Raw genomic sequence first — 55,598 nt, 5'->3', positions numbered from 1 at the left:
CCCGACGTAATCCATCCCAGGCATAGGGTGAAACCTGATAGTCGAGCACCGGCGTGCCGTCACCGCGCAACTCGACGCTGCCGCCGGGGCTGTCCGGGTGAAAACCGTCCCTCAGCAACGCCAACATGGCGTGGGTGTGGGGCAGGTTTTCCATGTGTTGGGCGTTTTCCTTGCCGAAGCCGCCGAGCAGGGTCGCGGCCAGTGCCGGGTGCAGCGGCGGCACTTCGAGTTTGTAAGACATTTTTCCGGTGGTGCCGTCTTGCCATTGGAAATGGTCGGAATAGATCGACTGCGGCGCGCCATAAAACGGATTGATGACCTCGTCGAACAGCCCGGCGGACATGTTCACCAAGTGTAGAAAAGTCCGTTTACCCAGCCGTTTGTGCGGATCGGGCGCCTCGGAGCGCAAGAGCAGCGCCGGGCTGTTGATCCCGCCACCGGCCAGCACGTAATGCCGCGCCTTGACCGTGATCGTGTGTCCGTTAGGTGCGACGCAGCGGTCGTCCATCGCGACGCAGTGCAAGCCTGTGACCTTGTCGCCGCTGATCAAGAGCTTTTCGGCGCGAGCCAGATAGAGCAACTCGCCCCCTTTTTCCAAAGTCGCCGGGATGGTCGTGACCAGCATTGATTGCTTGGCGTTGGTCGGGCAGCCCATGCCGCAGTAGCCAAGGTTCCAGCAGCCACGCACGTTGCGCGGGATCACATGCCAGGCGTAGCCGAGTTTTTCGCAGCCCTTGCGGATCACGTCGTTGTTGGCGTTGGGCGGGATCATCCAGGGGGCGACGCCCAGGCGTTGTTCCATTTTCTCGAACCACGGCGCCATCTCGGCCGGCGTATGGCCTTTGACGTCGTGTTCCTTGGCCCAGTGGTCGAGGGTCGGGTCCGGTGTGCGAAAACTTGAGGTCCAATTGATCAGCGTGGTGCCGCCCACCGCCCGGCCCTGAAGGATGGTGATTGCGCCGTCCTTGCTCATGCGGCCAATACCTTCCTGATAGAGGCTGGTGTAGGCCTGGTCTTCGAGCATCTTGAAGTCGCTGCTGGTCTTTAGTGGGCCTTCTTCGATCAGCAATACTTTGTAGCCCGCGGCGCTGAGGATTTCGGCGGTGGTGCCGCCGCCCGCGCCGCTGCCGATAATCGCCACGTCCGCTTCGAGGGTCAGGTCCTGGGTCAGTTTTGAACCGTTGTAGGTTTTCCAGCCACGGGCCAGGCCTTCGCGGAACGGATCAGGTACGGGCATCTTCAGGTTCTCTTTTTATTATTGGGGGTGTGGGCGGGCCGATCTCAAACGGTAGGCGGTCCGGGATACCCGCAATGCACCCATGATTCCGACCGGCTGTACCACGCCATCATCACCAGTTGCAGCAATGAGCTGTGACCCATGCGCAGCAGACTTAACGAGCTGTTTTCCCAGCGATCGAGAAAGTGCCGGATCTCGTCGGCACTGGCGTTTTCCCAACTGCCCCAAATCCCGGTCAGTGGTCCGCGAGTCACGGCCATCCCCAGCACATCGAACAATTGCTGAGTGAGCTTGAGCATTTCCGGCGACAAGTGATTGAGGTCGATATCCAGGGTTTTAAGGGTGCCATCGACGGCCTCGGGCATTTTCTCTTCAGCCACGGCGCCGTCGAGCATGACCGGAATCAGCGCCCGCAAGAACAGCAGATCGCCACTGCGTAGAATCACAAAACCATTGGCCGGCACGCTCGATGAGCAGCCGCCGAGGCTCGCTCCCAAACCGGCGGTGGCGAGAAAAGCGCTGGCGCCCAGGCTGAATTTAAGCATGCCGCGCCGTGACAACGCGGGTGTGTCGGACAGGCTTTGGCTCATTATTGTTATTACCCGACGGTAATGATCGTTAGCGGATAAACAGCTTCTGAATCAGCTTCTGAATGGATTTTCCGTACGGCGGATAGATCAATTTCGCCGCATTGAACCGCTGTTTGATCAGCACACCTTTGGCTTTGCTGAAGGTCAGAAAACCTTCGTGGCCGTGGTAATGACCCATGCCCGACGCGCCGATCCCGCCGAATGGCATGTCGTCCTGAGCGACGTGCAGCAGGGTGTCGTTCAGGCACACGCCGCCGGAATGGGTTTCGTGAAGTACGCGGTGTTGCTCACGCTTGTCGTAGCCGAAGTAGTACAGGGCCAGCGGACGGGGTCGTTCATTGATATAGGCAAAGGCCTGATCCAGATCCTTGTAGGGAACGATCGGCAACAGCGGACCGAAGATTTCGTCCTGCATCACCATCATGTCGTTGCTGACGTTGAGCAGCAGGCTGTGGCTCATGCGGCGCCCCTGGCCCTTGTCGAACAGCGGAATCAGCAGCGCGCCCTTGCTGGTGGCGTCGCTGATGTAGCCGTTGAGGCGCGCCAATTGACGGTCATTGATGATCGCTGTGTAGTCCGGGTTGTCGGTCAAGGTCGGATAAAACCCGCGAACCGCCTGACGATAGGCTTCGACGAACGCTCCGACGCGATCTTCCGGCACCAGCACATAGTCCGGGGCCACGCAGGTCTGCCCGGCGTTGAGCGTCTTGCCGAAGGCGATGCGTTCGGCAGCGTCCTTGAGCGGCACGTCGCGCGACACGATGGCCGGCGATTTGCCGCCGAGTTCGAGGGTCACCGGGGTCAGGTTTTCGGCCGCTGCACGCATCACGTGTTTGCCGATGCTGGTGGCGCCAGTGAATAGCAGGTGATCGAAACGCAATCTGGAGAACGCTACACCGATATCGGCTTCGCCCAGTACTACGCAGACCAGGTCTTGCGGGAAGATCCGGCCCAGCAGTTCCTTGAGCAACAAACCGGTGGCGGGGGTCGATTCGCTGAGCTTGAGCATCACCCGATTGCCCGCCGACAACGCGCCTACCAATGGCCCGATGGCCAGATACAGCGGGTAGTTCCACGGCACGATCACCCCGATCACACCCAACGGTTGATAAATGACTTTGGCCGCTGCGGGTTGAAAGGCAATCCCGACCTTGCGCTTCGACGCCTTCATCCAGCCTTTGAGGTGCTGACTGGCGTAGTGAATGCCGTGCAGGCTGGGCATCAGTTCGGCGAGCAGGGTTTCATCGGCGCTGCGATGGCTGAAATCCTGGCTGATGGCATCGATCAGTGCCTGACGCTCATTGCTTAACAGATCGCGCAGAGCTTTCAGCCATTGTTGGCGCTGGGCGGCGGGCGGCATCGGGTTGGCGGCATACGCTGCGCGTTGAGCGTCGAACAGGGTCTGGAGCTCGTCCAGGGGCTGCTGCAGGTTCTGCAAGTAGGCGATGTCAGCAGTCATGGTCGGCTCCGGATTTATTGTAATGAGGAACTTTTTAGAGTCTATGCTCTATAAAGTCAAATGACATCCTGGCGCAGCTTTGTTTTATCCACTCGCGGTTAGGTCGTAAGATGCCCATCAACGCATTCTGAATTAAAGCCCAAGCCATGGCCCCTCGGATCAAAACCAGCGAGCGCATCGTGCAGAACAGCCTGGAGCTGTTCAATCAGCAGGGTGAACGCAGCATCAGCACCAACCACATTGCTGCCCACATGGAAATTTCCCCGGGCAACCTGTACTACCACTTCCCCAACAAGCAGGCGATCATCGCCGTGCTGTTCAGTGAATACGAAAGCCTGGTGGACAGCTTCCTGCGCCCGCCCCAGGGGCGCGCCGCCACGGTCGAGGACAAGCGCTTCTACCTCCAGGAGTTGCTGGCCGCGATGTGGCAATACCGGTTTTTGCACCGCGATCTGGAGCACTTGCTCGACAGCGATCCAGAGTTGGCCGCCCGTTATCGGCGCTTTTCCCAGCGCTGCCTGATCCATGGCACGCACATCTACGCGGGCTTCGTCGAGGCCGGCATCCTGCAAATGGACAAGGTTCAGATCGAATCCCTGACGCTCAATGCCTGGATCATCCTGACGTCCTGGGTGCGTTTTCTGTGCACCACCCGTGAAAACTCCAATCACCTGAGCGAACAGGCCATTAAACGTGGTGTGTACCAGGTGCTGGTGCTGGAGGCCGGTTTTGTCACGGACCAGTCTCGCGATGCGGTGAATGCGCTGTTCGAGGAGTTTTACGTGCCGCTGGCCCAAGCGCTGGAAGAAGTGGGGTAGAAAGTGCAGTAGGATCAACCATCGCCTAATCACAGGAGCCCGTTATGCCCATTGCGCAACTGATCAGCCCGCAAGCGTTGGACCTGAAAAAGGAGCAGCCGGGGCTGGTGATTCTGGATTGTCGTTTTGCCCTCGAGGACCTGGATTACGGTCAGCGCAGTTATGCCGAAGGGCATATTGCCGGGTCGAGCTTTGCCGATCTTGAGCGTGATTTGAGTGGGACAGTGATCAAGGGTGTGACCGGGCGGCATCCGTTGCCAGAACCTGAAGAATTGATCGAACGTCTGCAAGCCTGGGGCGTCAACGCCGACAGCGATGTGATTTTGTACGACGACGGTCCGGGTGCGTTCGCGGCGCGGGCCTGGTGGTTGCTGGCCTGGCTGGGCAAACGTGACGGCGTGTTTATTCTGGATGGCGGACTCAAGGCCTGGCACGCGGCCGGTTTGCCCCTGAGTCTTGATGCGCCGCAGATTGAACGGGGCACCTTTACGGGCTCGCCGGACAACGCGCTGATCTTGAGCGCCGAACAGCTCCAGCAACGTCTCGGCCAGCCTGAGCTGACCTTGCTCGATGCCCGCGGATTGCCGCGTTTCAAGGGTGAAGTAGAGCCGATCGACCCGATTGCCGGGCACATCCCCGGCGCGCAATGTGCGGCGTTCACCGACAACCTGGGCAGCGACGGGCGTTTTCTGCCGGCCGATCAGCTCAAACAGCGTTTTGCCGAGAAGCTCGGTGATCGTTCGCCGACCGATCTGGTGGCGTACTGCGGTTCTGGCGTGACGGCCTGTCACAACCTGTTTGCGTTGTGTCTGGCCGGGTATCCGCTGGGGTCGTTGTATGCCGGTTCATGGAGCGAGTGGATCAACGATCCTGCGCACGGCATCGCCATCGGCGAATAAACGCTTAACCCATGTGGGAGCGAGCCTGCTCGCTCCCACATTTTGATCTTCGTCGTTATCAATATCCCGGTAACTGCCGGGCGCTGCGATATGCGCCCGGCCCGACACCGTAAACCTGCTTGAACTGCCGGCTCAGATGACTCTGGTCAGCAAACCCCAGCTGCGTCGTCACTTCCAGCGGCAAACAACCGTTCTGTAACAGCACTCGCGCCCGAGCGATGCGCTGTTGCATCAGCCAGGTGTGCGGCGGCATGCCAGTGGCGCGGCGGAACACCCGGGCGAAGTGGAAGGGTGAAAGGTTGACCGCTGCGGCCAGTTCTTCCAGCGAGGGCGGCGTCGCCAACTGTGTTTGCAGCAGATCCTTGGCCAGCGTCACCGCCCGATGTTCCTTGCCCGGCTTGCCTGCAATCGGCACCGCTGCGTGCCGTTGCAGCAGCGACAGCATCATTTCCCGCCAGACCGTTTGTTGTTGCAAAGCAGTGGACGGACTTTCCAGGAGACGATGCAGTTGGCAGAAACCCTTCACCAGATCCGGATCGCGATACAGCGTGGCGCCAAACGCCGGCAAGTTGTTGGTCGGCAGTTCCAGCTCCGCCAACAGAGACAGTATCTGACCGCTGTCCGGATAGAACGCCCGATACAACCAACCATCCTCCGTGCCTTTATGGCCGGTGTGCAGTTCGTCCGGATTGATCAGCACCAGCGTGCCGCTGCCGGCCAGGTGTTCGGCACCGCGATAGCGATAGCGTTGGGCGCCGGCCATGATCATGCCGATCACATAACCGTCATGCACATGGGGCGCGAAACGGTGTTCGATGTAGCGCGCGGACAATAACTCGACGCCGGCCAGTGGCGCTGTTTGCCAGAATCGGATCGACTCACCCTGATCGACGCCCATGGCCTTACTGACGACCCGCGGCGGTCAACCACTGCGGGATGCGGCGTTCCAGGTAGTAGCCCGGTTGCCGGAACGAACCATCGACGAAGCCGACATGCCCACCCTTGGTCTGTAACTCGAATTGAGTGCAGGCGGACAATTCGTCCGCTTGCGGCAGGCTATGAGGAAATACAAACGGGTCATCGGCCGCTTGAATGATCAGGGTCGGCGTACGAATCTCGCCAAGGAAGTAGCGACTCGAAGCGCGGCGATAGTAATCCTTGGCATCGGCGAAACCGTTCAGCGGCGCGGTGACCCGGCCATCGAAATCCCAGAACGTGCGCATGTTCTCCAGCGAGCCCAGCGCGGCCAATGCCGCCAGACCATCCTCGCGCCCGTCATGCTGGAATCGTCGCTGCTTGTTCTTGATATAGGCCACCATCTGCCGCATGAAATGCGCCTGATAGACCTTGGAGAAACCCTGGCCAATACGGTCGGCGCATTGATCGAGACGAAACGGCACCGACACCGCCACCGCACCGACCACGCCGCTGTCACGGCCGGATTCCCCCAAGTGCTTGAGCAATACATTGCCGCCCAGGGAATAGCCGACCGCATACAACGGCGCGAGCGGTCGTTGGGCTTTCAGGTGTTTGATGGTTTCGGCCAGGTCTTCACTGACGCCGGAGTGGTAACTGCGCGGCAACAGATTCGGCTCGCCCGAACAGCCGCGCCAGTTCAGTGCGACGCTGGCCCAGCCTTGATCTCCCAAGACTTTTTGCAGGCCAGCCACATAGGGCGAGTTCGACGAACCAGTCAGCCCGTGCAATACCAGCACCAACGGCGCGTCGGCTGTATGAGGGCCGTGCCAGTCGAGATCAAGGAAGTCGCCATCGTCGAGCCAAAGCCGTTCGCGTGTGCGGTCGATATGCGTGGTTTTACGCCACAGCGGCCCCCACAAGGTTTGCAAGTGCGGGTTGCCAAGGCCGATGGCCGGGGTGAAGCGTTCGCTGGGCTGGAGCACGAAGTTTCTCTAAAAGGTCAAACAGTCGGCGTCAGGGCCGAAAAGCGTGGCCATGGCGCCTGTGTCCAAAGAAACTAACTTGCCACAATCCCCGTCTCGGCGCGACACATGCTCTGCGGCACCTCGTTGGTCGGGAGAGGCAGAGGCTGTTGTTCTACGGTCGGGCCTATGGTCACCACCGACCATTGGTCCGCGTCAAAGTGCTTGTTCAAGGCTGCTTTGATTTGCGCAACGGTCAATGTCTGAGCCTGTTCGATTGAAAAATCCAGATCGAGCGGCAAGTCGTATTGGTTGATGTTGACCAGTAGATCGAGAATCTGTGAATTGCTGGCGCTGTTCAACGCGCTGCTGCTGCGCAGTTGGCGCAGGGTGTCGTCGAGTTCCTGTTGTGTCGGACCCGTTTGCAAGTAGTCGCGATACATTGACTGCACCAGCTTCACCGCCCCTTCGCTGAACTGTGGGCTGGTATTCAGGCTGATGACGGCAGTACCGCCTTCCTGCCAGAGGGTGTTCTCCAGTTGCACGACATAGGTCAAACCGCGTTTTTCTCTCAGCTCCGTCATCAGTCGCGAAGAGACTTTCTGCCCACCGAAAATCATATGGGCCACTTTCAGCGCCATGTAATCGGGGTGCTGCGGTGTCACACCGGGCTGCCCCAGCATGATCTGCGTCTGACTCAGGGGGCGCTCGATATGTCGTGACGTCGCAACACCCTGTCGCCGCGGGAGCGGAATCACGGGAGCCATTTTGGAACCTGCTGGCAGCGCGTTGAAAACCTGCATGCTCATCGCCTGAGCCTGTTCCAGTGTCAGGTCGCCGACCAGCGTAATCAGCACATTCGCCGCGCTATAGGCTTGCCGATGGAACGCCTGGACCTGTTCCCGAGAGAGCGCAGCCAGGCTTTCTTCTGTGCCATAGACTGGTTGGGCGTAAGGGTGTCCAGCCATTAGCAAGTCATTCATGGCTTGGGTGATTTGTGAATCGGGATTCTGCTGCTGGGTCTTGAGTAAGTCGGTCAGTTCTTTTTTGACGTTGACCAGTGCTTTGTCGGTCAGCAGGGGTTGGCCAAGTATCTGGGTAAACAGCAACAGCGCCGGGTCGCGCTTATCGTTGGCAGTCAGGCTGCGCAAGGACAATGAGGCCCGATCCTGCTCGATTTTCATGTTGGTTTTTGCGCCAAGGCCGTCAAAGGTTTCGGAAATCGCGGAGAGATCCTTGCCTGGTACGCCTTCGTTAAGCAGGCTGAACGTCGTTGCCGCCAGACCGGAATGCTCACCATCTCGTGTGCTGCCGGCAGGGAAACTGACATGCAGGTCGAACATCGGCAGTTCTGGAGTGCGAATAAACAGCACCTTGCCACCGGCCGGCGATTTCCAACCGTGGATTTTCAGGGTGCGCAAGGCTGCTGCCTGCGCGTCCAGCTCTGCCAGAGATTGCAGACGTGAAGACTGAACCACAGCAGGAAGCTGTGATTCGGTGTCGGCCAAGGCCAGACAGCCTTGCAGGCCTGCGATCACTAACAGCCACAGTGTCACGCAGGTGACCTTATTCATCGTTTTTCTCCACGAGGATATGGGCGGTGCTCAGGCGTTGTCGGGTCAGGTACGTCCGCGCGACGTGCTGAATGTCTGCGGGGGTTACCTGATTCAGTTCTTTGACACCCTCTTCCATCAGTCGCCAGGAAAGGCCGATGCTCTCAAGTGCACCGAGGTGATCCGCCTGGTTTTCAATGTTGTCGCGGGCGTAGATCTGCCCGGCGATCAGCAGGGTGCGGGCGCGCTCCAGTTCGACGCTGTCGGGCGGTGCGGACTTTAGTTCGTCGAGCAGTTCCCAGATGCGGGCCTGGGCTTGATCAAGGCTTTCGTTGCGTTGACTGTGGAGCTGGGCGGTGAGGGTAAGAACACTGTCACCTCGATAAAGCGCGTTGTATTCGGACGAGGTGCTGGAAAACAACCTGTCGGTAAATTGCAGGCTTTTACGCAGGCGTGCGCTGTTCGAGCCGGCCAGCAAGGTGTTGAGCAGCCTTAATGCATGTGCCGTTCGACGATTTTCGACGGTGGCAAGGCTCGGGACATTGAACGACATGATCAATCGAGGCGCCGGGATCGCCTGGTGCAGGATGATTTTCCGCTCTCCGGGCTCGGCCAACTCCATCGATGTCCTTGCCGCGACAAACGGTCTGGCCGCCAGTACGCCGAAGTAGCGCTCGACCAGGGGCTTCACCTTTTCCAGCGTGACGTCACCGACAATGACGAGCGTGGCATTACCGGGGGCGTAGTGGGTCTGGTACCAGTGACGCACATCATCAGCGTTCAGGCGTTGCAAGTCGTGCATCCAGCCGATGATTGGCGCGCCATAGCTGCTGGCGGGAAAGGCGATGCTGGTGAGGTGGTGTTGTGCGATTGCGTCGAGATCATCGTCGACCCGTAGTCGCCGTTCTTCCTGAATGACAGCCAGCTCCGGAATAAAATCCTCGGCTCGCAAATGAGCCGTCGAGATCATGTCGGCCATCAACTCGAAGGCGACGCCCAGCTGGTGAGGCTGCACGGTCTGGTAGTAGGTGGTGACGTCCTTGTCGGTAAAGGCGTTATGTGAAGCGCCCAGCTTGTCCAGAATGGCGGAAGCTTCACCTGCACAGGTCTTGCTGCTGCCTTTGAAGAGCATGTGCTCCAGCGCGTGGGACAAGCCGGACTTCCCCGGCGGTTCATCGCTGGAGCCGACCTTTACCCAGAATTGTGAGGTCACCACTGGGGCGCGATGGTCCTCGTGCACCACAACTTTCAGGCCGTTGCTTAACGTGAATTCGTGGGTCGGTTTTGCGGGTTCGGCCAGTGCCGTGAAGGGCAGTAACCAGGAAAAGAGCAGCATCCTGCTGCGGGAGATGTTCATCCGTGTTCATCCTCAGTGGTTTACGGAAATTGCGTAAACCACTGTGGAGACATGGACGAGGCCGTTGGCGGTAATTATTTACCGCGCTTGATGCCTTGTTTCAGGCTACGTTGCGATGACAGTTTCAGTTTGCCAGCGGGCTGCGCTGCCACAACGCGTAATACACTCGCCCGGATTTCTGCTCGCGGTGCAGGCGCCAGTTCGCCGGCAATCCAAGCATCGAAGGGGCGTTTTCGCTTTCGGTGTAGATCCAGGCGTCATCGGCCAGCCATTGGCGCTCTTCGAGCAAGGCGCAAACGCCCGGCAACAGGTTCTGGTTGAACGGCGGATCGAGGAACACCAGGTCGTACGCAGTCGCTGTCTGGGTTTCCAGGTAGCGCAGGGCGTCGGCAGTCTGCACTTGGCCGGTGGTGCAGCGCAGTGTGCCCAGATGTTCCTTGATGCTGGCAACCGCGATGTTGCTGGCGTCCAGCGCCTGACCCATGGCCGCGCCACGGGACAAGGCTTCGAGGAACAACGCGCCGCTGCCGGCGAACGGGTCCAGGACCTTGGCGCCAGCGACATACGGCGCGAGCCAGTTGAACAGGGTTTCACGCACCCGGTCCGGGGTCGGGCGCAAGCCCGGTGCATCCGGGAAGCTGAGCTTTCGGCTGCCCCATTCACCGCCGATGATGCGCAGTTGGTTCACGCCGTTATGGACGTTATGTACGGGTTTTTTAGGACGAGTGGCCATTAATGCTCCGGAACCCCGAGCGGTTGCTCGGCAGGTTTATCAGTTGGGGCCGGTAACGGCTTTTGCGGCACGGTCGGGCCAGCGCTGACGATGACCATTTTGTCCGTGCTCAAGTGTTTGTTCAGTGCGGTTTTGACCTGCTCGACCGTCAGGCTCTGGGACTCGCGCATAAAGTCATCCAGGTAACTCAGCGGCAGGTTGTAGAAACCCATGGCGCCGAGTTGGCCGACGATATCGGCGTTGCTGGCGGTGGACAGCGGAAAGCTGCCGGCCAGTTCACGCTTGGCGTCGTCGAGTTCTTTCTGGGTCGGGCCGGTTTTAAGGTAGTCGGCGAGCACATCCTGAACCAGTTTCAACGTACCTTCGCTCATCTCGGCGCGGGTTTGCAGGTTGATCATGAACGGGCCGCGAGCCTGCATCGGGGTGAAGCCCGAATAGACGCCGTACGTCAGGCCGCGTTTCTCGCGCACTTCGCTCATCAACCGGGTGCCGAAACCACCGCCACCGAGGATCTGGTTGCCCATGGACAGTGCAGCGTAGTCCGGGTCGTCGCGGTCGATGCCCAATTGCGCGAGCATCAGGTTGGTCTGCTTGGACGGGAACTCGATGTGGCCGATGCTGGCTTTCGGCTCCTCCGGTTGCGGGATTCTCGCCAGTTCAGGGCCTTTTGGCAGCGCGCTGGAGACTTGTGCGGCAATCGCTTCGGCCTCGGTGCGAGACAGGTCGCCCACCAGCGCAATCACCACGTTGCCAGCCGCATAGGCTTTTTCATGGAACGCTTTCAGTTGAGCCAGTGTGATGGCTGGAACGGTTTTCGCCGTGCCGTCGCTGGAATGTGCATACGGGTGTTCACCGTACAGACGGTTCATCAGCTCCAGGCTCGCCAGTTTGCCCGGGTTCTGCTTTTGGTATTCGAAGCCGGCGAGCATCTGGTTCTTGATGCGCGCAAAGGAATCGGCCGGGAAGGTCGGTTTGCCGACGACGTCAGAGAACAACTTCAGGGCCGGTTCGCGTTTGTCCGCGGCGCTGAGGCTGCGCAGGGAGGCCAGAGCCATGTCTTTAAACGCGCCGTTGCCAAAGTCTGCACCCAGGCCTTCGAAGCCTTGAGCGATAGCGCCAACATCTTTACCGGCCACGCCTTCGTTGAGCATGGCGTTGGTCAGCACGGCGAGGCCGGGTGCGTCGCCGTCCTGGCTGCTGCCGGCGGCGAAGATCAGGCGCATGTCGAACATCGGCAGCTCCCGGGCTTCAACGAACAGCACCTTGGCGCCCTCGGCGGTTTTCCAGGTCTGCACGTCCAGGGTACGGTGGCTTGGCGCTTTGCCGTCGAGTTCGGTCAGTGATTGCAGTTTCTGGCTGACCTTGGCCTTGTCGAGGGCTTCGCTGGCTTTGGATTCGTCGGTCTTTGAGAAGTAAAACGCGGCAGACCCGATCAAGGCGACAGCGATCAGGCCAATCAGCGCCAGGCGCGGTTTTTTACGCTCACTCATGAGTCGTCTCCTCTGGCAGTACATGGGCGACGCTGAGACGTTCGCGGGTGAAATACAGCTTGGCGGCTTTCTGGATGTCTTGCGGGGTCACGCTTTCCAGTTCGGCGAGTTCGGTGTCCATCAGTTTCCACGACAGACCGACGGTTTCCAGTTGGCCAATGGCGGTGGCCTGGCTGGTGATCGAGTCACGCTCGTAGACCAGGCCGGCGATGACCTGTGCGCGGACGCGTTCCAGTTCTTCAGCGGACGGCGCGGTGGTTTTCAGCTGTTCGAGCAGCTTCCACAGGCCAGCTTCGGCTTGAGCCATGGTTTTGTTTTTCTGGGTATTGGGCGTTGCCGACAAAGTGAACAGGCTGTCGCCACGGGTATAGGCGTCGTAGCTCGACGAGCCGCCGGACACCAGCTCTTCGCCGCGCTCCAGTTGCGTCGGGATACGCCCGCTGTAGCCGCCGTCGAGCAGGGCGGAGATCAGGCGCAAGGCGTTGACCGAGCGTTTGTCTTCAGCGGTGGCGATGCTTGGCACGTTGAAACCCAGCATCAGGCTTGGCAGTTGGGTCTGCACATGCAGGGTGATCTGGCGTTCGCCGGGTTCGGCCAGTTCCAGCGGGATTTTCGCCGGTGGCACATCACGTTTGACGATTGGGCCAAAATAGCGCTGGGCCAGGGTTTTGACCTCGTCCGGGGTCACGTCGCCCACCACCACCAACGTGGCGTTGTTCGGCACGTACCAGGATTGGTACCAGTGGCGCAGCTCTTCGACTTTCATGCGGTCCAGGTCAGCCATCCAGCCGATGGTCGGCGTGTGGTAACCGCTGGCCGGGTAGGCCATGGCCTTGAAACGTTCGTAGGCCTTGGACATCGGCTTGTCGTCGGTGCGCAGGCGACGTTCTTCTTTAATGACTTCGATCTCGCGGGAGAACTCGTCGGCTGGCAGACGCAGGCTGGCCATGCGGTCGGCTTCCAGCTCGAAGGCCACGCCCAGACGGTCGCGGGCCAGCACCTGGTAATACGCCGTGAAGTCATCGCTGGTGAACGCGTTCTCTTCGGCGCCGAGGTCGCGCAGGATCAGCGACGCTTCGCCGGGGCCGACTTTCTCGCTGCCCTTGAACATCATGTGTTCCAGAGCGTGGGACAAACCGGTCTGGCCCGGTGTCTCGTAGCTTGAGCCGACCTTGTACCAGACTTGGGAAACCACCACTGGCGCACGATGGTCTTCGCGCACGACGACCTTCAGGCCGTTATCAAGGGTGAATTCGTGGGTGGGTTGTGGATCGGCAGCCAGGGCCGAAAGGGGCAGACAAACTGTGCTGAGCAGCAGGCCTGCAGCGCGGCGGGCTAGAGCATTCATTCGTTTTTAAACCTTTGGGGCTGCCCGCTTGGTCTTAGCGTCGGCGGGCGAGAGGGTGCTAGGATACTGATCCGTTTTACTGGCGGCCACGCCTATCAGGCCTTTGATCGGTCAGCAGGTTGTTTGGGTTTACGGCGGAAGCTCTAAGTTTGTCAGCTAAACTCTGTGTTTTCGCCGACGATGCCGTTCCAGTCCTTCGTATTAGTCGACCTTTGAGGTGCTGTTGGCATCTCGACAAAATGTTGCGCATGAACAAGCTGGGTCAATCGCAGTCTGTTCTGCATCGAATATTTATTTGCCGGGGCGCCCTTTGGCGCGTCGCTACTGTGAGATAGCCGTCCTCCATGTTTGGTTCCAACGACGACAAGAAAGCCCCAGCTGCGGCTGGCGAGAAGAAAAGCCTGTTCGGATGGCTGCGCAAAAAGCCGCAGGAACCCGTCGTCGAACAGCCACAGCCACTTCCTGAGCCCACGCCCGCGCCGGTAATAGAAGAAGAGCTTGCGCCGATTGTCTTGCCGATCGCCGAGCCGGCGCTGCAACCGATCATCGAGCCTGAGCCTGAGCCTGATGTCGTCGTCGAAGTCGTGGCCCAGGTGCCGCTCACGCCCGTTGCCGAGCCATGGCTGACGTTGCCAGTGGCGGAAGAGCCAGTGGCATTGGTCGAAAATGAGCTGGCGCCCCACGTAACGCCGCCGATTCCGGCACCGACTGCGTTTGCTCCTGAGCCCGTTCAGCCACCAGTGGTTGAGCCGGTTGTCGCGCCGGTGGTGGTAGCCGAGCCTGAACCGGTTGTTCCGGAACTTGTGGTGCCCGCATTCGTTGCTCCGGTTGTTCAAGCGCCTGCACCGGTCGTCGCTCCCGTTGCCGCCGCACCTGTCATTCCCGTCGAAGCGCCTGCCGAGCCCACGCGTACCGAAGAAACCAAAGCCGGTTTCTTCGCCCGCCTGAAACAAGGCTTGTCCAAGACCAGCGCCAGCATCGGCGAAGGCATGGCCAGCCTGTTCCTGGGCAAGAAGATCATCGATGACGAACTGCTCGAAGACATCGAAACCCGCCTGCTGACCGCCGATGTGGGCGTCGAGGCGACTTCGGTGATCATTCAGCGTCTGACCCAGAAGGTCGCCCGTAAAGAATTGGCCGATGCCGATGCGCTGTACAAATCCCTGCAAGCGGAACTGGCGGCGATGCTCAAGCCCGTCGAGCAACCGCTGAAAATCACTTCGCAGACCAAGCCGTTCGTGATTCTGGTCGTCGGCGTCAACGGTGCCGGCAAAACCACCACCATCGGCAAACTGGCGAAGAAGCTGCAGCTCGAAGGCAAGAAAGTCATGCTCGCGGCCGGCGATACCTTCCGCGCCGCCGCCGTCGAACAATTGCAGGTCTGGGGCGAGCGCAACAAGATCCCGGTCATCGCCCAGCACACCGGCGCAGACTCGGCTTCGGTTATCTTCGATGCCGTGCAAGCGGCCAAGGCCCGGGGCATCGACGTATTGATCGCCGACACCGCCGGTCGCCTGCACACCAAAGACAATTTGATGGAAGAGTTGAAGAAGGTTCGCCGGGTTATCAGCAAACTCGACGCCGACGCGCCTCACGAGGTGCTGTTGGTGCTTGATGCCGGTACGGGGCAGAACGCAATCAGCCAGGCCAAACAATTCAACCAGACCGTCGAACTGACCGGCCTGGCGCTGACCAAGCTCGATGGCACCGCCAAAGGCGGGGTGATTTTCGCCCTCGCCAAGCAGTTCGGCCTGCCGATTCGCTACATCGGCGTCGGTGAAGGCATCGATGATTTGCGTACTTTTGAAGCAGAACCCTTTGTCCAGGCACTGTTTGCCGAGCGGGAGCGTTCATGATTCGTTTCGAACAGGTCGGTAAGCGCTACCCGAACGGTCACGTCGGCTTGCATGAGCTGAGCTTTCGAGTCCGTCGGGGCGAGTTTTTGTTTGTGACCGGCCACTCTGGCGCCGGTAAAAGCACCTTGTTGCGCCTGCTCCTGGCGATGGAGCGTCCGACCACCGGCAAATTGCTGCTGGCCGGGCAAGACCTGAGCACCATCAGCAACGCACAGATTCCTTACCTGCGACGCCAGATCGGCGTGGTGTTCCAGAATCACCAGCTATTGTTCGATCGCACGGTGTTCAACAACATCGCGCTGCCCTTGCAGATCCTTGGGCTTTCCAAGGCCGAGATCGCCAAGCGCGTGGATTCGGCGCTGGAGCGCGTGGCGCTGTCGGACAAAACTGATTTGTATCCTGGCGACCTGTCTACCGGTCAGCAGCAGCGCGTCGGCATCGCCCGCGCCATTGTTCACCGCCCGGCCTTGCTGCTGGCGGACGAACCGACCGGTAACCTCGATCCACGTCTGGCGGCAGAAATCATGGGCGTGTTCGAAGACATTAACCGTCTGGGCACCAGCGTGCTGATTGCCAGTCACGACCTGGCACTGATCGCCCGCATGCGCCACCGCATGCTGACCTTGCAACGCGGCCGATTGATTGGTGACGGGGAGGCCGGCGTATGAGTGCGACACGCAGCCCCAAGGTTTCCGAGCGCGTGGCCCCTAAGGCCGCCGATCAGCAACCGCAGAAGAAAAATCGCGACGATGATGACGGCCCGGATTTCGCCACACTGTTTCGTGCCTGGGTCGAGAGTCACCGTGCCAGCCTGCTCGATAGCTTGCGTCGTTTGGGCAAGCAGCCCATCGGTAGCTTCTTCACCTGCATGGTGATGGCGGTTGCTTTGAGTTTGCCGATGGGCCTGTCACTTTTGCTAAGTAACGTCGAGCGTCTCGGCGGTTCCTGGCAGCGTGCGGCGCAGATTTCCCTGTATTTGCAAATCGAGGCCAGCCCTTCTGAAGGCGAGTCGTTGCGCGAGCAGATCAAAGGCATGCCTGGCGTAGCTGATGCTGAATATGTCGGCCGCGATCAGGCGCTGGAAGAGTTTCAGCAGCAGTCCGGTCTGGGCGAGGCGCTCAAGGAACTGCCGGAAAACCCGCTGCCGGGCGTGGTTCTGGTGACGCCGAATGAGGTCGATAAGCCAGCCCTTGAAGCATTACGACAAAAACTTTCCGAGTTGCCCAAGGTACAACAGGCGCAACTTGATCTAGTCTGGGTCGAGCGTCTGGCAGCCATCCTCAAGCTGGGTGACCGTTTTGTCTTCGGTCTGACCGTGCTTCTGGTTTCTGCATTACTTTTGGTGATAGGCAATACCATTCGTCTTCATATTGAAAACCGCCGCACAGAGATAGAAGTGATTAAACTCGTCGGCGGCACTGACAGCTATGTGCGCAGGCCCTTTCTGTATATGGGTGCGCTTTATGGCTTCGGTGCGGGGATTCTTTCCTGGGGCGTATTGGCGTTCGGCCTTGATTGGCTGAACGACGCGGTGGTTGGGCTGGCCGGTCTGTACGGCAGTGATTTTGCGCTGGCCGGAGTGCCAGTTGCCGACGGTCTGTCTCTCTTGCTTGGCGCGGTGCTGTTGGGGTATATCGGTGCATGGATTGCAGTCGCACGCCACCTGAGGGAGCTTGCGCCTAAGTAGTATCATTTTGCTCGTATTGACCTTTCAGCGTTTATGGGAACTTGTCTTTCGGTTTCCGGTCAATTTTCGCAGTGCTGAACTGCACGAGTTATGTAAGTGGGAGGTTTTTTCGTATGACCAATTCTTTGCAACCTGCATATGCTCTGGTCCCGGGTGCAAACCTGGAGGCCTATGTGCACACCGTGAACAGCATTCCATTGCTGACACCGGAGCAGGAGCGCGAACTGGCCGAGAGTCTCTATTATGAGCAGGATTTGGGGGCGGCTCGGCAGATGGTGCTCGCCCACCTGCGTTTTGTTGTACATATCGCCCGTAGCTATTCCGGTTACGGTCTGGCTCAGGCTGACCTGATCCAGGAAGGCAACGTCGGCCTGATGAAGGCCGTTAAGCGCTTCAACCCGGAAATGGGTGTGCGTCTGGTTTCGTTCGCTGTGCACTGGATCAAGGCGGAAATCCACGAGTTCATCCTGCGCAACTGGCGCATTGTGAAAGTCGCGACCACCAAGGCCCAGCGCAAGCTGTTCTTCAACCTGCGCAGCCAGAAGAAGCGTCTGGCGTGGCTGAACAACGAGGAAGTCCACCGTGTGGCGGAAAGCCTCGGTGTAGAGCCTCGGGAAGTGCGTGAGATGGAAAGTCGCCTGACCGGCCATGACATGGCCTTCGACCCGGCCGCGGAAGCGGACGACGACAGTGCTTTCCAATCGCCGGCCAACTATCTGGAAGACCACCGGTACGACCCGGCCCGTCAACTGGAAGATGCTGACTGGAGCGACAACTCGAACCACAACCTGCACGAAGCGCTTGAAGTGCTGGACGACCGCAGCCGTGACATCCTCTACCAGCGCTGGCTGGCAGAAGAAAAAGCCACGCTGCACGACCTGGCGCAGAAGTACAACGTGTCGGCCGAGCGTATTCGTCAGCTCGAGAAGAGCGCGATGAACAAGCTCAAGTTGTCGATTGCCGCCTAACCGCAGCTCCGGCATAAAAAAACGCCCCGATCATTGATCGGGGCGTTTTTGTTTGTACCCATTTTTCTGCATCACCCTGGTCCCCTGTGGGAGCGAGCTTGCTCGCGATAGCGGTTTATCAGTCAATACTTATAGCGACTGACCCGACGCTATCGCGAGCAAGCTCGCTCCCACAGGGGTTTTCGGTGTTCAGGAAATTGTGTTCAGCTACTCGGCCCAAGGCGCCCGCCGCGAATCATTGAGCCCTGCAAGGTAGCTGTCGCCACCGAGCTGACTCATCTGCTGTCGAATCCATCCCGCTCGCCGTGCGACATAGCTGGTTGGGTGACTGGCACTCCACACTCGCGGGTTAGGCAACACCGCCGCCAGCAAACTGGCCTGCTGCCGGGACAGCGAGCGAGCGCCGACGCCAAAGTGATGCCTGGCCGCTGCTTCCGCGCCAAACACCCCGTCATCCCACTCGACGCTGTTCAGATACACCTCAAGAATTCGCTGCTTGGGCCAGAACACTTCGATCAGCCCGGTAAACCAGGCTTCCAGGCCTTTGCGTAGCCAGCTGCGGCCGGACCACAGAAACAGATTCTTCGAGACCTGCTGACTCAAGGTGCTGGCGCCGCGAATCGTTCCGCCGAGTTCGTTGTGGGCCAGTGCGGCCTGGATCGCGCCAAAGTCAAAACCCCAATGCTCCGGGAATTTCTGATCCTCGCCGGCAATCACCGCGACTTTCAGGTCGTCAGAGATTTCATCCCAGGGTTTCCAGGTGCGTTGCAGGTCGATGGGCTCGCCGTCGAACCAGGATTCGACCTTGCGCTCGACCATCAACGCGGTTCCCGGTGGCGGTACCACGCGAAAGATCAGCACCAGCAATACGCTGCCACCCGCGAACCAGAGCAGGGCCTTCGTGAATCGTCGCAAAAATAAACGCAGCATAGAGATGGCTTGGCCGAACCCGTTGAGCGGGCCATTATACAGACCCTGTGGATCGAGTCTGACTGGAGTTCTTCATGCTGCGTGGCTTTCTGATGCTGGTCGCTTTCTTCGGCTTCACCGGCGTTGCCCTTGGCGCGTTTGCCGCCCATGGCTTGAAAAGCCGCCTGACGCCCGAGTACCTGGCGATTTTCCACACCGGCGTGACCTACCAATTGGTGCACACGTTGGCCTTGCTGGGCGTTGCACTGCTGGCCACACAGATTCCCGGTCGCCTGATCACGTGGGCGGGTGCATCATTTGTCATTGGCATACTGCTGTTTTCCGGCAGTCTGTACCTGTTGACCATAACCGGCGTCAGCAAGCTCGGGATCATCACCCCCTTCGGCGGCCTGGCATTTCTGGTCGGCTGGTTCTGCCTGGGGCTTGCCGCCTGGCGGTTGAGCTGACCGAGCAGTCCATTTCATGACGAATGGCTTGGGTCGCCAAGACTGATCGGGCTAGAATGCCAGCCCCTAAAAATGATGGCGGCATCCGGCATGCGCATTCAGTTGAACGGCGAATCCCTTGAACTGCCCGACGGTGAAACCGTTGCGGCCCTGCTGACCCGTCTGGAACTGACCGGACGCCGGGTGGCGGTCGAACTCAATCTGGATATCGTCCCGCGCAGCCAGCACGCAGAAACCACGCTGAACGACGGCGATTCCGTCGAAGTGGTACACGCTATCGGCGGCGGCTAGTCGTCCGGCCCTTATGGGCACAGAATTCTGCAAGAACCTCACCCCTACAGAGGATTTCCCATGAGCATCGTTCGTAGCGACAAGCCCTTCGTCCTGGCCGGTCGTACTTACCAGTCACGTTTGCTGGTAGGTACCGGCAAGTACCGCGACATGGAAGAAACCCGCCTGGCCATCGAAGCCTCGGGTGCCGAGATCGTCACCTTCGCCGTGCGCCGCACCAACCTCGGCCAGAACCCGGGCGAACCGAACCTGCTCGAAGTCCTGTCGCCGGATCGCTACACCTTCCTGCCTAACACCGCCGGTTGCTTCGACGCTACCGAGGCTGTGCGCACCTGCCGCCTGGCCCGTGAGCTGCTCGGTGGCCACAACCTGGTGAAGCTGGAAGTGCTGGCGGACCAGAAAACCCTGTTCCCCAACGTGATCGAAACCCTCAAGGCCGCCGAAGTGCTGGTCAAGGAAGGTTTCGACGTGATGGTCTACACCAGCGATGACCCGATCATTGCCCGTCAACTGGCGGAAATCGGCTGCATCGCGGTGATGCCGCTGGCCGGTCTGATCGGCACGGGTCTGGGGATCTGCAACCCGTACAACCTGCAGATCATCCTCGAAGAAGCCAAGATTCCGGTGTTGGTGGATGCCGGTGTCGGCACCGCGTCCGACGCCACCATCGCCATGGAGCTGGGTTGCGAAGCGGTGCTGATGAACTCGGCCATCGCCCATGCCCAGCAGCCGATCATGATGGCTGAAGCCATGAAACACGCCATCGTGGCAGGTCGCTTGGCCTACCTCGCCGGCCGCATGCCGAAAAAACTCTATGCCAGCGCCTCCTCGCCGCTGGATGGTCTGATCAAGTAAGAGCCATTGATGACTGAATCAAACGAAACGCCTATCCAGCCGGAAGAAGGCGAAGAGCGCCAACACCGCCGCATCAAGAGTTTCGTGATGCGCGCCGGGCGCATGACCGAAGGCCAGCAAAAAGGCCTGGAGCAGGGCACGCCGCTGTTCGTCCTGCCATTGGCCGATGCGCCGGTGGACTTCGACCAGGTGTTCGGCCGTTCGGCGCCGCGTTCGCTGGAAATCGGTTTTGGCATGGGCCATTCGCTGCTGGAAATGGCCGCAGCCTCGCCGGAGCAGGATTTCATCGGCGTGGAAGTTCACCGTCCGGGTGTCGGCGCGCTGCTCAATGGCGTGCTGACTCAGGGCCTGACCAACCTGCGGGTCTACGATTGCGACGCGATCGAAGTGCTCAATAATTGCGTGGCCGACAACAGCCTCGATCGCCTGATGCTGTTTTTCCCGGACCCGTGGCACAAGAGCCGTCACCACAAGCGCCGCATCGTTCAGGCGTCGTTCGCTGAACTGGTGCGCAGCAAGTTGAAGATCGGCGGCATTCTGCACATGGCCACCGATTGGGAGCCGTACGCCGAGTACATGCTGGAAGTGATGAACGTCGCGCCGGGCTACCGCAACCTCGCCGAAGACGGCAAATGCGTCCCGCGCCCGACCGAACGCCCGATCACCAAGTTCGAACGCCGCGGCGAACGCCTTGGGCATGGCGTTTGGGATCTGAAGTTCGAAAAACAGTCCTAAGCCCTACGCACTACCAACTGTGGGAGCGAGCTTGCTCGTGATGAGGCCCTAACATTCAACATCTATGTTGACTGTTACACCGCCATCGCGAGCAAGCTCGCTCCCACAGTTGTTTTCGGTTGTAGCTGAATTCAGCGGCGGTCTGCGACGACGCCAATCAACACCAGCACCACCAACAGCACCGGCGCCAGGCTGTAGTTGTTGAACTGGCTCAGGCCTTTGATGATCCATGGCGTGGCGTAGATCAGCGCGACGCCGCTGCCGACCATGCACAGCAGGGCCATCAGCGGGACGCGCAAGGCGCCGGCGATGCTGCCCAGACGTGCGTCGACCCAGCCTTTGATATCCGCGCCAAACAACACCAGCAGACAGCCCACCAGTGCCAGAGCGATTTCAGACAGGTTGCTACGGCTCCAGCGGGACGCGGTGGCGAGCAGGTCGAGTATCAAATCCATTCGTTTTCCCTTAAGGCTGAAATCAGCTCAAAAATGTCTGCAGCAAGTCATTGAGGAAGAGTTGTCCGCGCTCGGTGGCCGCCAGACGTGACGGTTCGACCTGCAACAGGCCACTTTGTTCGGCGACCTGGCGGCCTTCGGCGAGGCTTTCCAGGCTCAGCCCGGTGCGTTCCGGATACAGTCGCGATTCCACGCCCTCGGTCAGGCGCAAGGCGTTCATCAGGAAATCGAACGGCAGTTCTTCATTGGTCAGGGCTTTCTCGCCAGCCTTGAAGCTTTTGGCCGGGTTGAGGTAGTCCTTCGGCAAGCGGGTCTTCCAGGTACGAACGATGCGCCCGTCCGGGTGGCTGAGCTTGCCGTGAGCCCCGGCGCCGATGCCGATGAAGTCGCCGAAACTCCAGTAATTGAGGTTATGCCGCGCCGGACGGCCGGGCTGGGCATAGGCCGAGACTTCGTATTGCGCGTAACCGTGTTCGGCCAACAGCGCCTGACCGGCCTCCTGAATGTCCCACAACGTGTCGTCTTCCGGCAGCGTCGGCGGCTGGTTCCAGAACACCGTGTTCGGCTCCAGGGTCAGCTGATACCAGGACAAGTGGGTCGGCTTCAGGGCGATGGCCTGGCGCAGGTCGCTCAGGGCATCGTCCAGGGACTGATCGGGTAAACCGTGCATCAGGTCCAGGTTGAAGTTGTCGAACCCGGCCTGACGGGCCATGCCGGCGGCACGTACCGCTTCGTCACCGTTGTGAATCCGCCCCAGGGCCTTGAGTTTCTCTTCTTGAAAGCTCTGGATGCCGATCGACAGGCGATTGATGCCCAGCGCCCGGTAGGCGACGAACTTCTCTTGCTCGAACGTCCCAGGATTGGCTTCCAGGGTAATTTCGATGTCGCTGGCGAACGGAATGCGCTGCTCGACGCCTTTGAGCAAACGGCCCAACGCCTCGGCGCTGAACAGGCTCGGCGTGCCGCCACCAAAGAAGATTGAGCTCAGCTCACGGCCGTAGACGGCATGCAGGTCCTGATCGAGGTCGGCCAGCAGCGCGTCCACATATTCTTCTTCCGGCAACACCGGGCTGGCGGTGTGGGAATTGAAGTCGCAATAAGGACATTTGCGCACACACCACGGGATGTGGATGTACAGCGCCAGGGGCGGCAGCACAGGCAGGGCGGCCCGAGGCGATTGGGCGGTACCGCCGAAGATCAGCGGCGATGCGGATGAGTCATGGATCATTTCAGGCCCAGACGCTGGCGCAGCAGATCCATTGCACGGGCGCGGTGGCTGATGAGGTTCTTGTCGCTCGGGCTCAACTCGGCGCTGGAGCAATCGCGCTCCGGCACCCAGAACAGCGGATCGTAACCAAAACCGTGTTCGCCGCTGGCCGCTGGCAGGATTCGTCCGTGCCACAAGCCTTCGCAGATAATCGGCAACGGATCGTCGGCATGACGCACCAGCGCCAGCACACAGACGAACTGTGCGCCGCGTTCGGCTTGCGGCACGTCCTTCAATACGTCGAGCAGTTTGGCGTTGTTCGCCGCATCGCCCTGACCATCGGCGTAACGAGCCGAGTAGATACCCGGCGCACCGCCGAGGAAATCCACGGCCAACCCCGAATCGTCGGCCAGCGCTGGCAGGCCGGAGATGCGCGCGGCATTGCGGGCCTTGAGGATGGCGTTTTCGACGAACGACAGGCCGGTTTCTTCAGGCTCGACGCTGCTGAATTCGCCGATCGAGCGCAGTTGCACCGATTCGCCGAGCATGGCCTGAAGTTCCTTGAGTTTGCCGGCGTTATGGCTGGCCAGTACGAGTTGCGTGAAGTTGATCATTCGCCGGGGAAAAGCTCTTGGTTGAAATTGATGGTGTTGATTTTGTCACCGTTCTGCACCTTGATGTCGAAGGTCCGGACTTCCTGCTGATCGACCGGGAACTGGGCGATGTAGTAGATCGCGCCCTGTTCAGTGATCTGTTTGAACTTCAACGGCACGGTCTGGCTGGTCAGGTCCTTCACCGATCCGCTGACTTCAGCGGTCAGTGGTTTGCCATCCTTGAGCACGGAGACGTTTATCACGCCCTGGTTCTTGCTTCGCGTCAGCCCGGCAGCTTTGGCGATATCCGGTGTCAGGAAGGTGGAGTTGAAGGTGTTGTAGTGCACCGTTACATCGCCAAAGGTTTCTTTGCGCTCGCCTTTGATGACGTCGGCGGCCATGGCGGTGACGCTCAGGCAGGCAGTAAGTACAAACAGCGCTAGTCGACCCATGTTCATTCTCCTCGAAGTGTCGTGACTCAGACCGCGACCTTGTGGTCTTGCAGCCCGGGGCTGCTGACGCGGTAAATACCGATTTCACCTAATAGATTAGGCCATAGCTTACTGGCCCACCCGTGACGGTGTTGTTGATCCACGGCAAGCCGATCAATGACCTTGGCTTCACGTTCGCGACACAACGCTTCAAAGTCTTCGAAGGTGCAAAAGTGGATGTTCGGCGTGTTGTACCAGGTGTACGGCAGAAAATCGGACACGGGCATCCGGCCCTTGCTCGCCAGGTACCAGCGGCAGCGCCAGTGACCGAAATTGGGGAAGGTGATGATGCACTGGCGACCGACGCGCAGCATTTCGTCGAGGATCTTGTCCGGGTAGTGCACGGCTTGCAGCGCCTGGGTCATGACCACGACGTCGAAGCTGTTGCTGGCAAAGTTGCCCAGGCCCTTGTCCAGGTCCTGCTCAATCACGTTGATGCCCTTGGCCACGCATTCGGCGATGTTGTCCGGGTCGTTTTCCAGGCCATAGCCGGTCACTTGCTTGTTATCGCGCAACCAGGTCAGCAGCTCACCGTCGCCGCAGCCGAGGTCGAGTACGCGGCTACCGGCGGGGATCCATTCCTGGATGATTTCCAGATCAGCTCTCATGGCTTTCTCACAACGTAATGCGGTTCATGTAATTGCTGAATGCCTGCAAGTAGCGCGGGATCGGAATCAGGAAGGCGTCGTGGCCTTGCGGAGCGTCGATCTCGAGGTAGCAGACGTCTTTCTTGGCCGCCATCAGCGCGTCCACCAGTTCCCGCGAGCGGGCAGGGGAGAAGCGCCAGTCGGTGGTGAAAGACATTACGCAGAATTTGGCCTGGGCGTTGGCGAAGGTTTTCGCCAGGTCATCGTCGAAGTTCGCCGCCGGATCGAAGTAGTCCAGCGCCTTGGTCATCAGCAGGTAGGTGTTGGCGTCGAAACGCCCGGAAAACTCTTCGCCCTGATAACGCAGGTAGCTTTCGACCTGGAACTCGACGCTGTGGAAGTCGTAGTTGAGCTTTTCGCTCTTCAGGCCCCGACCGAATTTCTCACCCATCGAGTCATCGGACAGGTACGTGATGTGCCCGACCATCCGCGCCAGCATCAAGCCACGCTTGGGGATCACACCTGCTTCCTGGAACGAACCGCCGTGAAATTCGGGGTCGGTGAGGATTGCCTGGCGCGCCACTTCGTTGAACGCGATGTTCTGTGCCGACAGCTTGGGGGCCGAGGCGATGGCCAGGCAGTGACGAATGCGATCCGGGTAGGTGATGCTCCACTGCATCGCCTGCATGCCACCGAGACTGCCGCCAATCACGGCGGCCCATTGGCCGATGCCGAGCAGGTCAGCCAGGCGCGCCTGGCTGTGAACCCAGTCTTCCACGGTCAGCACCGGGAAGTCGGCGCCAAACGGCTTGCCGGTTTCCGGATTGATACTGCTCGGGCCGGTGGAGCCGTTGCAACCGCCGAGGTTGTTCAGGCTGACCACGAAGAATTTGTTGGTATCAATGGGCTTGCCGGGGCCGATGCAGCTGTCCCACCAACCGGGTTTGCGGTCGTCGGGGCTGTGGAAGCCGGCAGCGTGATGATGACCGGACAAGGCGTGGCAGATCAGCACGGCGTTGCTCGCCGCGGCGTTCAGCGTGCCGTAGGTTTCGTAGATCAGGTCATAAGCTGGGAGCGAACGGCCGCAGGCCAAGGCCAGGGGTTCGCTGAAGTGCGCCACTTGCGGCGTCACCAGACCAACAGAATCGGGGGGAAAGGCAGCTGGCATCGACCCTGCTCTCGTTGAAATGAGGCGTAAGTCTAAAGACCGCTGCCCCTAGCAGCAAGCTAAGGCCGGGCCTGATTTCATTCAGCTGGACCGAGGCGCATTCATCGCGAGCAAGCTCGCTCCCACAGGGGAACGCATCCCAGATGTGGGAGCGAGCTTGCTCCGGGCGGCGTTCCGACGATGAACGATAACGCGGTCAGCCTGCCGGGCGCGCAAGATCCGGCAAATCCGGCAGCTTCTTCGGCGAGCAAATCCGCACCCGTTTCTGCCGATTCAACTCCCCACTGATCAAACTCACCTGGCTCTTGGAAACCCCAAACGCCTTGGCCAGAAACGCCATCAAATACGCGTTGGCCTTGCCTTCAACCGGCGGCGCCGTCAGGCGAATCTTCAATCGATCCCCATGCAGCCCGCAGAAATCATCGCTGCGGGCCGCCGGTTGCAGGTGACATTCCAGAATCAGGTCGTCACCGTCCCAGCGAAAGTAGCTCACCGGGTCAGATCAGTAGACGCAGGATTTCCGGCATCATCGTCATGGCGGCGAGGTTGTTGATCACCAGCATGTCGATCAGCTTGAGCACCATGAACGCCAGGATCGGCGAAATATCCAGGCCGCCGAGGTTCGGCAGGATCTTGCGGAACGGTGCCAGGGCTGGCTCGCAGATCTGGTTCACCAGCTCGGCGCCAGGGTTATGGCTGCCCGGCGCGACCCAGGACAGGATCACGCTGATGATCAGGGCAAAGAAGAAAATCTTCAGGAACAGCGCGGTCACGCCGATCAGCGACCAGAGCAGCAATTGCAGCGGGTTACCGGTGGTGCCGTAAGTCAGCAGCAGAGTCAGGGCCATCAGCGCCAGCTGCACGAGGATCGCCAGCACCAGCGAGGACATGTCCAGGCCGAACATGCTCGGGATGATCCGGCGCAACGGCTTGAGCAGCGGCTGAGTGGCTTTCACGGCGAACTGGCAGAGCGGGTTGTAGAAGTTCGCGCGTACCAGTTGCAGCACAAAGCGCAGCAGCACGATCAGCAGGTACAGGCTGCCGAGGGTTTGCAGCACGTAGACCGCTGCAGTGTTCAATCCAATCATGTAAGGCTCCTTATTGACCCAATTGTTCGGCCATCTCGGCCGAGCGGTGCGCCGCGGCGCCGAGTGCTTTTTCTACCAGGGCTTCGAAGCCGCCGGCCTGGAACGACTTGATCGCCGCTTCCGTCGTGCCCGCAGGTGACGTCACGCGGCGACGCAGTTCAGCAGCGTCGACGTCACTGGCCACGGCCATGTGAGCAGCGCCCAAAGCGGTTTGCAGGGTCAGTTGTGCAGCGGTTTCCGGCGGCAGGCCAAGTTTCACGCCGGCGGCGGTCATGGCTTCGATCAGCAGGAAGAAGTACGCAGGGCCCGAGCCGGAAACGGCGGTGACCGCGTCCAGTTGCTGCTCTTCATCCAGCCACAGTGCGATGCCGACGGCGGACAGCAGTTCTTGCGCCTGTTGACGTTGCTCGGTGTTCACTTCAGTCGTGGCGAACAAACCACTCACGCCTTGACGCAGCAGCGCCGGGGTGTTGGGCATGCAACGCACGATCGGTTGGGCGCCGAGCCAGTTGTTCATGCTGGCGCAGGTGATGCCGGCCGCAATCGAGACCACCAGTTGATTCGGCTTGAGGCTTGGGCGAAGCGCTTCGCAAACAGCCTTCATCGCTTGGGGTTTGACCGCCAATACGACGACTTCGGCGCCCTGGATGGCGTCGGCGTTGTCGGCGAACACTTCGATGCCGTGTTCAGCGTTCACGCGAGCGCGGGTTTCAGCGCCCGGATCGCTGGCGCGGATCTGCGCGGCGTCCAGACCTTTGGCGCGCAGGCCGCCGATCAGGCTGGCGGCCATGTTGCCGGCACCGATAAAGGCAATACGAGTCTTGCTCATGTCAGGTCCTTATAAAGAGAGGAGTCAGCCATATTTCAAGGCTGACCGTAGTCGCGGGCACCAAACAGGGCCGTACCGATACGGACCCAGGTGGCGCCCATGGCGATGGCCGACTCGAGGTCGTGGCTCATGCCCATGGAAAGTGTGTCGAGCGGCAGATTCAGGCTGGCTTGCAGAAGCTGCACGGCAGCAAAAGCGGCATCCTGGGCGGCGCGATCTTCAGTCGGCTCGGGGATCGCCATCAATCCACGCAGCTTGAGGCGAGGCAGTTCGCTGATGGCATTGGCCAGGGCCGGCAGGTCGGCCGGGGTGCAGCCGGATTTGCTTGCTTCACCACTGACGTTGACCTGGATGCAGATGTTCAGAGGCGGCAAATCGGCAGGACGTTGTTCGGACAGGCGTTGTGCGATTTTCAAACGATCCACGGAATGCACCCAGGCGAAGTGCTCGGCGATAGCGCGAGTCTTGTTCGATTGAATGGGGCCGATGAAGTGCCAGATCAAGGGCAGGTCGGCCAATTCGAGCTGTTTGCTCAGGGCTTCCTGCAGGTAGTTCTCGCCAAAGTCGCGCAGCCCGGCGGCATACGCTTCGCGCAGGGCTTCGGCGGGCTTGGTCTTGCTCACGGCCAGCAGCTGGACGCTGTCTTCGTCGCGCTTTGCGGCGACGGCAGCGGCGTGGATGCGTGAACTAACCTGAGCGATGTTGTCTGCTATCGTGGACATCAAGAGGCGCCGGCGGTCTGAAGGTTCGCGGCATTCTACTGGAATTGAGGAACGCTATGGATATCACTGAGCTGCTGGCTTTCAGCGCGAAACAGGGCGCGTCCGACTTGCATCTGTCTGCCGGCCTGCCACCGATGATTCGGGTCGACGGCGATGTGCGGCGCATCAACCTGCCAGCCCTGGACCACAAGCAGGTGCAGGCGCTGATCTACGACATCATGAACGACACCCAGCGGGTGGACTTCGAGAAGCACCTGGAAACCGACTTTTCCTTTGACGTGCCCGGTGTGGCGCGTTTTCGGGTTAACGCGTTCAACCACAATCGTGGTGCTGGCGCGGTGTTCCGGACCATTCCGTCCAAAGTCCTGAGCATGGACGACCTCGGTATGGGGGAAGTGTTTCGCAAGATTACCGAAGCACCGCGGGGGCTGGTGCTGGTGACCGGTCCGACCGGTTCCGGCAAATCCACCACCCTGGCGGCGATGATCGATCACCTGAACACCCATCGTCACCACCACATCCTCACCATCGAAGACCCGATCGAGTTCGTCCACGAGTCGCGCAAATGTTTGATCAACCAGCGTGAAGTCCATCGCGATACACGCAGCTTCGCCACGGCTCTGCGCTCGGCCCTGCGGGAGGACCCGGACGTGATTCTGGTGGGGGAGATGCGGGATCTCGAGACCATTCGCCTGGCGTTGACCGCCGCCGAAACCGGTCACCTGGTGTTTGGCACGCTGCACACGACATCGGCGGCGAAAACCATCGATCGGGTGGTGGATGTGTTTCCGGGGGACGAGAAGTCGATGGTTCGTTCGATGCTTTCCGAGTCGTTGCTGGCGGTGGTATCGCAGACCTTGGTCAAGAAGATCGGCGGCGGGCGGATTGCGGCCCACGAAATTATGCTCGGCACGTCAGCGATCCGTAACCTGATCCGCGAAGACAAGGTGGCGCAGATGTACTCGTCGATTCAGACCGGGGGAAACCTGGGGATGCAGACGCTGGATATGTGCTTGAAGGCGCTGGTGAGCAAGGGCTTGATCAGCCGCGAGCATGCGCGGGAGAAGGCGCGCACGCCGGATGGTTTTTGAGGCTTAAAGCAAAAGATCGCAGCCTGCGATCTTTTGCTCTTGCTTCAAATCAGCGCTGAACAACCTGCAGGGTGTTCTTCTCTTTCGGCATGACCCGCTTGGCAACCACGTAGTGGCTTTCCCAGTAGGGTTTTTTCAGCGTGTCGATGGTCACCGACTTGCCACGACGTGGTGCGTGGATGAAGCGGTCGTTGCCCAGGTAGATGGCAACGTGATTGACCCGACGGCTCTTGATGTTGAAGAAAATCAGGTCGCCAGGCTTAAGATCCTTGCGATCGACTTTCTCCCCATGACCGCTGGCCATGGCGTTGGAGGTGCGCGGCAGGTCAAACGTGGCGTCGTTAAACGCGTATTTCACCAGGCCACTGCAGTCGAACCCTTTACTTGGGCTGCTGCCGCCCCAACGGTAAGGAGTACCGAGTACGTTGACGGCGCGGCTCAGCACGTTGCTGCTTTCCTTGCTTGCCATCGGCGGAACCAGGCCGCTGTTGCTGCTCAGGTGGGGAGCGCGTTTTACGGTCTGTTTGTTTTTGCTCGAAGGAGCAGAAACATGGGATTTTTGGGTGTAACCATTAACGTTAGGAAGACGTTGCTCACGATTGGTGGCGTGGGCGGCCAGTGGCATCAAAAGGCAAATGGTTAGCCATGTCTTGAAAAATGGACGCATTAGGCAGGGCTCATATAAGTTAGCGCGCAACTTTATAACAGCTTTTTTGGCCCTTCCGAGGCCGTTGGTCGATTCAACCTTGGGGTCAACGGAACCAAATAAGCGGAAAATAGACGCGATTGTCGGACACGACGCCTGTGCTACAAGGCTTTGACGGGACACAAGGTACCATTTGCCATACGTCGGCAACCTGTAAAAAAGTCACAAAGAATTCAAGAATATTTATCTATCGAGTGAAACGAGGACCTTCATGAACACCTATCAACAGTCCGATCCGCAACAAGATACCCACAGCAAGGTGATCGGTTACCTGCTGTGGATTTTCGGTTTTACCGGCGCTCACCGCTTCTATTACGGCAAGCCAGTGACGGGGACGATCTGGTTCTTCACCTTCGGTTTGTTGGGTATCGGTTGGCTGATCGACGTGTTTCTGATCCCGGCCATGGATCGTGAAGCGGACCTGCGTTTTACCGCCGGGCCCATTGAGTACAACGTAGCGTGGATTCTGCTGACGTTTCTGGGGGTATTCGGCGTACACCGGATGTATCAGGGGAAGTGGATCAGCGGGTTGCTGTACCTGGTGACGGGCGGGTTGTTTTTTGTGGGGGTGCTGTATGACTTCTGGACGCTGAATGACCAGGTTTCGGTGCGTAACGCTCAGAATAGAGGCGCTTTCCAGTAGTTGTGGCGAGGGGGCTTGCCCCCGTTCGGCTGCGTAGCAGTCGCAAATCAGCAATGGAGTTCTGTCTGAAGAAATCCGGTTGCTAATAATGGGGCCGCTTCGCAGCCCAACGGGGGTAAGTCCCCTCGCCACAGGGCCTTACGCCTGGTGGCTGATGCGTCCATCCACCAGGGTGTAACGCACCACGCCCGGCAGGCTATGCCCAATAAACGGGCAGTTTTCGCCTTTGGACAGCCAGGTCTCACCGGCCACGGTCGACGCCGCCGGGTCGAACAACACGATGTCCGCCGGTCCACCTACCGCCAGTTTGCCCGCCGGCAGGCGCAATGCCTCGGCAGGTCCGGTGCTCAAGCGCGCCAGCAGCGTTGGCAGGTCCAGCAAACCATCCTCCACCAGCGTCATCGCCAGCGGCAACAGCAGTTCAACGCTGCTGATGCCCGGTTCGGTGGCCCCGAACGGCGCCAGTTTGGCATCCCGCTCGTGGGGTTGGTGATGACTGGAAATCGCCGATACCACACCGGATTTCACCGCTTCACGCAGGCCATCGCGGTCGGCGCGGGTGCGCAGCGGCGGCTGGACGTGATAGAGGCTGCTGAAGTCGATCAGCGCTTCGTCAGTCAGGATCAGCTGATACAAGGCCACATCGGCGGTCACCGGCAGCCCGCGAGCCTGGGCCTGAGCGATCAGGGCCACGCCACGGGCGCTGGTGAGCTGGCTGAAGTGCGCACGCACGCCGCTTTGCTCGACCAGCAGCAGATCACGGGCCAGAGCCACGGTTTCAGCGGTTTCCGGAATGCCCGGCAAACCGAGGAAGCTGGCGGTCGGGCCTTCGTGGGCCAGGCCACCTTCAGCCAGGTCATGGTCCTGAGAGTTGAAAATCACCGTCAGGTCGAATGTTGCGGCGTATTCCAGCGCCCGGCACAGCGTACGGGTGTTGCGGAAGCTGTCCAGGCCGTTGCCGAAGGCCACGCAACCGGCATCGCGCAAGGCGACCAGCTCGGCCAGCTGTTCGCCGTCCAGGCCTTTGCTCAGGGCGCCGATCGGGAAAACCTTGGTGTTGCCGGCCTCGCGGGCGCGGTCGAGGATCAGTTCGGCCACGGCCGAGGTGTCCAGCACCGGTTTGGTTTTCGGCGGGCAGCACAGGCTGGTGACGCCACCGGCCGCAGCGGCGCGGGTTTCGCTGGCGATTGAACCTTTGCGGCTGTAACCCGGTTCACGCAGAGCGACGTTCAGGTCAACCAGCCCTGGGGCGGCGACCAGGCCTTTGGCGTCGAGGGTGTCGACGGCGACAAAACCGGCTGGCGCGGCGCCAAGGGCGATGATCTTGCAGGCTTCAATATGGATATCGGTAACTTGATCCAGGCCGCTGGCCGGATCGATGACGCGGGCGCCGAGAATGCTGAGCTTCACTGGGCGTTCTCCTGCTCGAATTGGCGCTGGGCAGTCTGCCCGCTCATGGCCATGGACAGCACGGCCATACGAATTGCGATGCCGTAGGTGACCTGGTTGAGGATCACCGAGTGCGGGCCGTCGGCCACCGCCGACTCAATCTCCACGCCGCGGTTGATCGGTCCCGGGTGCATGACGATGCAATCCGGTTTTGCCCCGGCCAGGCGCGCGGTGGTCAGGCCGAACAGGCGGTAGAACTCACCTTCGCTCGGCAACAGGCCGCCGGTCATGCGTTCACGCTGCAGGCGCAGCATGATCACCACGTCGACGTCTTTCAGGCCTTCGGTCATGTCGGTGTAAACCTTCACGCCGTATTGCTCGATGCCGATCGGCAGCAGGGTCTTCGGCGCGATCACGCGGATGTCCGGGCAGCCGAGGGTTTTCAGCGCGAGCATGTTCGAGCGCGCCACCCGCGAGTGCAGGATGTCGCCGACGATGGCTACGGAAAGGTTTTCGAAGCCGCCTTTGTGCCGACGGATGGTGAGCATGTCGAGCATGCCCTGGGTCGGGTGGGCGTGACGGCCGTCGCCGCCGTTGATGATCGCCACTTGCGGGCAGACATGTTCGGCGATGAAGTGCGCCGCGCCGGAATCACCGTGGCGCACGACGAACATGTCAGCGGCCATGGCTTCCAGGTTTCGCAGGGTGTCGAGCAGGGTTTCGCCCTTGCTCGCCGACGACGTGGACACGTTCAGGGTGATCACGTCCGCCGACAGGCGCTGGGCTGCCAGTTCGAAGGTGGTGCGGGTGCGGGTGGAGTTCTCGAAGAACACGTTGCACACGGTCTTGCCGCGCAGCAACGGGACTTTCTTAACCGCCCGGGCGCCGACTTCGAGGAACGAGTCAGCGGTGTCGAGGATTTCCGTCAGCAGCTCGCGGCGCAAACCGTCGAGCGAGAGGAAGTGGCGCAGCTGGCCCTGATCATTGAGCTGCAGCGGGCGCTTGGTTTCTAGAGGCGTCATCGCGAGGGGGACTCTCAATAGGGCGAATTAAAGGGCGAGGTCTTGCAGTTCGAGCTTGAGTTCCGGGCCGGACAGTTTCACCCGTTCGTGAGCGGCCAGCGACAGGGTCGCACCGACCACATTCGGGCGGATCGGCAGCTCGCCGGCGTCCAGGTCCAGCAGGCACACCAATGTCACGCTGGCCGGGCGGCCGTAGTCGAACAGCTCATTGAGGGCGGCGCGGATGGTCCGGCCGCTCATCAGCACGTCATCGATCAGCACCAGGTGCTGGCCTTCGATCTCGAACGGCAGCGCCGAAGGACGCACTTGCGGGTGCAGGCCGTTCTGGCTGAAGTCGTCGCGGTAGAAGGAGACGTCCAGGGTGCCGAGGGGCGAGTCGCTGCCCAGTTCATCGAGCAACGCCTGGGCGACCCAGACGCCACCGGTTCGAATACCGATGTAGCGCGGTTCGCTGATGCCACGTTTGGCCAGATAGGCGTCAAGCCGGGTCGCCATCTGGCTGATCAGTTCAACGGGATTGGGCAGGCTCATGGTTGCTCCTTCTTGGGTCCGAGCCGGTGCGTGCGTGGGTTGGCTCGGGTTTTCGCTATAGAGAGTCGCTTGCAGCGGCTCTTTAGAATTAGATGCAGTCAGGACTCGAACAGTGCGGTGTTTTCGTCGAGCCAGCCTTGCAGCAGCAGGGCGGCGGCGATGGCGTCGACCGGGTTGTCGCGGTAGCTGCCCTTTTGTCCGCCACGATCACGCCGTTCACCCTTGGCTTCGAAGGTGGTCAGGCGTTCATCGTGGGTATAGAAGGGCAGGTTGTAGCGGCCGTTGAGGCGGCGGGCGAATTTCTCGGCGCGCAGGCACATGTCGCTCGGGGTGCCGTCCATGTTCAGCGGCAAGCCGACCACCACGGCGTCGGGTTTCCACTCTTTGATCAGGGCTTCGACCTGATTCCAGTCGGGAATACCGTTTTGTGCCTTCAAGGTGCACAGCTCGCGGGCCTGGCCGGTAATCACCTGGCCGACCGCCACGCCGATCTGTTTGGTGCCGTAGTCGAAACCCAAAATCAGGCGCAGGGCCATCAGGCGTGTCCCGCCTGGCTGGTCAGCAGGCTGAGATTGACGCCCAAGTGCTTGGCCGCTGCTTCCAGACGCAGTTCGCTGCTGGTGTTGAACAAAATATCGGCATCGAACGGGCAGGTCAGCCAGGCGTTCTGGGCCAGTTCGGCTTCCAGCTGCCCGGCTTCCCAGCCAGCGTATCCGAGGGCGATCAGGCTTTTCGCCGGACCGACGCCGTCGGCGATGGCGAACAGCACGTCCTGGGAGGTCGACAGGGCCAGTTTCTCATCAAGCTCAACGGTGGCCTGATAACTCTGCCCCGAGGGGTGCAGAACAAAACCGCGATCGGTCTGCACCGGGCCGCCGATGAAGATCGGCACATGCTGGCAGAGCACCGGCGGTTCGATGTCGGGGCGCAGTTGCTCGAGGATATCGGCCAGGTTGAGGTCTTGCGGACGATTGACCACCAGGCCCATGGCACCATTGGCCGTGTGCTCGACGATGTAGGTCAAGGTGTGCGCAAAGTTCGGGTCGACCATGTGAGGCATGGCGATCAGGAACTGATGCTTGAGGTAGCTGGGGCTGACGTTCTTCATGAGCGCTAGTGTGGCGTTGGAGGGGCGAACTGACAAGCTGAGGATGCGCAGGAAAATGCTGTCGCACGCCCCTGTAGCAGCTGGCGAAGCCTGCGTCCGGCTGCGAAGCAGTCGTAAAGCGCCATACGTCATTTATTCAGGATGACCGTGTTTTGCGGGTTTGCGAGGACTGCGTCCTCGAACGCAGGCTCCGCCAGCTGCTACAGAGAGCATGCCGTTCGTTAATTACTAAACAACCGGTCCCCGCGCGCAAACTTCCACGTGCGGATGATTTCCAGTCGATCGATATCCGACAAGTCCCCGGTAAACGGTGAAAACGGCGCCGCCAGCCGCACGATGCGCTGGGCGGCCTGATCCAGCAGCGGTTGCCCGGACGACTCCAGTACCAGCACTTCAAAGAGCGAGCCGTCGCGGTTGATCGAAACCATCAGGCGCAAATTGCCGTAGATCTGCTTGCGTCGCGCTTCGTCGGGGTAATTCAGGTTACCGATGCGCTCGACCTTCTTGCGCCACTCGTCCTTATACCAGGCGCCCTTGTCGCGCATGGTCGACGCGGCGCTCAGGCGATGGATACGCGGGCGCTTGGCATACAACTGTTGTTCGTTGGCCAGTTCCGCTTCCAGGCTGGCAATGTCGGTGGACAGCTGTTCACTGTCGAACGTCGGCGCGGCGACTGCGGGTTTGGTGACGGGCTTGGGTTCTTCGGTTTTGGCCGGGGCTTTTTTCGGCTTCGGCGCGACGGTCGTCACGGCTGCCTTCGGTGCGGCTTCCTGCACTTCAGGCTTGGCCGCTGGCGGTGGCGTGACTTTCTGCACCTTGTTGTCCTGGAAAGGCGCGACCTCGGTGGTCTTGGGAATTGCCTTTTTATCCAGGGTGCCGCTGCCTTGCTGATTCTCTTGAGCGAGGAAATCGGCTTTCTCAGGCTTCTTTTCGCTTTTGAAGGTGGCGAGGGTGATTTCCAGGGTTTTGCTGATTTGCTGGGGTTTGACCATCGTAAAGCCGACGCCCAACAGCACGGCCAGGTGAATCAGCGCCGCAAGAAACAGGGTAAAACCGAGGCGATCAGCCGGGCGCACGCCACGATGGGCGAGTTCAGCGGGCAGATCGGACGGGAGCGTCATGACAAGAAAACCAACATCGCGTTTTTCACAAGCCGCGCATGATAACGCAATGTTGGTTCGATCTCGGCTGTTCTATATCAACGGGCCTTGAGCTTCTGATCGATGGCATCCATCAACAGGCCGCCGATGTCGGTGCCGAACGCGTTATCAATCTCGCGAATGCAGGTCGGGCTGGTGACGTTGATTTCCGTCAGGTGCTCGCCGATCACGTCGAGACCGACGAACAGCAGGCCTTTCTCACGCAGGGTCGGGCCGACTTGTGCGGCGATCCAGCGATCTTTTTCGGTCAGCGGTCGGGCTTCGCCACGGCCGCCGGCAGCGAGGTTGCCACGGGTTTCACCGGCGGCGGGAATCCGCGCCAGGCAGTAATCCACCGGTTCGCCGTCGATCATCAAAATGCGCTTGTCGCCATCGACGATCGCCGGGAGGTAACCCTGGATCATGATCTGCTGTTTGCCATGCAGGGTCAGGGTTTCGAGGATCACCGACAGGTTCGGGTGGCCAGCGGTGTGACGGAAGATCGAAGAACCGCCCATGCCATCCAGCGGCTTGAGGATCACATCGCCGTGGTGATCGGCGAATTCACGCAGTACGTCCGGGCGACGGCTGACGATGGTCGGCGGCGTGCACTGCGGGAACAGCGTGGCGAACAGCTTTTCATTGCAGTCACGCAGGCTTTGCGGCTTGTTGACCACCAGCACGCCAGCGCGTTCGGCTTGCTCCAGCAGGTAAGTGGAGTAGACGAATTCCATGTCGAACGGCGGATCCTTGCGCATCAGGATCACGTCCAGATCGCTCAGCAGCGCGTCGGTCTCGGCTTCGAGTTCGAACCATTTTTCCGGGTTGGCGAAGACTTTCAACGGACGCATCCGCGCCCGCGCTTCGCCTTCGGCCTGGTACAAGTCGGCCTGTTCCATATAGAACAGTTCCCAGCCGCGCTTCTGTGCGGCCAGCAGCATGGCCAGCGAGCTATCCTTTTTATAGGAGATGCTGGCGATAGGGTCCATGACAATCCCGACGCGAACGCTCATGGGTTTTTCCTCGAAATTGGGTGGGTCGCAGTGACCTGCAAAAGTGGCGTCAGAGTGGCGCTGAGTGTGTTCCCGGTCAAGGAAAAACCACTGCCAGGGTTGGCCGATAGATTGGTTTTGGAGACTGTGCTAAAAAGGCTGCCATATCGTTCTGGCCCTTAAACATCAAGGGTTTCGAGCCTCCGGTTATCGGAAATGGACAATTTGATTCGCAAAGGCGACGGCAGAGCATTTATGGAACAGCATTCCAGCGCCTTGAAGGTCATGGTGATCGACGATTCGAAAACGATTCGCCGCACCGCCGAAACGCTATTGAAGAACGTGGGCTGTGAAGTCATTACGGCCGTCGATGGTTTCGATGCCCTGGCCAAGATTGCCGACAATCACCCCGGCATCATCTTTGTCGACATCATGATGCCGCGTCTGGATGGTTATCAGACCTGCGCTTTAATCAAGAACAATAGTGCGTTCAAGTCCACGCCAGTGATTATGCTGTCGTCCAAGGACGGGCTGTTCGACAAGGCCAAGGGGCGCATCGTCGGCTCCGACCAGTTTTTGACCAAGCCTTTCAGCAAGGAAGAACTGCTGAACGCGATCCAGGCCCATGTACCGGGCTTCGCCGCTGTTTTGCCGCAGTAGGACACGCACAGTGACGCTCGGCCAGCGGGCCCGGTGTCGACAAGAATGGGGAAGACCATGGCACGTATTCTGATCGTCGATGATTCGCCGACCGAAATGTACAAACTGACCGGCATGCTGGAAAAGCACGGTCATGAAGTGTTGAAAGCCGAAAACGGCGCCGACGGCGTGGCCCTGGCCCGTCAGGAAAAACCTGACGCGGTGCTGATGGACATCGTCATGCCCGGCCTCAACGGTTTCCAGGCGACCCGTCAGCTGACCAAAGACCCGGAAACCGGGCACATCCCGGTGATCATCATCACCACCAAGGATCAGGAAACCGACAAAGTCTGGGGCACGCGCCAGGGCGCCAAGGACTACCTGACCAAACCGGTCGACGAAGACACCCTGATCAAGACCCTGAACAACGTGCTGGCCGGTTGATCGTCCAGCCATGACCGAGTCGCTGACGGCTTTCGAACTGCTGCTGCAGATCGACCAGCGTTGTCGTCTGCTGGCGGCGGACTTGCCGTCCCAGCCGACCCGACAACACGGTTGGAGCGGCATCGGCTTCCGACTGGGCGAGCACTGGTACGTCGCGCCCATGGGCGAAGTCAGCGAAGTGTTGCACGAGCCGCGGTTCACCCAGTTGCCGGGGGTCAGGCCCTGGGTCAAGGGCGTGGCCAACCTGCGCGGGCGTCTGTTGCCGATCATCGACTTGTGCGGCTTCTTCGGGCATGAGTTGTCAGCCGTGCGCAAGCAACGCCGGGTCTTGGTCGTCGAGCATAACGACGTGTTTGCCGGGTTGATGGTCGATGAAGTCTTCGGTCTCCAGCACTTTGCCCAGGACAGTCTTGAGCCGGTAGATACCTTGAACGGCGCGATTGCACCGTTCATCAAAGGCCGGTTTCAGCGTGAGCAGACCTGGCAGGTGTTCAGCCCGTTTGCATTGGTGCAGTCACAAGGTTTCATGAACGTCGCGCTGTAAACGCGAACGCATTGCCTTATGTAGCAGCTGCCGAAGGCTGCGTTCGAGGGCGAAGCCCTCGCAAAATCAGGCGGCGTGTTTTTTCAGATGCACCGTAGCGCCAGAGTTTACGACCGCTTCGCAGTCGGACGCAGGCTTCGCCAGCTGCTACAAGGGATTGTGTAGCGCCGGGCGATGGGGGCGACAGTGAATTGGGCAGGACAGGCGAGGACCGATGATAAAAGCAAAAACAGGCAAGCCAGAAGGGTCGCGCAGCCGGTCACAGATCATCGCGCTGTTCATTGCGCTGATCGTCTTCATCATGCTGCTGTTCGCCAACTTCGCGTACCTCAACACCCAGGCCACGTACGACAAACAGTACATCGGCCACGCCGGTGAGCTGCGCGTGTTGTCCCAGCGCATTGCCAAGAACGCCACCGAAGCGGCTGCCGGCAAGGCGGCGGCGTTCAAGCTGCTGAGCGAAGCGCGCAATGACTTTGCCCAACGCTGGGGCTATCTGAAGAAAGGCGACCCAGCCACCGGCCTGCCGCCGGCGCCGTCCACCGTGCGCCCGGAAATGCGCGCCGTGCAACTGGACTGGGAACGCTTGCTGAAAAACACCGACGCGATCCTCTCCAGCGAGCAGACTGTGCTGTCGCTGCATCAAGTCGCTGCGACCCTGGCCGAAACCGTGCCGCAGTTGCAGGTCGAGTACGAAAAAGTCGTCGAAACGCTCCTCCAGCGCGGTGCCCCGGCCGCGCAGGTGGCCATGGCCCAGCGCCAGTCGCTATTGGCTGAGCGGATTCTCGGTGCGGTGAATACCGTGCTGTCCGGAGATGAAAATTCGCAGCAGGCCGCCGATGCCTTCGGTCGCGATGCGGCGCGATTCGGCCAGGTGCTCAACGGCATGCTTCAGGGCAATCCGTCACTGAAAGTCAGCCAGGTTGAAGACCGCGATGCTCGCGCGAGGTTGATCGAGATTTCCGAGCTGTTCGAATTCGTCTCGGGTTCGGTGGATGAAATCCTCGAAACCTCGCCGGAACTGTTCAAGGTCCGTGAATCGGCCACCAATATCTTCACCCTGTCGCAGACCCTGCTCGAGGAAGCCTCGCACCTGGCCGGCGGTTTCGAAAACCTGGCCGGCGGGCGCAATACCGACACCATCGGCGGCTACGTGCTGGGCCTTTTGGCGTTGATGTCGATCATCCTCATTGGTCTGGTGATGGTCCGTGAAACCAATCGTCAGCTGCGCGAAACGGCCGAGAAGAACGAGCGTAACCAGAACGCGATCATGCGCCTGCTCGACGAGATCGAAGACCTGGCGGACGGCGACCTGACCGTGACCGCCTCGGTGACCGAAGACTTCACCGGGACCATCGCCGACTCGATCAACTACTCCGTGGACCAATTGCGCGATCTGGTGGCGACCATCAACCTCACCGCTGGCCAGGTCGCTGCTGCCGTGCAGGAAACCCAGGCCACCGCCATGCACCTGGCGCAGGCTTCGGAGCATCAGGCGCAGCAGATTGCCGAAGCGTCCACCGCGATCAACGACATGGCCCAGTCTATCGACCAGGTCTCGGCCAACGCCGCCGAATCATCGGCGGTGGCCGAACGCTCGGTGGAAATCGCCAACAAGGGCAACGAGGTGGTGCACAACACCATCCACGGCATGGACAATATTCGCGAGCAGATTCAAGACACCGCCAAACGCATCAAGCGCCTCGGCGAGTCTTCTCAGGAAATCGGCGATATTGTCAGCCTGATCGATGACATTGCCGACCAGACCAACATCCTTGCGCTCAACGCGGCGATCCAGGCCTCCATGGCCGGTGATGCCGGGCGCGGTTTTGCGGTGGTCGCCGATGAAGTCCAGCGGCTGGCCGAGCGCTCGTCCGCCGCCACCCGGCAGATCGAAACCCTGGTGCGGGCGATTCAGACCGACACTAATGAAGCGGTGATTTCCATGGAGCAGACCACCACCGAAGTGGTGCGTGGCGCACGTCTGGCGCAGGATGCCGGAGTGGCCCTGGAAGAAATCGAAGGCGTGTCGAAGACCCTCGCCGCGTTGATCCAGAGTATTTCCAACGCGGCGCAGCAACAGACGTCTTCGGCCGGTCAGATTTCCCTGACGATGAACGTGATCCAGCAGATCACTACGCAGACCTCATCCGGCTCCACCGCCACCGCCGAGAGCATTGGCAACTTGGCGAAAATGGCCAGCCAGCTGCGGCGTTCGGTATCCGGTTTCACCTTGCCGGCCGCCAAGGCGCAGGCTGCGGATAAAGTGTGATGCGCCGAGCGAATGCTTTTTTTGAGTAGAGCAGTGATTTGGAGTGGTTATGGGTGATCGGCACGACTATGTGGCCCTCGAGTGGGTCAAAGGCGAGATTGCCGAAACGCTGAAAGTGGCTCACCAGGCGATTGAAACGTTGCTTGATGACCCGCAGGCGACGCACGCCCTCAGTGAATGCCTGGCATGCGTCCATCAGGTTCACGGCAGTTTGCAGATGGTCGAGTTCTACGGCGCGGCGCTGCTCGCCGAAGAGATGGAACATCTGACCATCGCCTTGCAACAGAACCGCGTCAGTCATCGCGATGAGACGCTCCACCTGTTGCTGCAAGCCCTTGGGCAACTGCCGATTTACCTCGACCGGGTGCAAGGTGCGCGCCGCGACCTGCCGCTGGTGGTGCTGCCACTGATCAACGATCTGCGCAGCGCTCGTGGCGAAAGCCTGTTGTCGGAAACCAGCCTGTTCAGCCCGCAACTGCCGGACCTGCCACCCCTGGACGAAGAGTCGCTGGCGCTGCTGGAGCCGGCGGATTTACCGAACATGCTGCGCAAGTGGCGGCAAATGTTGCAGATGGCCCTGGTCGGATTGCTGCGTGAACAGGACGGCGAAACCAATCTTGGTTACCTGACCAAGGTTTTTGCGCGCCTCGAAGGGCTGTGCGGCAATGCGCCCCTGAGCCCGTTGTGGCAAGTCGCCTCGGCGCTGGTCGAAGGCATGCGTGGCGGCTCGATTGCTAACAGTCCGGCGTTGCGCAGTCTGTTCAAGGAGGCCGACAAAGAACTGAAGCGCCTGCTCGAACAGGGCATGCCGGGCATCAATCAGCCGGCGCCGCTAGAGTTGCTTAAGAGTTTGCTGTTCTACATTGCCAAGGCCGAACATCCCACCGGGCAGATGCTGACCATGAAAGATCGCTACGGACTGGACGACGCGCTACCAGACAGCGCGATGGTCGACGAAGAACGAGCACGGCTGGCCGGTCCCGACCGCGATGCCATGCGCTCGGTGTTGGCCGCGCTGTGTGAAGAGCTGGTGCGGGTCAAGGAACGCCTGGACCTGTTCGTGCGCAGCGACCGCCAACACACCTCGGACCTCGAAAGCCTGCTGGCGCCCCTGCGGCAAATCGCCGACACCCTGGCGGTGCTCGGTTTCGGCCAGCCACGCAAGGTCATCATCGATCAACTGGCGGTGGTGCTGAGCCTGGCCCAGGGCCAGCGTGAGCCCAACGACGCCATCCTGATGGACGTCGCCGGTGCCTTGCTCTACGTCGAAGCGACGTTGGCCGGCATGGTCGGCACCGTCGAGCCGGAAAGCCAGGAAGAAAGCCGCCTGCCGACCACCGACCTGACGCAGATCCATCAGATCGTGATCAAGGAAGCGCGCATCTGCCTGCAACAGGCCAAGGACATGATCGTCGACTACATCGACGCCGACTGGGACCGCCAGCACTTGCAGCCACTGCCGGCCTTGCTGACCCAGGTGCGCGGCGCACTGGCGATGATTCCGTTGAGTCGTGCGGCGAGCCTGATCGAAACGTGCAACCACTTCATCCGCGAACACCTGCTGCTGGATCCGGATCACCCCGGCTGGCAGGAACTGGACAGTCTGGCCGACGTCGTCACCAGCATCGAGTATTACCTGGAGCGCCTCAGCGACGACCCCGAAGCGCCGGGCGAAAAGTTGCTCGATGTCGCGGAAAAGAGCCTGGCCGCACTCGGCTTTTTCCCCAGCGAGCAGCAGGTGCCGGTGCTTGAAGATGTGCTCAGCCCGAGTGAAGCGCAGGTCATGCAGGATCTGCAGGAACTGGACGACCCTGAGACCGTCCAGTCACTGGCCGATGTCTTGGCCAGCCCTGTGTCCTCCGTCAATCCCCCCGCCCTGACCACCCCCGGAAGCCTGTTGCCGCCGCCCACCGGTGAAGAACCGGTGGACGACGAACTGCGGGAAGTGTTCCTCGAAGAAACCGGTGAAGTCCTGGAAATCCTCCGGGGGTACCTGCCGCGCTGGTTGGCCGATCCCGAGAGCAAGTCGGCTCTGAGCGAACTGCGCCGGGCCTTCCATACACTCAAGGGCAGTGGCCGGATGGTCCGCGCTTTGGTGTTGGGCGAATTGGCCTGGGCCGTGGAAAACTTGCTCAACCGCGTACTGGAACACAGCGTTCCTCCGGGGCCGGCGGTGCAACAACTGCTGGGCGATGCGCTGAATCTGCTACCGGAACTGGTGGCCGAGTTTGCCAACAATGCTCAGCGCCAGCGCAACGATGTCGACCAATTGGCCGCACGCGCCCACGCCTTGGCCAAGGGCAATGAGCCGATACCCGACGAGGACGCACAGGACGTCGAAGCCCTCGATCCGCTGCTGCTTGAGATCTTCCGCAACGAGGCCGAAACCCATTTGGGCAGCCTCAACCGTTTCCTCGATAAAGCCGCCGAGCACGTGCCACTGCAGGCCAGCGACGAGTTGCAGCGGGCGCTGCACACCCTCAAGGGCAGCGCCTCCATGGCTGGCGTATTGCCGATCGCCGAGCTGGCAAGGCCGCTGGATCATCTGACCCGGGAGTACAAGGCGCACCTGATCGCCCTCGACCTGGACGAAGTCGAACTGTTACTCGAAGCCGAAGGCTTGTTCCGTCTCGGGTTGCGACAGCTCAAGCGTGATCCACTGGCGCAGATTCCCGGCGCCCGCTCATTGATCGAGCGAACCCAGGCGTTGCTGGCCGAGCGCCTGGAAACGCTCCTGAGTGCCCCGAATACTGGGTTGCGCATCAAGCGTGATCCGCAACTGATCAACAACTTCCTCGCCAAAGGCATGGACATCCTGCTGGACGCCGAAAGCCTGTTGCAACGCTGGCAGCAACATCCCGGCGAGCGTCAGGAACTCAGCGCATTGCTGGACGAATTGACGACCCTCGGTGAAGGCGCCCATCTGGCTGATCTGCATCCGGTGGATGAACTCTGCGAAGCCTTGCTCGACCTCTACGGTGCGGTGGAAGAAAGCAGCCTGGCAGTCAGCGAGGCGTTTTTCCATGAGGCGCAAAGTGCCCATGAAGCGCTGATCAACATGCTCGACGAACTGGCCGCCGGCCAGGAAGTCAGCCCGCAACCGGAGCGCATCCGGGCCTTGCGCGGGTTGCTCGATGAGAGCCTGGATCCGTCGGCGATGGGGCTGATTCGCAGCGATGGCAGCCGCTCGTTGAGCATCCGGGAACTGGGCAGTGCAACGGCCGAACTGGAACAGACCGCGACCCAGGTTGAGCTGGACGACGAGATCGTTTCGATCTTCCTCGAAGAGGCGGTGGATATCCTCGAAAGCGCCGGCCAGGCTTTGCAGCGCTGGCTGAGCGACCCGGACAACGCCGCGCCGTTGTTGTCATTACAGCGAGATTTGCACACCCTCAAGGGTGGTGCGCGGATGGCCGAGGTCGAGCCGGTCGGTGAGCTGGCCCATGAACTGGAAAGCCTTTACGAAGGTCTGGTGGACCGCCGTTACGCCTACAGCGAAGCCTTGGCGCACTTGCTGCAACACAGTCATGACCGGCTCGCGCAGCTGCTTGATCAGTTGCAGAACCAACGGCCATTGGGCTATCCGGGTGAGGTGATCGAGGCCATTCGCGAGTTTCGCCAGGGCAACGCCAGCGCTGTTGAAACGGTCGAACCGGCACGGACCGAGGATTCACCGGGGCATGATCCGGAGCTGCTCGAGATCTTCCTCGAAGAAGGTTTCGACATCATCGAAAACTCCGGCGCGGCGCTGGTGCGCTGGCAGGCCGAGCCGTCGAATCGTCAGGAAGTGGAAACCTTGCTGCGTGACCTGCACACCCTCAAGGGTGGCGCGCGGATGGTGGAAATCGCGCCGATTGGCGACCTCGCCCATGAGCTGGAATTCCTCTACGAAGGCCTGTCCGCTGGCGTGCTGCAACCCACCGCCGCGTTGTTCGGCTTGTTGCAAAGCAGCCACGACCGACTGGCGCAGATGCTCGACGCGACCCGTGCCGGTCAGCCATTGCCGCCCGCCGATCAACTGATCGATGCGATCAAGAACTTCAGTCATCCGGCCGTGCCCGAAACACCGGTGCAGGTGGTGTCCGCAACGCCGAAAATCGAGACGCCGGCACTACAACCCGATGCCGGCGCGGACATGGTCAAGGTCTCGGCAGAACTGCTCGACGATCTGGTCAACCTGGCCGGCGAAACGTCGATCTTCCGTGGCCGGATCGAACAACAGGTCAATGATGCGCGCGTGACCCTGAGCGAGATGGAAACCACCATCGAGCGCATGCGCGACCAGTTGCGCCGGCTCGACACGGAAACCCAAGGGCGGATTCTCAGCCGCCAGCAAGTCGAAGCCGAGCGCTTGGGCTACGAAGAATTCGATCCGCTGGAAATGGACCGCCACTCGCAGTTGCAGCAACTGTCGCGCGCGCTGTTCGAATCCGCCTCCGATTTGCTCGACCTCAAGGAAACCCTCGACCGACGCAATCAGGACGCGGAAAACCTGCTGCAACAGCAGGGCCGCATCAACACCGAATTGCAGGAAGGCCTGATGCGTACGCGCATGGTGCCGTTCGAACGGATGCTGCCGCGCTTGAAGCGGATCGTCCGCCAGGTCTCCAGCGAACTGGGCAAGGACGTGGAATTCATCGTCGGCAATGCCGAAGGCGAGATGGACCGCAACGTTCTCGAACGCATGGCCGCGCCGTTGGAACACATGCTGCGCAACGCCGTGGATCATGGCCTGGAATCCGCCGAGGTGCGTGTCGCGGCGGGTAAACCGGCTCAGGGTCGTATCACCCTCGACCTGTCGCGAGAGGGCGGGGACATCATTTTCGACATCCGCGACGACGGTGCCGGCGTGCCGCTGGACGCGGTGCGGCGCAAGGCGATCAAGCGCGGGTTGCTGGCCCCGGACAGCGACATCAGCGACCGCGATGTACTGCAATTCATCCTGCAACCGGGATTCTCCACCGCCGAGAAAATCACCCAGATTTCCGGACGCGGCGTCGGCATGGACGTGGTGCATGAAGAGGTCCGGCAGCTCGGCGGCAGCATGAGCATCGACTCTGTGTCGGGGCAAGGCGTGCACTTCCGGATTCGCCTGCCGTTTACTGTGTCGGTCAACCGGGCGCTGATGGTGCAGTGCTTTGATGATCAGTACGCGATCCCGCTGAACACCATCGACGGCATCGTTCGCGTGCTGCCCAACGAACTTGAAGGGCATTACCGGCTCGATCCGCCGACCTACAAATACGCCGGGCAACACTATGAGTTGTGCTACCTCGGTGAACTGCTGAAAACCAGTCATCGTCCGAAACTGCTGGGCCAGAGCCTACCGCTGCCGGTGTTGCTGGTGCAGTGCAACGAGCGTCACATCGCGGTGCAAGTCGACTCTATGGCTGGCACTCGCGAGATCGTGGTCAAAAGCCTCGGCCCGCAATTTGCGGCGGTGCAGGGTTTGTCCGGGGCCACGATTCTCGGCGATGGGCGAGTGGTGCTGATTCTCGATTTGCTGGCGCCGATCCGCGCCATGCAGGCCCGTGTGCCGCAACGGACGGTGACCCAGGAAGCCGAGATCGAGCCGCATAAACCGCTGCTGGTGCTGGTGGTCGATGATTCGGTCACCGTGCGCAAGGTCACCAGCCGTCTGCTGGAACGCCACGGCATGAACGTGCTGACCGCCAAGGACGGCGTCGACGCCATGCTGCTGCTTGAGGATCACCTGCCCGACGTGATGCTGCTGGACATCGAAATGCCGCGCATGGACGGTTTTGAAGTCGCGACCCAGGTACGCGCCAACGAACGTCTGCAGCACCTGCCGATCATCATGATCACCTCCCGCACCGGGCAGAAACACCGCGACCGCGCCATGGCCATCGGCGTCAACGACTACCTCGGCAAGCCATACCAGGAATCGGTGCTGCTCGAAAGCATCGCGTTGTGGAGCAAAACCCATGCTTGATGACCATTTTTACCAGCGCACCAACAACCTCACCGGCCTGCTGCTGCCCTTGGCTGACCGCAACCTGATCCTGCCCAACGTCGCTGTTGCGGAGCTTATTGATTACCAACCCAGCGCCTTCGACCTAGACACGCCGCCGTGGTACCTCGGGCGGGTAACGTGGCGGAACCGGCAGATTCCGTTGCTGAGTTTCGAGTCGGCGTGTGGGCAAAAAGTCGTCATCGGTGAGCGGGCGCGGATTGTCATCCTCAATGCTCTCGGTGGGCGGCCCGATTTGAAATTCATCGCCTTGCTGGTGCAGGGGATTCCGCGCTCTTACAAGCTTGATAGTCAGTTGAGCTATGTGGATGTGCCGTTGTGCTCGCTGGAACAGGCGGCGGTGCAGGTGGGGGAGCAAGTGGCCAAAGTCCCTGACTTGCTGGCGCTGGAAGAACTGCTAGTGAGTGCGGGTCTGGTCTGACCAGATCCCTGTGGCGAGGGGGCTTGCCCCCGTTCGGCTGCGTAGCAGTCGTAAAACCATTGCTCTCGGTATACCTGATACACCTCGGCTGCAGGTTTTGGGGCTGCTGCGCAACCCAACGGGGGCAAGCCCCCTCGCCACAAGGGTTATGTGCTAAACCCCGGCCTGAGCCTTCATCTGCGCCGACTCATGGTGATCCAGCGCTCGCTCCACCAACAACTGCACGCCATCTGCCATCCGGCTGAGCGCCAAGGCTACAGAGCGGCGTGAGCCTTCCACATCGTCCGCCAGATCGGCAGCAATGGCGCTGATGGACAGCAGGTCTTCGGAGGCATTGGTCAGAAGGGCTTCGGTGTCGATATCGGGGGAGACGGTGAAGAGGGGATGTTTGCGGCGCTTGCCCGGTTTTTCATGGGGTGGGAAGTAGTAGGAAAAGACGCGGTCGGCGGCTTCCTTGAGTTTTTCGGCTTCGAGGGATGCTTGGGAATCGGTGTCTGTGTTATCTGCTGAGTTGGGCGTTACCTTGGACATAATGAGTTTCCGCTTACAGATTGGAGTTGGCCCATTCGTTATGAATGGCGCTTTTGCGCCCTTTTTTTGGGGTTTCCAGTCCCAGTCACTGGATGTGCAGCGACACGCAAACGATAAGGACCAACGCAAAACCGCACCAGTCAGCGGGTTCCGGCATTGCTGTAGGCAGTAACGCCAGACTGCGTAGCCTCACACCGTGCCTGCGGACAAACTTTTAAACACAAAACCTCAGGCTGTCGGACCCTGTGGCGAGGGGGCTTGCCCCCGTTGGGTTGCGAAGCAGCCCCAAAATCTGCAACCGAGGTGTATCAGGTACACCGAGAGCAATGGTTTTACGACTGCTGCGCAGCCGAACGGGGTGATGCGGCATTCCGACAATGGCGTCCGTCCAGTCAACCATTACCCTAAGCGTAACGATCCGTCTCGCTGCTTGATTGATGCCCCCCACCCAACGCTCCTAAGGTGGCTCCCACGACAGCGAACCCGTGGAGTGGTCATGACAACAACAATATCCCCCGACTCGCGATGGACGCGGCGGCGCAGCGAAAAGCAGCGGCGTCTCGAGCTGGTACGGGGTCTCGCCGATGGTGTGGTGTTACCCACCGACAAAATCGTTGCAGCGCTGGAGGCTTTGATCCTGCCCGGCGACCGTGTGGTGCTGGAGGGCAATAACCAGAAGCAGGCGGATTTCCTCTCCCGCTCCCTGGCCAAGGCCGATCCCGCGAAGCTGCATGACCTGCACATGATCATGCCCAGTGTCGGACGCGCCGAGCACCTGGACCTGTTCGAACGCGGCATCGCTCGCAAGCTCGACTTCTCTTTCGCCGGCACCCAGAGCCTGCGCATCAGCCAGCTGCTGGAAGACGGCCTGCTGGAAATCGGTGCGATCCACACCTACATCGAGCTCTATGCGCGACTGGTGGTCGACCTGATTCCCAACGTCGTGCTTTCGGCCGGTTTCATGGCCGACCGCGCCGGTAACATTTACACCGGCCCGAGCACCGAAGACACCCCGGCATTGATCGAGCCGGCCGCCTTCAGCGACGGCATCGTCATCGTTCAGGTCAATCAACTGGTGGACGATGTCAGCGACTTGCCTCGCGTTGACATCCCGGCCTCCTGGGTCGATTTCGTGGTGGTGGCCGACAAGCCGTTCTACATTGAACCGCTGTTCACCCGCGATCCGCGCCACATCAAGCCTGTGCACGTGTTGATGGCGATGATGGCAATCCGCGGGATCTACGAAAAACACAACGTCCAGTCCCTGAACCACGGCATCGGTTTCAACACCGCCGCCATCGAACTGATCCTGCCCACCTACGGCGAATCCCTCGGCCTGAAAGGCAAGATCTGCCGCAACTGGACGCTCAATCCGCACCCAACCTTGATCCCTGCCATCGAAAGCGGCTGGGTCGAAAGCGTGCATTGCTTCGGCACCGAACTGGGCATGGAAAACTACATCGCCGCTCGGCCTGACGTGTTCTTCACCGGACGCGACGGCTCTCTGCGGTCCAACCGGATGTTCTGCCAACTGGCCGGGCAATACGCGGTGGACCTGTTCATTGGCGCCACGCTGCAAGTCGACGGCGACGGACATTCCTCCACCGTGACGCGCGGCCGCCTGGCCGGTTTCGGTGGTGCGCCGAACATGGGACATGACCCGCGCGGTCGCCGCCACGGCACACCAGCCTGGCTCGACATGCGCCATGACGATGCGCCCGAAGCGCTGCTGGAACGGGGCAAGAAACTCGTGGTGCAAATGGTCGAGACCTTCCAGGAGGGCGGTAAACCGACCTTCGTCGAAACCCTCGACGCGGTGGAAGTGGCGAGAAAAAGCGGCATGCCGCTGGCGCCGATCATGGTTTACGGCGACGACGTCACTCACTTGCTGACCGAAGAAGGCATCGCCTATTTGTACAAGGCCCGCTCCCTCGAAGAACGCCAGGCAATGATCGCCGCCGTGGCCGGGGTGACCGCCATCGGCCTGCGCCACAACCCGAAAGACACCGCGCGCATGCGCCGCGAAGGCCTGATCGCCTTGCCCGAAGACCTCGGCATCCGCCGCACCGACGCCACCCGCGAACTGCTGGCGGCGAAAAGCGTGGCCGATCTGGTCGAGTGGTCCGGTGGCCTCTACAACCCGCCCGCCAAGTTCAGGAGCTGGTAATGCACGCATTTAACCTGCAACCGAAAACCCTGTCCCTGGCTGAGCGGCTGGCGGATCTGGCCGTGGACGCGCTGATTGACGAAGCGGACCTGTCGCCTAAACCGGCGCTGGTCGACCGTCGTGGCAATGGCGCTCACACCGATTTGCACCTCGGGCTGATGCACGCTTCGGCGCTGTCCCTGTGGCCGGCGTTCAAGGAAATGGCGGAGGCCGCCATCGAGTTCGGCGAAGTCGGTCTGCCGCTGCGCGAAGCCATTGGCCTGATCGGTCGTGAAGGCGAGGCAGTGATGCTCGCCACCACGGGCGGCGTGAACACTCATCGTGGCGCTATCTGGGCCTTGGGTCTGTTGGTCGCTGCGACTGCGCTGGAACCTGAATCCACTGGCGCAGGCGCCGTTACCTTGCGCGCCGCACGTCTGGCCTTGCTCGACGACCGTTACGCGCCGCGTCCTCTGAGCCACGGTGCGCAAGTCGCCCAGCGTTATGGCGCTCGCGGTGCCCGTGAAGAAGCGCAGCTCGGTTTCCCCGCAGTGATTCAACGGGCGCTGCCGCAACTCAAATGCAGCCGCGCCGCCGGTCATGGCGAGCAGAACGCCCGGCTCGATGCCTTGCTGGCGATCATGACGAATCTGGCCGACACCTGCGTGCTCTACCGCGCAGGCGAACAAGGTCTGCAGACCATGCAGTTCGGCGCGCAAGCCGTGCTCGATGCGGGCGGCAGTGCCAGCCTCGCCGGTCGTCGTCGTTTGCATGACTTGGATGAACAACTGATCGCGTTGAACGCCTCGCCCGGCGGAGCTGCTGACTTGCTCGCCGCTTGCTTGTTCATCGACCGCATCGAATCCGGAGCTTTCTGATGGAAACCTTATCTTTTGAATTCCCCGCCGGGCAGCCGCCACGCGGCCGGACGCTGGTGGGTTGTGTCGGCTCGGGCGATCTGGAAGTGCTGATCGAACCAGGCCAGGCCGGCAAACTGACGATCAAGGTGCAGACCTCGGTCAACGGTGCGGAGCAACGCTGGCAGCATCTGTTCGCGCGGATGTTCGACGGTCAGACACCGCCCGCGATGGCGATCGATATCCACGATTTCGGCGCGACGCCGGGTGTGGTGCGCTTGCGTCTGGAACAAGGCTTTGAGGAGATCGGCCATGACTGATCTCCTTCAGCCATCCCTACAAAGACGTAGCTTCGTCGAACTCGGCGCCCGGCAACGGGCGAAAGCCTTGCTCGACGCCGGCACCTTCCGCGAATTACTCGACCCGTTTCAACGCGTCATGTCGCCGTGGCTGTCGCGCCAGGGTGTGGTGCCGCAAGCGGATGACGGCGTAGTCATCGCCAAGGGCAGCCTCGGCGGTTTGCCGGTGGTCATCGCCGCTATCGAAGGCGCGTTTCAGGGAGGCAGCCTCGGAGAGGTCGGCGGGGCGAAGATTGCCGGTGCGCTGGAGTTGGCGGCCGAAGACAACCGCAATGGCATAGCGACCCGTGCCGTGTTGCTGCTGGAAACCGGTGGCGTGCGATTGCAGGAGGCCAACCTTGGGCTGGCGGCGATTGCCGATATCCATGCGGCGATTGTCGATCTGCGCCAATACCAGCCGGTTGTGGGTGTGGTCGCCGGTAGTGTGGGTTGCTTTGGCGGGATGTCGATTGCCGCCGGGTTGTGCAGTTATTTGCTGGTGACTCAGGAAGCTCGGCTTGGTTTGAACGGTCCGCAAGTGATCGAACAGGAAGCCGGGCTTGAGGAATATGACTCCCGTGATCGTCCTTTCATCTGGAGCCTGACCGGTGGTGAGCAACGTTTCGCCAGTGGGCTGGTGGATCGTTTTGTCGCTGACGACGTGGCGCAGGTTCAGCAGCAGGTCAGTGAATTGCTTAAGCAAGGGTTGCCGGAACAGCAACGCAGCCGTCAGGCCGAATGGTTCCTGCAACGGTTGGCCCGTCTGGACGCCGAGCTGCAAATCGAGCCGTCAATGGTTCGCGATCTGTATCAAGGAGAGCGCTCATGAGTTCGTATTCCCTGAGAGGTTTGAACTGGTTCAACGCCTTGAGTGCGGGCGCGAAACCGGTTGATGGTTTGCCCGCTTCGTTGAAGGTTGCCGACGGTGTATTGGGTGACCGGCCCGTTCGCTTTATCGCGGTGGTGGCTGATCCTGGCAACCGTTTCGTCCGTGCCCGTAATGGCGAGGTCGGTTTGCTGGAAGGTTGGGGGCTGGCCAAAGCCGTGGATGAAGTCATCGCAGCTGATCTGGATAAACCACAGAAACGCGCCTTGATCGCCATCGTCGACGTGCCGAGTCAGGCCTACGGTCGGCGCGAAGAAGCGCTCGGCATTCATCAGGCACTGGCCGGCGCGGCAGACAATTATGCCCGCGCCCGACTGGCCGGCCATGCCGTGATCGGTTTGCTGGTGGGCAAGGCGATGTCCGGGGCGTTTCTCGCTCATGGCTATCAGGCCAATCGGCTGATTGCCCTGCGCGATCCGGGTGTAATGGTTCATGCGATGGGCAAGGCTTCGGCGGCGCGGGTGACGTTGCGCAGCGTCGAAGAACTCGAAGCCTTGGCCGCCAGCGTGCCGCCGATGGCGTATGACATCGACAGCTACGCGAGCCTTGGGTTGCTTTGGGAAACCTTGTCGGTGGATCAGATCGAGCAGCCGACGGCAGCCGATTTGACTCGGGTGGCTGAATGCCTGAGTCAGGCGATTGGCGATGTCGCCGCGAAAGGGCACGACCTGAGCAGCCGCTTGGGCGCGAGCAACCGTGCGGCCTCGAGCCAGGTTCGCCAATTGCTGAGAGAGCAGTGGTGAACATGCTTCTGGCCCACGACCTGCTCTGGGGGATGACCCCGGAGCAGTTGCCTGCGGCTGCACCTTCGTGGGTGATCGAGTCGATCAGTGCGGGTCAGCCGGTAGTGGTTCGGCGTGCGACGAGTGCGCCGGGTCAAATCGCGGTCGGCGTGCGTGGACGCTTGCGTGAGCAGCGGTATGCAACGGTGATGTCGGTCGATGCAATCCAGCGTCAAGTCCGGCCGGAAGCGCTTTGCCATGTCTCAATTGATCGGGATTTGCCGGCAGTGCGCGCCCTCAATCAACTGCGGCCGATGCTCGATTCCTGTGAGTGGGTTTGGGGTGTCAGCGGCAGCGCCGGGTTTGAATTGGCCAGCGGTTTTCAGGCATTGCATGAGGGCAGCGATCTTGACTTGATCCTGCGTACACCGCAGCCGTTGGATCGTGTTCAGGCGCAGGAACTGGTGAAGCTTCTCGATGCCGCGGTGTGCTTGGTGGACATGCAACTGCAAACGCCAAACGGCGCTGTCGCCCTGCGCGAATGGGCCGGTATCTCGCAATGGGTCCTGCTGAAAAACGCCAGTGAAGCCTGTCTGGTGATTGATCCATGGAATCCACAGGAGCAAGCAGCGTGAGCAGTTTGCTGGTGTTCCCCGGTCAGGGCGCGCAGCAGCCGGGCATGCTCCATCGTTTGCCTCGCGAGACGGTGATCGAGGCGAGTGAAGTGCTGGGCGAAGATGCATTGCTTCTGGATTCCGCCGAGTCGTTGAAATCGACAAGAGCGGTTCAGCTCTGCCTGCTGATCGCTGGCGTCGCGGCTTCACGCCAGTTGTTAATGACGTCGGATTACGTGGCGGGATTGTCCATCGGCGCCTACCCGGCAGCAGTGGTCGCCGGCGCCGTGAGCTTCAGCGATGCGCTGCATCTGGTCAGCCTGCGCGGTGAGCTGATGCAACAGGCTTATCCACAAGGCTATGGCATGACCGCGATCATCGGTCTGGACCTGGTCACGGTGGAAGGGTTGCTGGCGCAGGTTCACAGCGTCGACACGCCGGTTTACCTGGCCAACATCAACGCCGATAACCAGGTGGTGATTGCCGGCAGCGATGGCGCGATGAAAGCGGTGGCCGAGTTGGCGAAAAGTCGTGGTGCAGGTTTGGCCAAACGTCTGGCCGTCAGCGTGCCGTCCCACTGCCCGCTGCTGGACACACCTGCGAAAACCCTGGCCGAAGCCTTCGCCAAGGTGCAGCTGAAAACACCGACGCTGGGCTATCTGAGCGGCAGTCGCGCCCGGCCCATCATCAACATCGAAGCCTTGCGCGATGACCTGGCCTTCAACATGTGCCGCGTGGTGGATTGGCGCGGCACGGTACAAAGCGCCTACGAGCGCGGCGTACGTCTACAGATCGAACTGCCGCCCGGTGCGGTGCTGACCGGGCTGGCTCGCCGGGTGTTCGAGCAGGGCACCGTGATTGCCTTCGACGGTGCGCGGCTCGATACCTTACAGGCGCTGTTACTTGAGGAGGGACGTCGCCAACTCTAAAACACCGACTCAGGCCTTCGAACAACAAAAACAACATTCGACGATGCACTTTGAGGACGACAACAATGATTATTTACGGTGTGGCGCTGTTGGCGATTTGTACGCTGGCAGGGGTGATCCTGGGAGACATGCTCGGCATGTTGCTGGGCGTGAAATCAAACGTCGGCGGCGTCGGGATCGCGATGATCCTGTTGATCTGTGCGCGGTTGTGGATGCAAAAACGCGGCGGCATGACCAAGGATTGCGAGATGGGCGTCGGTTTCTGGGGCGCCATGTACATTCCCGTCGTGGTCGCGATGGCCGCGCAACAGAACGTCGTCACCGCCCTGCACGGCGGCCCGGTGGCGGTGCTGGCGGCGATCGGTTCGGTGGTGATCTGCGGTTGCACCATTGCCCTGATCAGCCGGACTCACAAAGGCGAACCGTTGCCCGACGAACCGGCGCAAGTAACGCCGGTCGGCACTCCAGTAGGAGGTCGCTGATATGTGGGAACTCATTGAGAAGGGGCTGGCCAATAACAGTCTGGTGACCGCGTTCGCGTTCGTCGGCGTGATCATGTGGGTGTCGGTGGTGCTGTCCAAGCGCCTGACGTTCGGACGGATTCACGGTTCGGCGATTGCCATCGTCATCGGGCTTGTTCTGGCCTGGGTCGGCGGCACGATGACTGGCGGGCAAAAAGGCCTGGCGGACCTGACGCTGTTTTCCGGCATCGGTCTGATGGGCGGCGCCATGCTGCGGGACTTTGCGATCGTTGCCACGGCATTCGAAGTGCAAGCCACCGAAGCGAAAAAGGCCGGTTTGATCGGTGTGATTGCGCTGCTGCTGGGCACGATCCTGCCATTCATTGTCGGTGCGAGCATGGCCTGGGCGTTCGGTTATCGCGATGCGATCAGCATGACCACCATCGGTGCAGGTGCGGTGACCTACATCGTCGGGCCGGTGACCGGGGCGGCGATTGGCGCGAGTTCGGATGTGGTGGCGTTGTCGATTGCCACCGGGTTGATCAAGGCGATTTTTGTGATGGTCGGCACGCCAATGGCCGCACGCTGGATGGGGCTGGATAACCCACGCTCGGCGATGGTGTTTGGCGGGTTGGCTGGCACTGTCAGCGGTGTGACGGCCGGGTTGGCGGCGACGGATCGGCGGTTGGTGCCTTATGGCGCGTTGACGGCGACGTTCCACACCGGGCTTGGGTGCTTGCTTGGGCCTTCGCTGCTGTACTTCATTGTTCGCGGGATTGTGGGGTAGGGCTCTGGACTATCGTTGATTGTACCGACGCCATCGCGAGCAAGCTCGCTCCCACAGGGGAACGCATTCCAATGTGGGAGCGAGCTTGCTCGCGATGGGCGCGACACGGTTTCAGACTTGCC

At 60.6% G+C, this 55,598-nt stretch carries 57 protein-coding genes (1 of these 57 running past the window's edge); 27 read left to right on the top strand and 30 right to left on the bottom strand.

From position 1 onward, the window contains the following. The 3 genes in view from MO767_RS23635 to MO767_RS23625 are tightly spaced (at most 44 nt apart) and all read right to left on the bottom strand, a layout consistent with a single transcriptional unit that may run on beyond the window. Window positions 1-1,237 carry the 5' portion of a GMC family oxidoreductase gene (locus MO767_RS23635; RefSeq protein WP_282482477.1) on the bottom strand. 359 nt of this gene lie to the left of the window's left edge, so only the first 1,237 of its 1,596 coding nucleotides appear in the window; the start codon lies at window positions 1,235-1,237; its stop codon lies off the left edge, out of view. 44 nt (window positions 1,238-1,281) lie between these two features. After that, entirely contained in the window at window positions 1,282-1,827 is a 546-nt protein-coding gene (locus MO767_RS23630; protein WP_282482476.1) for a twin-arginine translocation pathway signal protein, read from the bottom strand. 28 nt (window positions 1,828-1,855) lie between these two features. Next, the gene (locus MO767_RS23625) at window positions 1,856-3,286 is read right to left on the bottom strand and encodes a coniferyl aldehyde dehydrogenase (protein WP_282482475.1); all 1,431 of its coding nucleotides are present in this window, start codon (window positions 3,284-3,286) and stop codon (window positions 1,856-1,858) included. 146 nt (window positions 3,287-3,432) lie between these two features. On the opposite strand from MO767_RS23625, the gene MO767_RS23620 reads away from it, so the two are divergent. Beyond that, complete coding sequence (locus MO767_RS23620; protein ID WP_282482474.1) at window positions 3,433-4,104, top strand: TetR/AcrR family transcriptional regulator; 672 nt, start codon at window positions 3,433-3,435, stop codon at window positions 4,102-4,104. A gap of 44 nt (window positions 4,105-4,148) precedes the next feature. Then, on the top strand, window positions 4,149-5,003 hold the full coding sequence (locus tag MO767_RS23615) for a sulfurtransferase (protein WP_282482473.1): 855 nt from the start codon (window positions 4,149-4,151) through the stop codon (window positions 5,001-5,003). 58 nt (window positions 5,004-5,061) lie between these two features. Here the strand turns inward: MO767_RS23615 and MO767_RS23610 are convergent, their stop codons facing one another. The 7 genes from MO767_RS23610 to MO767_RS23580 all read right to left on the bottom strand — a co-directional run bounded on the left by MO767_RS23610 (window position 5,062) and on the right by MO767_RS23580 (window position 13,364). After that, window positions 5,062-5,901, bottom strand: a complete 840-nt coding sequence (locus tag MO767_RS23610) for an AraC family transcriptional regulator (RefSeq protein WP_282482472.1) — start codon at window positions 5,899-5,901, stop codon at window positions 5,062-5,064. Window positions 5,902-5,905: 4 nt separating this feature from the next. Continuing rightward, a complete protein-coding gene (locus MO767_RS23605; protein ID WP_282482471.1) occupies window positions 5,906-6,904 on the bottom strand; it encodes a hydrolase in 999 nt (332 codons plus the stop codon). Window positions 6,905-6,978: 74 nt separating this feature from the next. Further along, on the bottom strand, window positions 6,979-8,457 hold the full coding sequence (locus MO767_RS23600) for a pitrilysin family protein (protein ID WP_282482470.1): 1,479 nt from the start codon (window positions 8,455-8,457) through the stop codon (window positions 6,979-6,981). Next, the gene (locus tag MO767_RS23595) at window positions 8,450-9,793 is read right to left on the bottom strand and encodes a pitrilysin family protein (protein ID WP_282482469.1); all 1,344 of its coding nucleotides are present in this window, start codon (window positions 9,791-9,793) and stop codon (window positions 8,450-8,452) included. Before MO767_RS23595 ends, MO767_RS23600 begins: the two co-directional genes overlap by 8 nt. 124 nt (window positions 9,794-9,917) lie before the next feature. After that, window positions 9,918-10,526, bottom strand: coding sequence for a 16S rRNA (guanine(966)-N(2))-methyltransferase RsmD (gene rsmD / locus MO767_RS23590; RefSeq protein WP_282482468.1), 609 nt, complete (start codon window positions 10,524-10,526; stop codon window positions 9,918-9,920). Beyond that, entirely contained in the window at window positions 10,526-12,016 is a 1,491-nt protein-coding gene (locus MO767_RS23585; protein ID WP_282482467.1) for a pitrilysin family protein, read from the bottom strand. The genes rsmD and MO767_RS23585 overlap by 1 nt, the downstream gene beginning before the upstream one ends. Next, on the bottom strand, window positions 12,009-13,364 hold the full coding sequence (locus MO767_RS23580; protein WP_282482466.1) for a pitrilysin family protein: 1,356 nt from the start codon (window positions 13,362-13,364) through the stop codon (window positions 12,009-12,011). The genes MO767_RS23585 and MO767_RS23580 overlap by 8 nt, the downstream gene beginning before the upstream one ends. Window positions 13,365-13,708: 344 nt before the next feature. On the opposite strand from MO767_RS23580, the gene ftsY reads away from it, so the two are divergent. From ftsY to rpoH, 4 genes are all read left to right on the top strand, one after another. Next, window positions 13,709-15,220, top strand: a complete 1,512-nt coding sequence (ftsY, locus tag MO767_RS23575; RefSeq protein ID WP_282482465.1) for a signal recognition particle-docking protein FtsY — start codon at window positions 13,709-13,711, stop codon at window positions 15,218-15,220. Next, entirely contained in the window at window positions 15,217-15,888 is a 672-nt protein-coding gene (gene ftsE, locus MO767_RS23570) for a cell division ATP-binding protein FtsE (RefSeq protein ID WP_008152655.1), read from the top strand. The genes ftsY and ftsE overlap by 4 nt, the downstream gene beginning before the upstream one ends. Beyond that, entirely contained in the window at window positions 15,885-16,907 is a 1,023-nt protein-coding gene (gene ftsX / locus MO767_RS23565; RefSeq protein WP_282482464.1) for a permease-like cell division protein FtsX, read from the top strand. The genes ftsE and ftsX overlap by 4 nt, the downstream gene beginning before the upstream one ends. Window positions 16,908-17,020: 113 nt before the next feature. Then, window positions 17,021-17,875: an RNA polymerase sigma factor RpoH gene (rpoH, locus tag MO767_RS23560; RefSeq protein WP_007897890.1), complete on the top strand. Its 855-nt coding sequence runs from the start codon at window positions 17,021-17,023 to the stop codon at window positions 17,873-17,875. A gap of 207 nt (window positions 17,876-18,082) precedes the next feature. On the opposite strand, the gene mtgA is transcribed toward rpoH, so the two are convergent. Continuing rightward, the gene (gene mtgA / locus MO767_RS23555; RefSeq protein WP_282482463.1) at window positions 18,083-18,805 is read right to left on the bottom strand and encodes a monofunctional biosynthetic peptidoglycan transglycosylase; all 723 of its coding nucleotides are present in this window, start codon (window positions 18,803-18,805) and stop codon (window positions 18,083-18,085) included. Between the two features lie 74 nt (window positions 18,806-18,879). On the opposite strand from mtgA, the gene MO767_RS23550 reads away from it, so the two are divergent. From MO767_RS23550 to trmB, 4 genes are all read left to right on the top strand, one after another. After that, entirely contained in the window at window positions 18,880-19,251 is a 372-nt protein-coding gene (locus MO767_RS23550; RefSeq protein ID WP_129440332.1) for a DUF423 domain-containing protein, read from the top strand. Window positions 19,252-19,341: 90 nt separating this feature from the next. Further along, entirely contained in the window at window positions 19,342-19,542 is a 201-nt protein-coding gene (gene thiS / locus MO767_RS23545; protein WP_007897898.1) for a sulfur carrier protein ThiS, read from the top strand. A gap of 60 nt (window positions 19,543-19,602) precedes the next feature. Beyond that, the gene (locus MO767_RS23540; RefSeq protein ID WP_007897902.1) at window positions 19,603-20,397 is read left to right on the top strand and encodes a thiazole synthase; all 795 of its coding nucleotides are present in this window, start codon (window positions 19,603-19,605) and stop codon (window positions 20,395-20,397) included. A 9-nt stretch (window positions 20,398-20,406) separates the two neighbouring features. Beyond that, window positions 20,407-21,132: a tRNA (guanosine(46)-N7)-methyltransferase TrmB gene (trmB, locus tag MO767_RS23535; RefSeq protein WP_282482462.1), complete on the top strand. Its 726-nt coding sequence runs from the start codon at window positions 20,407-20,409 to the stop codon at window positions 21,130-21,132. Between the two features lie 131 nt (window positions 21,133-21,263). Here trmB and MO767_RS23530 read toward each other — a convergent pair whose 3' ends face one another. The 10 genes from MO767_RS23530 to MO767_RS23485 all read right to left on the bottom strand — a co-directional run bounded on the left by MO767_RS23530 (window position 21,264) and on the right by MO767_RS23485 (window position 28,272). Beyond that, window positions 21,264-21,587: a DUF3392 domain-containing protein gene (locus tag MO767_RS23530; RefSeq protein ID WP_033060485.1), complete on the bottom strand. Its 324-nt coding sequence runs from the start codon at window positions 21,585-21,587 to the stop codon at window positions 21,264-21,266. Between the two features lie 22 nt (window positions 21,588-21,609). After that, window positions 21,610-22,815: a radical SAM family heme chaperone HemW gene (hemW, locus tag MO767_RS23525; RefSeq protein WP_282482461.1), complete on the bottom strand. Its 1,206-nt coding sequence runs from the start codon at window positions 22,813-22,815 to the stop codon at window positions 21,610-21,612. Beyond that, a complete protein-coding gene (gene rdgB / locus MO767_RS23520; protein WP_008152637.1) occupies window positions 22,812-23,408 on the bottom strand; it encodes an RdgB/HAM1 family non-canonical purine NTP pyrophosphatase in 597 nt (198 codons plus the stop codon). The genes hemW and rdgB overlap by 4 nt, the downstream gene beginning before the upstream one ends. Beyond that, on the bottom strand, window positions 23,405-23,839 hold the full coding sequence (locus tag MO767_RS23515; protein ID WP_008152635.1) for a DUF4426 domain-containing protein: 435 nt from the start codon (window positions 23,837-23,839) through the stop codon (window positions 23,405-23,407). The genes rdgB and MO767_RS23515 overlap by 4 nt, the downstream gene beginning before the upstream one ends. 26 nt (window positions 23,840-23,865) lie before the next feature. Beyond that, a complete protein-coding gene (gene metW / locus MO767_RS23510; protein WP_149628312.1) occupies window positions 23,866-24,486 on the bottom strand; it encodes a methionine biosynthesis protein MetW in 621 nt (206 codons plus the stop codon). Window positions 24,487-24,493: 7 nt separating this feature from the next. After that, entirely contained in the window at window positions 24,494-25,633 is a 1,140-nt protein-coding gene (locus MO767_RS23505; protein ID WP_123368495.1) for a homoserine O-acetyltransferase, read from the bottom strand. Window positions 25,634-25,829: 196 nt separating this feature from the next. Beyond that, on the bottom strand, window positions 25,830-26,126 hold the full coding sequence (locus tag MO767_RS23500) for a DUF167 domain-containing protein (RefSeq protein ID WP_076029425.1): 297 nt from the start codon (window positions 26,124-26,126) through the stop codon (window positions 25,830-25,832). Window positions 26,127-26,130: 4 nt separating this feature from the next. Beyond that, on the bottom strand, window positions 26,131-26,721 hold the full coding sequence (locus MO767_RS23495) for a YggT family protein (protein WP_129440346.1): 591 nt from the start codon (window positions 26,719-26,721) through the stop codon (window positions 26,131-26,133). A 10-nt stretch (window positions 26,722-26,731) separates the two neighbouring features. Then, entirely contained in the window at window positions 26,732-27,550 is an 819-nt protein-coding gene (gene proC, locus MO767_RS23490; RefSeq protein ID WP_282482460.1) for a pyrroline-5-carboxylate reductase, read from the bottom strand. A 35-nt stretch (window positions 27,551-27,585) separates the two neighbouring features. Next, a complete protein-coding gene (locus MO767_RS23485) occupies window positions 27,586-28,272 on the bottom strand; it encodes a YggS family pyridoxal phosphate-dependent enzyme (RefSeq protein WP_282482459.1) in 687 nt (228 codons plus the stop codon). A gap of 56 nt (window positions 28,273-28,328) precedes the next feature. Between MO767_RS23485 and MO767_RS23480 the strand changes: the two genes are divergently transcribed. Continuing rightward, window positions 28,329-29,363: a type IV pilus twitching motility protein PilT gene (locus MO767_RS23480; RefSeq protein ID WP_282482458.1), complete on the top strand. Its 1,035-nt coding sequence runs from the start codon at window positions 28,329-28,331 to the stop codon at window positions 29,361-29,363. A 49-nt stretch (window positions 29,364-29,412) separates the two neighbouring features. Here the strand turns inward: MO767_RS23480 and MO767_RS23475 are convergent, their stop codons facing one another. Continuing rightward, on the bottom strand, window positions 29,413-30,030 hold the full coding sequence (locus MO767_RS23475; RefSeq protein ID WP_282482457.1) for a C40 family peptidase: 618 nt from the start codon (window positions 30,028-30,030) through the stop codon (window positions 29,413-29,415). Between the two features lie 250 nt (window positions 30,031-30,280). Between MO767_RS23475 and MO767_RS23470 the strand changes: the two genes are divergently transcribed. Next, on the top strand, window positions 30,281-30,712 hold the full coding sequence (locus tag MO767_RS23470; protein ID WP_129440356.1) for an NINE protein: 432 nt from the start codon (window positions 30,281-30,283) through the stop codon (window positions 30,710-30,712). A 138-nt stretch (window positions 30,713-30,850) separates the two neighbouring features. Here the strand turns inward: MO767_RS23470 and MO767_RS23465 are convergent, their stop codons facing one another. The 7 genes from MO767_RS23465 to gshB all read right to left on the bottom strand — a co-directional run bounded on the left by MO767_RS23465 (window position 30,851) and on the right by gshB (window position 36,914). After that, window positions 30,851-32,122: a dihydroorotase gene (locus MO767_RS23465; protein WP_149628304.1), complete on the bottom strand. Its 1,272-nt coding sequence runs from the start codon at window positions 32,120-32,122 to the stop codon at window positions 30,851-30,853. Then, on the bottom strand, window positions 32,119-33,123 hold the full coding sequence (locus MO767_RS23460; RefSeq protein WP_007897943.1) for an aspartate carbamoyltransferase catalytic subunit: 1,005 nt from the start codon (window positions 33,121-33,123) through the stop codon (window positions 32,119-32,121). Before MO767_RS23460 ends, MO767_RS23465 begins: the two co-directional genes overlap by 4 nt. Before the next feature lie 27 nt (window positions 33,124-33,150). Beyond that, window positions 33,151-33,654, bottom strand: coding sequence for a bifunctional pyr operon transcriptional regulator/uracil phosphoribosyltransferase PyrR (gene pyrR / locus MO767_RS23455; protein WP_033060467.1), 504 nt, complete (start codon window positions 33,652-33,654; stop codon window positions 33,151-33,153). Window positions 33,655-33,752: 98 nt separating this feature from the next. Then, a complete protein-coding gene (ruvX, locus tag MO767_RS23450) occupies window positions 33,753-34,190 on the bottom strand; it encodes a Holliday junction resolvase RuvX (RefSeq protein WP_005792259.1) in 438 nt (145 codons plus the stop codon). Beyond that, complete coding sequence (locus MO767_RS23445) at window positions 34,190-34,762, bottom strand: YqgE/AlgH family protein (RefSeq protein WP_046045231.1); 573 nt, start codon at window positions 34,760-34,762, stop codon at window positions 34,190-34,192. Before MO767_RS23445 ends, ruvX begins: the two co-directional genes overlap by 1 nt. A gap of 221 nt (window positions 34,763-34,983) precedes the next feature. Continuing rightward, window positions 34,984-35,883, bottom strand: a complete 900-nt coding sequence (locus MO767_RS23440) for an energy transducer TonB (RefSeq protein ID WP_282482456.1) — start codon at window positions 35,881-35,883, stop codon at window positions 34,984-34,986. A 77-nt stretch (window positions 35,884-35,960) separates the two neighbouring features. Next, a complete protein-coding gene (gene gshB / locus MO767_RS23435) occupies window positions 35,961-36,914 on the bottom strand; it encodes a glutathione synthase (protein WP_282482455.1) in 954 nt (317 codons plus the stop codon). Between the two features lie 234 nt (window positions 36,915-37,148). On the opposite strand from gshB, the gene pilG reads away from it, so the two are divergent. From pilG to MO767_RS23405, 6 genes are all read left to right on the top strand, one after another. Continuing rightward, window positions 37,149-37,553 carry a twitching motility response regulator PilG gene (gene pilG, locus MO767_RS23430; RefSeq protein ID WP_111448588.1) on the top strand — a complete coding sequence of 135 codons (405 nt, stop codon included), beginning with the start codon at window positions 37,149-37,151 and terminating at the stop codon, window positions 37,551-37,553. Window positions 37,554-37,610: 57 nt separating this feature from the next. Next, the gene (pilH, locus tag MO767_RS23425) at window positions 37,611-37,976 is read left to right on the top strand and encodes a twitching motility response regulator PilH (RefSeq protein ID WP_007897961.1); all 366 of its coding nucleotides are present in this window, start codon (window positions 37,611-37,613) and stop codon (window positions 37,974-37,976) included. Window positions 37,977-37,986: 10 nt separating this feature from the next. After that, the gene (locus MO767_RS23420) at window positions 37,987-38,520 is read left to right on the top strand and encodes a chemotaxis protein CheW (protein ID WP_282482454.1); all 534 of its coding nucleotides are present in this window, start codon (window positions 37,987-37,989) and stop codon (window positions 38,518-38,520) included. A 214-nt stretch (window positions 38,521-38,734) separates the two neighbouring features. Next, window positions 38,735-40,792 (top strand): methyl-accepting chemotaxis protein, encoded by a 2,058-nt coding sequence (locus MO767_RS23415; RefSeq protein ID WP_282482453.1) that lies wholly within the window; start codon window positions 38,735-38,737, stop codon window positions 40,790-40,792. A 49-nt stretch (window positions 40,793-40,841) separates the two neighbouring features. Beyond that, window positions 40,842-46,745 carry an Hpt domain-containing protein gene (locus tag MO767_RS23410; RefSeq protein ID WP_282482452.1) on the top strand — a complete coding sequence of 1,968 codons (5,904 nt, stop codon included), beginning with the start codon at window positions 40,842-40,844 and terminating at the stop codon, window positions 46,743-46,745. Continuing rightward, window positions 46,738-47,205, top strand: a complete 468-nt coding sequence (locus MO767_RS23405; protein WP_282482451.1) for a chemotaxis protein CheW — start codon at window positions 46,738-46,740, stop codon at window positions 47,203-47,205. The genes MO767_RS23410 and MO767_RS23405 overlap by 8 nt, the downstream gene beginning before the upstream one ends. Before the next feature lie 153 nt (window positions 47,206-47,358). Here the strand turns inward: MO767_RS23405 and MO767_RS23400 are convergent, their stop codons facing one another. Beyond that, entirely contained in the window at window positions 47,359-47,736 is a 378-nt protein-coding gene (locus tag MO767_RS23400; RefSeq protein ID WP_282482450.1) for a DUF6124 family protein, read from the bottom strand. A gap of 496 nt (window positions 47,737-48,232) precedes the next feature. Between MO767_RS23400 and mdcA the strand changes: the two genes are divergently transcribed. The 9 genes from mdcA (at window position 48,233) to madM (ending at window position 55,476) form a co-directional block, all read left to right on the top strand. Then, entirely contained in the window at window positions 48,233-49,903 is a 1,671-nt protein-coding gene (mdcA, locus tag MO767_RS23395; RefSeq protein WP_282482449.1) for a malonate decarboxylase subunit alpha, read from the top strand. Continuing rightward, window positions 49,903-50,760: a triphosphoribosyl-dephospho-CoA synthase gene (locus MO767_RS23390; RefSeq protein ID WP_282482448.1), complete on the top strand. Its 858-nt coding sequence runs from the start codon at window positions 49,903-49,905 to the stop codon at window positions 50,758-50,760. The genes mdcA and MO767_RS23390 overlap by 1 nt, the downstream gene beginning before the upstream one ends. Beyond that, on the top strand, window positions 50,760-51,059 hold the full coding sequence (locus MO767_RS23385) for a malonate decarboxylase subunit delta (protein WP_008026217.1): 300 nt from the start codon (window positions 50,760-50,762) through the stop codon (window positions 51,057-51,059). Before MO767_RS23390 ends, MO767_RS23385 begins: the two co-directional genes overlap by 1 nt. Next, a complete protein-coding gene (locus MO767_RS23380; RefSeq protein ID WP_282482447.1) occupies window positions 51,052-51,906 on the top strand; it encodes a biotin-independent malonate decarboxylase subunit beta in 855 nt (284 codons plus the stop codon). Before MO767_RS23385 ends, MO767_RS23380 begins: the two co-directional genes overlap by 8 nt. Further along, a complete protein-coding gene (gene mdcE / locus MO767_RS23375) occupies window positions 51,903-52,706 on the top strand; it encodes a biotin-independent malonate decarboxylase subunit gamma (protein WP_282482446.1) in 804 nt (267 codons plus the stop codon). Before MO767_RS23380 ends, mdcE begins: the two co-directional genes overlap by 4 nt. After that, on the top strand, window positions 52,700-53,320 hold the full coding sequence (locus tag MO767_RS23370; protein WP_282482445.1) for a malonate decarboxylase holo-ACP synthase: 621 nt from the start codon (window positions 52,700-52,702) through the stop codon (window positions 53,318-53,320). The genes mdcE and MO767_RS23370 overlap by 7 nt, the downstream gene beginning before the upstream one ends. Then, complete coding sequence (mdcH, locus tag MO767_RS23365) at window positions 53,317-54,228, top strand: malonate decarboxylase subunit epsilon (protein WP_282482444.1); 912 nt, start codon at window positions 53,317-53,319, stop codon at window positions 54,226-54,228. The genes MO767_RS23370 and mdcH overlap by 4 nt, the downstream gene beginning before the upstream one ends. 65 nt (window positions 54,229-54,293) lie before the next feature. Then, window positions 54,294-54,710, top strand: a complete 417-nt coding sequence (madL, locus tag MO767_RS23360; RefSeq protein ID WP_282482443.1) for a malonate transporter subunit MadL — start codon at window positions 54,294-54,296, stop codon at window positions 54,708-54,710. 1 nt (window position 54,711) lies between these two features. Further along, the gene (madM, locus tag MO767_RS23355) at window positions 54,712-55,476 is read left to right on the top strand and encodes a malonate transporter subunit MadM (protein WP_140674991.1); all 765 of its coding nucleotides are present in this window, start codon (window positions 54,712-54,714) and stop codon (window positions 55,474-55,476) included. Window positions 55,477-55,598 lie beyond the last annotated feature (122 nt).

The sequence above is a fragment of the Pseudomonas sp. UYIF39 genome, from assembly GCF_029963765.1.
Taxonomy (GTDB): domain Bacteria; phylum Pseudomonadota; class Gammaproteobacteria; order Pseudomonadales; family Pseudomonadaceae; genus Aquipseudomonas.
The sequence above is the reverse complement of the archived record's forward strand: the minus strand, read 5'-3'. Positions and strand labels throughout refer to the sequence as shown.

Excerpts from the sequence above, each read along its gene's own strand:
- MO767_RS23630 (WP_282482476.1), bottom strand. The coding sequence starts at position 1,827 with ATGAGCCAAAGCCTGTCCGACACACCCGCGTTGTCACGGCGCGGCATG.
- MO767_RS23625 (WP_282482475.1), bottom strand. The coding sequence starts at position 3,286 with ATGACTGCTGACATCGCCTACTTGCAGAACCTGCAGCAGCCCCTGGAC.
- MO767_RS23620 (WP_282482474.1), top strand. The coding sequence starts at position 3,433 with ATGGCCCCTCGGATCAAAACCAGCGAGCGCATCGTGCAGAACAGCCTG.
- MO767_RS23615 (WP_282482473.1), top strand. The coding sequence starts at position 4,149 with ATGCCCATTGCGCAACTGATCAGCCCGCAAGCGTTGGACCTGAAAAAG.
- MO767_RS23610 (WP_282482472.1), bottom strand. The coding sequence starts at position 5,901 with ATGGGCGTCGATCAGGGTGAGTCGATCCGATTCTGGCAAACAGCGCCA.
- MO767_RS23600 (WP_282482470.1), bottom strand. The coding sequence starts at position 8,457 with ATGAATAAGGTCACCTGCGTGACACTGTGGCTGTTAGTGATCGCAGGC.
- MO767_RS23595 (WP_282482469.1), bottom strand. The coding sequence starts at position 9,793 with ATGAACATCTCCCGCAGCAGGATGCTGCTCTTTTCCTGGTTACTGCCC.
- rsmD (WP_282482468.1), bottom strand. The coding sequence starts at position 10,526 with ATGGCCACTCGTCCTAAAAAACCCGTACATAACGTCCATAACGGCGTG.
- MO767_RS23585 (WP_282482467.1), bottom strand. The coding sequence starts at position 12,016 with ATGAGTGAGCGTAAAAAACCGCGCCTGGCGCTGATTGGCCTGATCGCT.
- MO767_RS23580 (WP_282482466.1), bottom strand. The coding sequence starts at position 13,364 with ATGAATGCTCTAGCCCGCCGCGCTGCAGGCCTGCTGCTCAGCACAGTT.
- ftsY (WP_282482465.1), top strand. The coding sequence starts at position 13,709 with ATGTTTGGTTCCAACGACGACAAGAAAGCCCCAGCTGCGGCTGGCGAG.
- ftsE (WP_008152655.1), top strand. The coding sequence starts at position 15,217 with ATGATTCGTTTCGAACAGGTCGGTAAGCGCTACCCGAACGGTCACGTC.
- ftsX (WP_282482464.1), top strand. The coding sequence starts at position 15,885 with ATGAGTGCGACACGCAGCCCCAAGGTTTCCGAGCGCGTGGCCCCTAAG.
- rpoH (WP_007897890.1), top strand. The coding sequence starts at position 17,021 with ATGACCAATTCTTTGCAACCTGCATATGCTCTGGTCCCGGGTGCAAAC.
- mtgA (WP_282482463.1), bottom strand. The coding sequence starts at position 18,805 with ATGCTGCGTTTATTTTTGCGACGATTCACGAAGGCCCTGCTCTGGTTC.
- MO767_RS23550 (WP_129440332.1), top strand. The coding sequence starts at position 18,880 with ATGCTGCGTGGCTTTCTGATGCTGGTCGCTTTCTTCGGCTTCACCGGC.
- thiS (WP_007897898.1), top strand. The coding sequence starts at position 19,342 with ATGCGCATTCAGTTGAACGGCGAATCCCTTGAACTGCCCGACGGTGAA.
- MO767_RS23540 (WP_007897902.1), top strand. The coding sequence starts at position 19,603 with ATGAGCATCGTTCGTAGCGACAAGCCCTTCGTCCTGGCCGGTCGTACT.
- trmB (WP_282482462.1), top strand. The coding sequence starts at position 20,407 with ATGACTGAATCAAACGAAACGCCTATCCAGCCGGAAGAAGGCGAAGAG.
- MO767_RS23530 (WP_033060485.1), bottom strand. The coding sequence starts at position 21,587 with ATGGATTTGATACTCGACCTGCTCGCCACCGCGTCCCGCTGGAGCCGT.
- hemW (WP_282482461.1), bottom strand. The coding sequence starts at position 22,815 with ATGATCCATGACTCATCCGCATCGCCGCTGATCTTCGGCGGTACCGCC.
- rdgB (WP_008152637.1), bottom strand. The coding sequence starts at position 23,408 with ATGATCAACTTCACGCAACTCGTACTGGCCAGCCATAACGCCGGCAAA.
- MO767_RS23515 (WP_008152635.1), bottom strand. The coding sequence starts at position 23,839 with ATGGGTCGACTAGCGCTGTTTGTACTTACTGCCTGCCTGAGCGTCACC.
- metW (WP_149628312.1), bottom strand. The coding sequence starts at position 24,486 with ATGAGAGCTGATCTGGAAATCATCCAGGAATGGATCCCCGCCGGTAGC.
- MO767_RS23505 (WP_123368495.1), bottom strand. The coding sequence starts at position 25,633 with ATGCCAGCTGCCTTTCCCCCCGATTCTGTTGGTCTGGTGACGCCGCAA.
- MO767_RS23495 (WP_129440346.1), bottom strand. The coding sequence starts at position 26,721 with ATGATTGGATTGAACACTGCAGCGGTCTACGTGCTGCAAACCCTCGGC.
- proC (WP_282482460.1), bottom strand. The coding sequence starts at position 27,550 with ATGAGCAAGACTCGTATTGCCTTTATCGGTGCCGGCAACATGGCCGCC.
- MO767_RS23485 (WP_282482459.1), bottom strand. The coding sequence starts at position 28,272 with ATGTCCACGATAGCAGACAACATCGCTCAGGTTAGTTCACGCATCCAC.
- MO767_RS23480 (WP_282482458.1), top strand. The coding sequence starts at position 28,329 with ATGGATATCACTGAGCTGCTGGCTTTCAGCGCGAAACAGGGCGCGTCC.
- MO767_RS23475 (WP_282482457.1), bottom strand. The coding sequence starts at position 30,030 with ATGCGTCCATTTTTCAAGACATGGCTAACCATTTGCCTTTTGATGCCA.
- MO767_RS23470 (WP_129440356.1), top strand. The coding sequence starts at position 30,281 with ATGAACACCTATCAACAGTCCGATCCGCAACAAGATACCCACAGCAAG.
- MO767_RS23460 (WP_007897943.1), bottom strand. The coding sequence starts at position 33,123 with ATGACGCCTCTAGAAACCAAGCGCCCGCTGCAGCTCAATGATCAGGGC.
- pyrR (WP_033060467.1), bottom strand. The coding sequence starts at position 33,654 with ATGAGCCTGCCCAATCCCGTTGAACTGATCAGCCAGATGGCGACCCGG.
- ruvX (WP_005792259.1), bottom strand. The coding sequence starts at position 34,190 with ATGGCCCTGCGCCTGATTTTGGGTTTCGACTACGGCACCAAACAGATC.
- MO767_RS23445 (WP_046045231.1), bottom strand. The coding sequence starts at position 34,762 with ATGAAGAACGTCAGCCCCAGCTACCTCAAGCATCAGTTCCTGATCGCC.
- MO767_RS23440 (WP_282482456.1), bottom strand. The coding sequence starts at position 35,883 with ATGACGCTCCCGTCCGATCTGCCCGCTGAACTCGCCCATCGTGGCGTG.
- gshB (WP_282482455.1), bottom strand. The coding sequence starts at position 36,914 with ATGAGCGTTCGCGTCGGGATTGTCATGGACCCTATCGCCAGCATCTCC.
- pilG (WP_111448588.1), top strand. The coding sequence starts at position 37,149 with ATGGAACAGCATTCCAGCGCCTTGAAGGTCATGGTGATCGACGATTCG.
- pilH (WP_007897961.1), top strand. The coding sequence starts at position 37,611 with ATGGCACGTATTCTGATCGTCGATGATTCGCCGACCGAAATGTACAAA.
- MO767_RS23420 (WP_282482454.1), top strand. The coding sequence starts at position 37,987 with ATGACCGAGTCGCTGACGGCTTTCGAACTGCTGCTGCAGATCGACCAG.
- MO767_RS23415 (WP_282482453.1), top strand. The coding sequence starts at position 38,735 with ATGATAAAAGCAAAAACAGGCAAGCCAGAAGGGTCGCGCAGCCGGTCA.
- MO767_RS23410 (WP_282482452.1), top strand. The coding sequence starts at position 40,842 with ATGGGTGATCGGCACGACTATGTGGCCCTCGAGTGGGTCAAAGGCGAG.
- MO767_RS23405 (WP_282482451.1), top strand. The coding sequence starts at position 46,738 with ATGCTTGATGACCATTTTTACCAGCGCACCAACAACCTCACCGGCCTG.
- MO767_RS23400 (WP_282482450.1), bottom strand. The coding sequence starts at position 47,736 with ATGTCCAAGGTAACGCCCAACTCAGCAGATAACACAGACACCGATTCC.
- mdcA (WP_282482449.1), top strand. The coding sequence starts at position 48,233 with ATGACAACAACAATATCCCCCGACTCGCGATGGACGCGGCGGCGCAGC.
- MO767_RS23390 (WP_282482448.1), top strand. The coding sequence starts at position 49,903 with ATGCACGCATTTAACCTGCAACCGAAAACCCTGTCCCTGGCTGAGCGG.
- MO767_RS23385 (WP_008026217.1), top strand. The coding sequence starts at position 50,760 with ATGGAAACCTTATCTTTTGAATTCCCCGCCGGGCAGCCGCCACGCGGC.
- MO767_RS23380 (WP_282482447.1), top strand. The coding sequence starts at position 51,052 with ATGACTGATCTCCTTCAGCCATCCCTACAAAGACGTAGCTTCGTCGAA.
- mdcE (WP_282482446.1), top strand. The coding sequence starts at position 51,903 with ATGAGTTCGTATTCCCTGAGAGGTTTGAACTGGTTCAACGCCTTGAGT.
- madL (WP_282482443.1), top strand. The coding sequence starts at position 54,294 with ATGATTATTTACGGTGTGGCGCTGTTGGCGATTTGTACGCTGGCAGGG.
- madM (WP_140674991.1), top strand. The coding sequence starts at position 54,712 with ATGTGGGAACTCATTGAGAAGGGGCTGGCCAATAACAGTCTGGTGACC.